The following is a 49,067-nucleotide window of genomic DNA, read 5'->3' on the forward strand; positions in this document are numbered from 1 at the left end:
CAGAGCGGTCGGCTGTCGTGACTCTTGGGTCAGCGGCGGCATTATACATAGGTCGCTATGCTTACGCCGAGCCTTCATACAAAAGGTGTGTCGTCCATTGGTCTAAAGGTCGCAGGTACCACGTTGCGACCTAAGTCGCATGATGTGCTCAAGATTGGCGATTTTGCCTTTTGTTTCAAGCTTGTAGGCGACTAAATATGCTGTTTTCGATGCAAATGAGCGTGGCGTGAGGTTTCAGTCGTCATTTATCTGGAGTAGGCTCGAACGCAGCCAGATGTTCAATCCAAAGATGGAGTTCAGCATGGGATACAAGAAGATTCAGGTTCCGGCAGCCGGCGACAAAATCACCGTCAATGCAGACCATTCTCTCAATGTTCCTGATAACCCGATCATCCCCTTCATCGAAGGCGACGGCATTGGTGTCGATATCAGCCCGGTGATGATCAAGGTTGTCGATGCAGCTGTTCAAAAGGCGTACGGCGGCAAGCGCAAAATCTCCTGGATGGAGGTTTATGCCGGCGAAAAAGCAACTCAAGTCTACGACCAGGACACCTGGCTGCCCCAGGAAACCCTGGATGCAGTCAAGGATTACGTGGTGTCCATCAAAGGCCCGCTCACCACGCCGGTCGGTGGCGGCATCCGTTCGTTGAACGTGGCCCTGCGTCAGCAACTTGACCTCTATGTATGCCTGCGTCCGGTGCGCTGGTTTGAGGGTGTACCGAGCCCGGTCAAGAAGCCGGGAGATGTGGATATGACCATCTTCCGCGAAAACTCCGAAGACATTTACGCGGGGATCGAGTGGAAAGCCGGTTCCCCGGAAGCGATCAAGGTGATCAAGTTCCTGAAGGAAGAAATGGGCGTCACCAAGATCCGTTTCGATCAGGATTGTGGCATTGGCGTCAAGCCGGTCTCCAGGGAAGGCACTCGGCGCCTGGCGCGCAAGGCCCTGCAATATGTGGTGGATAATGACCGCGATTCGCTGACCATCGTGCACAAAGGCAACATCATGAAATTCACTGAGGGGGCCTTCAAGGAGTGGGCCTACGAAGTGGCGGCTGAAGAATTCGGCGCAACCTTGCTGGATGGCGGTCCCTGGATGCAGTTCAAGAACCCCAAGACCGGCAAGAATGTAGTGGTCAAGGATGCCATTGCCGACGCCATGCTCCAGCAGATCCTGTTGCGCCCGGCTGAATATGATGTGATCGCCACGCTCAACCTGAACGGCGACTACCTCTCCGACGCCTTGGCGGCCGAAGTAGGCGGTATCGGCATTGCCCCGGGGGCCAACCTGTCCGACACCGTGGCGATGTTCGAGGCGACCCACGGTACGGCGCCCAAATATGCGGGCAAGGACCAGGTCAACCCAGGCTCGCTGATCCTCTCGGCAGAGATGATGCTGCGCCACATGGGCTGGACCGAAGCGGCTGACCTGATCATCAAGGGCACCAACGGCGCCATTTCGGCGAAGACCGTGACCTACGACTTCGAGCGGCTGATGGACGGCGCAAAACTCGTATCGTCATCGGGTTTCGGTGATGCGCTGATTTCGCATATGTAAGAGGAGGCAAAAAAACGGCCACTCCAAATTGATTGGGGTGGCCGTTTTTTATCGCTGCTCACACGCTCGTGGTCGTTCAGACCGTTAATTTCTTTTCTTTTTGAGCGGTGGGGGTGGCGGTTTTTGTGCTGGCGTCAGCCGCAACTGCACAGATGTTCACGGCGTGCAGTCCTTTCGGTCCCTGAATGATGTCAAAGCTCACCGCCTGGCCCGCTTTCAGTGTTTTATAACCATCCATTTTAATTGTCGAGTAATGCGCAAAAAGGTCTTCTCCGTCCTTGTCGTCTTCATTGATGAAGCCGAAACCCTTGGCATTGTTGAACCACTTGACCTTACCGCTAGTCATGCCCATATCCCTCTGCACCAGACTCCATCACTGGAGTATCATCCAGTTTATCCGTCCTAACCCGAATAAATAAGGTTGACTGCGCGGACCTTTTTTACCCAATGTGGGTTCTATTGGTTGTATCACCGATTTTCCGATAGTCAAGGCGACCAATCGGTCAGAGTTGAAATTCTGGCAGGGCGCCCCCACCACTGTATTTGAACCACTGACGAACCTTTCTTTCCATGCATGCAAATAGCCAGATTCGACTAACATTCAATCAGGATCGCCCGGATCAGGAACATGACGAGGACGGCTCTGCAGGCATTGCTGTTCAGGAGGCCAAGCCTGCTCTACAGGCGCCGCCCATGTACAAGGTGGTTTTGTTTAATGATGACTACACACCGATGGATTTCGTCGTCGAAGTGCTCGAAGTGTTTTTTAACCTGAACCGCGAGTTGGCGACCAAGGTAATGCTGGCCGTTCACACAGAAGGACGGGCAGTATGTGGAGTGTTTACCCGCGACATCGCCGAGACAAAGGCCATGCAGGTCAACCAGTACGCCAGGGAAAGCCAGCATCCGCTACTCTGTGAAATCGAGAAGGACGGTTAACGCCGACCACTTGGGTATGAGGTGAAGCTATGTTAAACCGCGAGCTCGAAGTCACCCTCAATCTTGCCTTCAAGGAGGCTCGCTCGAAACGTCATGAGTTCATGACCGTCGAGCACCTGCTGCTGGCACTTTTGGATAACGAAGCTGCCGCCACCGTTTTGCGTGCGTGCGGCGCCAACCTCGACAAACTCAAGCATGACCTGCAGGAGTTTATCGACTCCACCACGCCACTGATCCCCGTGCATGACGAGGACCGTGAAACCCAGCCGACCCTGGGCTTTCAGCGGGTATTGCAGCGTGCTGTTTTCCACGTACAGAGCTCCGGTAAGCGTGAAGTCACAGGCGCCAATGTGCTTGTGGCGATTTTCAGCGAACAGGAAAGCCAGGCAGTGTTCCTGCTCAAGCAGCAGAGCGTTGCCCGTATTGATGTCGTCAACTACATCGCCCACGGTATCTCCAAAGTGCCTGGGCACGGCGATCATTCCGAAGGTGAGCAGGATATGCAGGACGACGAGGGCGGTGAGTCTTCTTCTTCAAGCAACCCGCTGGATGCCTATGCCAGCAACCTCAATGAGCTGGCGCGCCAAGGGCGGATCGATCCGCTGGTGGGGCGTGAGCTGGAGGTTGAGCGTGTAGCGCAGATCCTTGCGCGTCGTCGCAAGAACAATCCGTTGCTGGTCGGCGAGGCTGGCGTGGGTAAAACCGCGATTGCCGAAGGCCTGGCCAAGCGCATCGTCGATAACCAGGTGCCTGACCTGCTGGCCAACAGCGTCGTCTATTCCCTGGATCTGGGGGCATTGCTCGCCGGGACCAAATACCGTGGCGACTTCGAGAAGCGTTTCAAGGCGCTGCTCGGCGAACTGAAAAAACGCCCGCAGGCAATCCTGTTCATTGATGAAATCCACACCATCATTGGTGCCGGTGCGGCATCCGGTGGCGTGATGGATGCGTCCAACCTGCTCAAGCCGTTGCTTTCGTCGGGTGATATCCGTTGCATCGGTTCGACGACATTCCAGGAATTTCGCGGCATCTTCGAAAAAGACCGCGCGCTCGCACGCCGCTTCCAGAAAGTTGACGTGTCCGAGCCGTCGGTTGAAGACACCATCGGCATTCTGCGCGGCCTCAAGGGGCGCTTCGAGGCGCACCACGGTATCGAGTACACCGATGAGGCGCTGCGTTCGGCGGCTGAGCTGGCATCGCGCTATATCAACGACCGGCACATGCCTGACAAGGCTATCGATGTGATCGACGAAGCGGGGGCCTTCCAGCGCCTGCAGCCGGTCGAGAAGCGTGTGAAACGCATCGACGTGCCTCAGGTTGAGGATATCGTGGCGAAAATCGCACGGATCCCACCAAAACACGTCACCAGCTCCGATAAAGAGCTGCTGCGTAACCTGGAGCGCGACCTCAAGCTGACCGTGTTCGGTCAGGATGCGGCCATCGACTCGTTGTCCACGGCGATCAAGCTTTCCCGTGCGGGGCTCAAGTCACCGGACAAGCCGGTTGGTTCGTTCCTGTTCGCCGGCCCTACTGGCGTCGGCAAGACCGAAGCGGCGCGGCAGTTGGCTAAGGCCATGGGCATTGAGCTGGTGCGTTTCGACATGTCCGAATACATGGAGCGTCACACTGTGTCGCGCCTGATCGGCGCGCCTCCGGGTTATGTCGGTTTCGACCAGGGCGGCCTGTTGACTGAAGCGATCACCAAGCAGCCGCATTGCGTGTTGCTGCTCGACGAAATCGAGAAGGCCCACCCGGAAGTCTTCAACCTGCTGTTGCAGGTCATGGACCACGGGACCCTGACCGACAACAACGGGCGCAAGGCGGACTTCCGCAATGTGATTGTGATCATGACCACCAACGCCGGTGCCGAAACGGCTGCGCGGGCTTCGATCGGTTTCAGCCATCAGGATCATTCTTCCGATGCCATGGAAGTGATCAAGAAGAGCTTTACACCGGAGTTCCGCAACCGTCTGGACACCATTATCCAGTTTGGTCGCCTCAGCCATGAGGTCATCAAGAGCGTGGTGGACAAGTTCCTCACCGAGCTTCAGGCGCAGTTGGAAGACAAGCGCGTGCAGCTGGATGTTACGGACGCGGCGCGCAATTGGCTGGCCGAAGGTGGCTACGACGCGGCAATGGGTGCTCGCCCAATGGCTCGTCTGATCCAGGACAAGATCAAGCGGCCGTTGGCTGAAGAAATCCTGTTCGGCGAATTGTCCGACCATGGTGGCGTGGTGCATATCGATCTGAAGGACGGCGAATTGACCTTCGAGTTCGAGACCACGGCTGAAATGGCCTGACAGTTTACTGCAGCAGCGCAAAAGCACCTTGTGGGAGGGGGCTTGCTCCCGATAGCGGTGGTTCAGCAACAGATTGGTTGCCTGGTCCATTGTTATCGGGAGCAAGCCCCCTCCCACATGGGTTTTGTGATCTGGGCAAAACTCTATGCAAACAAAAACGCCCGGCATAACCGGGCGTTTTGTATTGACTAGCTTAGCGAGCGCGGTAAGTGATGCGCCCTTTGCTCAAGTCATAGGGCGTCAGCTCGACGCGCACTTTGTCACCGGTAAGAATACGAATGTAGTTCTTGCGCATCTTGCCGGAGATATGCGCGGTTACGACGTGCCCATTTTCCAACTCCACGCGAAACATGGTGTTGGGCAGGGTGTCGACGACAGTGCCTTCCATTTCGAAGCTGTCTTCTTTCGACATGCAGTAAAGCCCTCGGTGTCCAGTGAATGGCCCGGTGCAACTGCGCCAGGCAAAAGCGGCGTGCATTGTGCCCGAAAAAGGGTGTTCCCGCCAAGGGGTTCTAGTTAAGCGTGACCCATCTTTGATTAATCAGCAGCTCAATCGGCCGATATTGGGTCTTGTAATTCATCTTTTTGCAGTTTTTTATCCAGTACCCGAGGTACACCGCCTCCAGTTCCAGGCGCAAGGCTTCGCCGATTTGCCACAGGATCGCGAAGCGCCCCAGGCTGCGGCGATCTTCGTCTGGCTCATAGAAGGTGTAGACCGCCGACAGGCCGTTGGGCAGCAGATCGGTTACGGCCACGGCCAGCAGGCGGCCATCCAGGCGGAATTCATAAAAGCGCGAGAAGGGCAGGTCGCGCACCAGGAACGTGGAAAATTGATCGCGGCTGGGCGGAAACATGTCGCCATCGGCGTGGCGTTGCTCGATGTAGCGCTGGTAAAGGTCGAAATATTCTTCGGTATAGCGTGGCGTGGTGGCCTTTACCGACAGGTCGGCATTGCGCTTGAGGATGCGCTTCTGATTGCGGTCGGGTAAAAACTGCGCAACCGGGATGCGCGCCGGTACGCAAGCATTGCAGTTCTGGCAATGAGGTCGGTACAGGTGGTCGCCGCTGCGTCGAAAGCCCATTTCCGATAAATCGGCGTACACATGCACATCCATGGGCTGGCTGGGGTCGAGGAACAGCGTGGTGGCCTGCTCATCGGGCAGATAGCTGCAAGAGTGGGCTTGAGTGGCATAAAACTTCAAGCGCGCCAGCTCGGTCATGATCAACCCTCGGGATAAGCTTTGAAATAAGTGTAAGCCAGGTGCGAGGAAGTCGCCTAGGAAACCCACGGGCCAGTGCTGGGTTGATCCAGATGGTTGCGCAGGAAGGCTGCAAATTCGCTGCGCGGTATGGCACGGGCGCCCAGGCTGTGCAGGTGGTTGTTGGGCATCTGGCAGTCGATCAGTACAAAGCCCCAGGCCTGCAATTGCCGGGTGAGTGTTGCAAAGCCGACTTTCGAAGCGTTATCGGCGCGGCTGAACATGGATTCGCCGAAGAACAGTTGGCCCATGGCTAGGCCGTACAGGCCACCGACCAGTTTGCCGTCGTCCCATACCTCTACCGAATGCGCGATCCCCCGCTGATGCAGCGCCAGGTAGGCACGTTGTATGCCCTCGGTGATCCAGGTGCCGTCGGCGTAGGCTCGGGGCGCTGCGCAGGCCTGGATGACGGCTGCGAAGTCCTGGTCGAAGGTCACGCTGTAGCGCTGTTGGCGCAGCAGCTTTTCGAGGCTGCGAGAAACATGCAGCTCGTCAGGGAATATGACCGTGCGTGGGTCCGGCGACCACCAGAGGATCGGCTGGCCTTCCGAGAACCAGGGGAAGCACCCGTGGCGATAAGCCTGGATCAGCCGTTCGGCCGACAGGTCGCCACCGGCGGCCAGCAGGCCATTGGGTTCGCGCATGGCCTTGGCCAGCGGCGGAAATGTGAGGGAGTCGCGTTGCAACCAGGTCAGCATGGCATCCAGGCTTACGGTAGGGGAGGGGAGTGGCAGGTCGGGCGCCTGCCGCGCAAGGGGGATTATTATCGACGCAGCGCTGCGGGGCCAGCCCGAATCCGGCGTTGGCGTGGTTTGGCGTAAGCGGGTGTTTCTGCAACTCTGTGCGTGAGGTGTGGTCGTAATCGGGTCTGAGCCCTGCAGGCCAATTGCCAAGTTTGCCTGGATTGATACAAACACCTCATAAGCCTTTGTCAGCAAAGACAATGCGTGCTCAAATTGAACATGCTGCAACACTTGAATTGGCGGTGCGGCTCGGCGACGGGCGAGGGCGTGGCATCAGGCACACAAACCCGTACAATGCGGGCATTGTGGCGTTATCGCCGTTTCATCCAGCCACCGCTCGGTGTTAAAAGTAGATTCAACGACGTTCGTTCATTTTTCAGCTGCTCGGATTGGGCAGTATTTACAGTTATTCAACAGATGGACGCGCTAAAGCGCAGGAATAGACCCGTTTTGAAGAAATCCGCCGCAACACCTAAAGCAGCAGTCGTGCCAGCCTGGCGCCAGCACCTGCATTATCGACTCAAGGAAGGTGCGCTGATCGCCATCGGCGCGCTCTGCCTGTTCCTGATGATGGCCTTGCTCACGTACGGCAAGGACGATCCGGGCTGGAGTCACAACAGCAAGATCGAAGACGTGCAGAACTTCGGCGGCCCGGCCGGTTCCTACAGCGCCGATATCCTGTTCATGGTGCTGGGTTACTTCGCTTACATCTTCCCGTTGCTGCTGGCGATCAAGACCTGGCAGATCTTCCGTCAACGCCATGAACCTTGGCAGTGGAGCGGCTGGCTGTTCTCCTGGCGCCTGATCGGCCTGGTTTTCCTGGTGCTGTCCGGCGCGGCGCTGGCCCATATCCATTTTCATGCACCCACCGGCCTGCCGGCCGGCGCGGGCGGGGCGCTGGGTGAGAGCCTGGGCGACCTGGCGCGCAGGACCTTGAACATCCAGGGCAGCACCCTGATGTTCATCGCCTTGTTCTTGTTTGGCCTTACCGTGTTCACCGACCTGTCATGGTTCAAGGTGATGGACGTGACCGGAAAGATCACCCTGGACCTGTTCGAACTGTTCCAGGGCGCCGCCAACCGCTGGTGGGCGGCTCGGGTCGAGCGCAAGCGCATGGTTGCGCAGTTGCGCGAGGTCGATACCCGCGTCAACGAAGTCGTGGCCCCGAGCACGCCGGACCGCCGCGAGCAGGCCAAGGTCAAGGAGCGCCTGATCGAACGCGAACAGGCGCTGAGCAAGCACATGTCGGACCGCGAGAAACAGGTGCCGCCGGTGATCGCTCCTGCGCCCGTCAAGGCGCCCGAGCCCAGCCACCGTGTGCAAAAAGAGAAACAGGCACCGTTGTTTATCGACAGCGCGATCGAAGGCACCTTGCCGCCGATCTCGATTCTCGATCCGGCCGAAAAGAAACAACTCAACTATTCGCCCGAATCCTTGGCGGCCGTCGGTCACCTGCTGGAAATCAAGCTCAAGGAGTTCGGCGTGGAAGTGGCGGTGGACTCCATCCACCCAGGCCCGGTGATTACCCGCTACGAAATCCAGCCGGCCGCCGGCGTGAAGGTCAGCCGCATCGCCAACCTGGCCAAGGACCTGGCCCGCTCCCTGGCCGTGACCAGTGTGCGTGTGGTGGAAGTGATCCCGGGCAAGACGACCGTGGGTATCGAGATTCCTAACGAAGACCGTCAGATCGTGCGCTTTTCCGAGGTGCTGTCGACGCCGGAATACGACAACTTCAAGTCGCCGGTCACCCTGGCCCTGGGCCATGACATCGGCGGCAAGCCGGTGATCACTGACCTTGCGAAAATGCCGCACCTGCTGGTGGCCGGTACCACCGGTTCCGGTAAGTCGGTGGGTGTGAACGCGATGATCCTGTCGATCCTGTTCAAATCCGGCCCGGACGACGCCAAGCTGATCATGATCGACCCGAAGATGTTGGAACTGTCGATCTACGAAGGCATCCCGCATCTGCTGTGCCCGGTGGTCACCGACATGAAGGACGCCGCCAACGCTCTGCGCTGGAGCGTCGCTGAGATGGAGCGCCGCTATAAGCTCATGGCGAAGATGGGCGTGCGTAACCTGTCGGGCTTCAATGCCAAGATCAAGGAAGCCCAGGAGCGCGGCGAGACCATTGATGATCCTCTGTACAAGCGTGAAAGCATTCACGACGAAGCGCCGAAACTGACCAAGCTGCCGACCATCGTGGTGGTGGTCGACGAATTCGCCGACATGATGATGATCGTCGGCAAGAAGGTCGAAGAGCTGATCGCCCGTATCGCCCAGAAGGCCCGTGCGGCCGGTATTCACTTGATCCTGGCGACCCAGCGTCCCTCGGTGGATGTGATCACCGGTCTGATCAAGGCCAACATCCCGACACGCATGGCGTTCCAGGTCTCGAGCAAGATCGACTCGCGTACCATCATCGACCAGGGCGGCGCCGAGCAACTGCTGGGTCATGGTGACATGCTCTACATGCCGCCCGGCACCAGCCTGCCGATCCGGGTTCACGGTGCGTTCGTCTCCGACGATGAAGTGCACCGCGTGGTGGAGGCCTGGAAACTGCGCGGCGCTCCCGAGTACAACGACGACATCCTCAACGGCGTCGAAGAAGCCGGCAGCGGCTTTGAGAACGGCGGCGGTGGGGGAGACGACGATGCTGAAACCGACGCTCTCTACGACGAAGCCGTGGCGTTCGTACTGGAAAGCCGCCGCGCCTCGATTTCTGCCGTGCAGCGCAAACTGAAAATCGGCTACAACCGCGCCGCCCGCATGATCGAAGCCATGGAAATGGCCGGTGTCGTGACCGCAATGAATACCAACGGCTCGCGTGAAGTCATCGCCCCCGGGCAGATGCGCGACTGATCCCGCGCCGTGTGGCCACACACGGCGCGCCCTGACACTCAATGAGGACTCCCATGCGTCTTATCCGCATGCTGTTGTTGCCGGCACTGGCCCTGACCGCTGTTTCGGCTCACGCTGACCCGGCCTCCGTCGCCAGCCTGAAGAACCTGTTGGACAAATCCCAGACCCTGACCGCGCGCTTCTCCCAGTTGACCCTGGATGCCGGTGGTACCCAGTTGCAGGAAACCGCAGGCGAAATGGCCGTGCAGCGTCCTGGCCTGTTCTACTGGCATACGGAAGGCAAGTCTGAGCAGACCATCGTCTCCGACGGCCAGAAGGTCACCCTGTGGGACCCGGACCTGGAGCAGGCGACCATCAAGAAGCTCGACCCGCGCCTGAACCAGACGCCGGCGCTGCTGCTGTCGGGCGACGTATCGAAAATCAACGACAGCTTCGACATCACGTCCAAGCAAACCAGCAACGTGATCGAGTTCACCCTCAAGCCCAAATCCAAGGACACGCTGTTTGATACGCTGTCGTTGTCATTCGGCAATGGCGTGATCAACAACATGCGCCTGGTCGACAGTGTTGGTCAGCGCACCGATATCCTGTTCTCCGGCGTCAAGGCCAACCAGCCTGTCCCCGCTTCCAGGTTCAAGTTCGACATCCCCAAGGGTGCCGACGTGATCCAGGAATAAATCTCCCAGAGGTTTCAAACGCTGCCCATGGATCTGTTTCGAAGTGACCCGATTGCTCAGCCCCTGGCCGCGCGCTTGCGCTCGACCAACCTGGACGAGTACGTCGGGCAGGAACACCTGCTCGCTCGCGGCAAGCCATTGCGTGAAGCCCTGGAGCAGGGTGCGCTGCATTCGATGATTTTCTGGGGGCCGCCGGGCGTGGGCAAGACCACCCTGGCGCGGCTTCTGGCAAAAGTCTCGGATGCTCATTTCGAAACGGTCTCGGCGGTACTCGCCGGGGTCAAGGAGATCCGCCAGGCGGTGGAAGTCGCCAAGCAGCAGGCCGGGCAGTACGGCAAGCGCACCATCCTGTTCGTTGACGAAGTCCATCGCTTCAACAAGTCGCAGCAGGATGCGTTTCTGCCGTATGTCGAAGACGGCACGCTGATCTTTATCGGCGCTACCACTGAAAACCCATCGTTTGAACTCAACAATGCGTTGCTCTCGAGGGCGCGGGTCTACGTGCTCAAGAGCCTGGATGAAGCGGCGATGCAAAAGCTGCTGCACCGAGCCTTGAGCGAAGACAAGGGCTTGGGCAAGCGTCAGCTGACGGTTGGCGACGAAGCCTTCAAGATTTTGCTGACCGCCGCCGACGGTGATGGCCGACGCTTTCTCAACCTGCTGGAAAACGCCTCCGACCTGGCCGAGGACGGCCACGAAATCGGCGTCGACCTGCTGCAAAGCCTGCTGGGTGACACCCGCCGTCGTTTCGACAAGGGCGGCGAGGCGTTCTACGACCAGATATCTGCGCTGCACAAGTCGGTGCGTGGCTCCAACCCCGATGGCGCGTTGTATTGGTTTGCACGCATGATCGACGGTGGTTGTGACCCGCTCTACCTGGCGCGGCGCGTGGTGCGCATGGCCAGTGAGGACATCGGCAACGCCGACCCGCGTGCCTTGAGCCTGTGCCTCGCCGCATGGGAAGTGCAGGAACGCCTCGGCAGCCCGGAAGGCGAACTGGCCGTGGCCCAGGCCATTACTTACCTGGCGTGCGCCCCGAAAAGCAACGCGGTGTACATGGGCTTCAAGTCGGCCTTGCGCGCCGCCGCCGAACATGGCTCCCTCGAAGTGCCGCTGCACCTGCGCAATGCGCCGACCAAGCTGATGAAGCAGCTGGGTTACGGCGACGAATACCGCTACGCCCACGACGAACCCGATGCCTATGCCGCCGGTGAAGACTACTTCCCCGACGCGCTGGACCCGCAGCCGTTCTACCAGCCGGTGCCCCGGGGCCTGGAGCTGAAGATCGGTGAAAAGCTCAATCACCTCGCTCAACTCGATCGACTCAGCCCCAGGCAGCGGAGAAAGTAGTGCTCAAGACGATTCTTGCCGTGTCCGTCGCCGGCATCGCTGGTACATTATTGCGTTTCGCCACGGGTACCTGGGTCAGCGCCAATTGGCCGAAGCATTTTTACATGGCGACGCTGGCGGTCAACCTGGTCGGTTGCCTGATCATCGGGCTGTTGTACGGCTGGTTCCTGTTACGCCCGGAAGTGCCGATTGAAATTCGCGCCGGCTTGATTGTCGGCTTTGTAGGCGGTCTGACGACCTTTTCATCCTTTTCACTGGATACGGTGCGCCTGCTGGAAAGCGGGCAGGCCCTGGTAGCCTTCAGTTACCTGGGCATCAGCGTGTTCGGCGGGCTGCTCGCCACCTGGGCCGGCCTGTCCTTGACCAAACTTTGATAAACGAGAGACCGACATGCTCGATTCCAAACTGTTACGTAGCAACCTTCAGGACGTAGCGGACCGCCTGGCATCCCGTGGCTTTGCCTTGGATGTTGCGCGCATCGAAGCGCTGGAAGAACAGCGCAAGACCGTCCAGACCCGCACCGAAGCACTGCAGGCTGAGCGAAATGCGCGTTCCAAATCCATCGGTCAGGCCAAGCAGCGCGGCGAAGACATCGCGCCGTTGATGGCGGACGTCGAGCGGATGGGCACTGAGCTGTCCGAAGGCAAGGTCGATCTGGACAAGATCCAGTCCGAGCTGGATTCGATCCTGCTGGGTATCCCTAACATCCCGCACGAATCGGTGCCGGTCGGTGAAGACGAAGACGGCAACGTCGAAGTGCGCCGTTGGGGCACGCCAAAAGCCTTTGATTTCGAGATCAAGGACCACGTTGCCCTGGGCGAACTGACCGGCGGCCTGAATTTCGAAACCGCCGCCAAGATGTCCGGTGCGCGTTTCTCCTTGCTGCGTGGCCCGGTGGCCCGCCTGCATCGCGCCCTGGCGCAGTTCATGATCAACCTGCACACCGCCGAGCACGGTTACGAGGAAGCCTACACGCCTTACCTGGTGCAGGCCCCGGCGTTGATGGGCACCAGCCAGTTGCCGAAGTTCGAAGAGGACCTGTTCAAGATCAGCCGCGAAGGCGAGGCCGACCTGTACCTGATCCCGACCGCCGAAGTGTCGCTGACCAACATCGTCTCCGGCGAGATCCTCGACGCCAAGCAACTGCCGTTGAAGTTCGTGGCTCACAGCCCATGCTTCCGTAGCGAAGCCGGTGCATCGGGCCGCGACACCCGCGGCATGATCCGCCAGCACCAGTTCGACAAGGTCGAGATGGTGCAGATCGTCGAGCCGTCGACCTCGATGGACGCCCTGGAAGGCCTGACCGCCAACGCCGAACGCGTCCTGCAACTGCTCGAACTGCCGTACCGCGTACTGGCGCTGTGCACCGGCGACATGGGCTTCAGCGCCGTGAAGACCTACGACCTCGAAGTGTGGGTGCCAAGCCAGGGCAAGTATCGCGAGATTTCGTCGTGCTCCAACTGTGGCGACTTCCAGGCCCGTCGTATGCAGGCGCGTTTCCGTAACCCGGAAACCGGCAAGCCGGAGTTGGTACACACACTCAACGGTTCGGGGCTGGCGGTAGGCCGTACCCTGGTGGCCGTGCTGGAAAACTACCAGCAGGCTGACGGTTCGATCCGCGTGCCGGAAGTGCTCAAGCCGTACATGGCGGGCGTTGAGGTCATCGCCTAAATGGAATTTCTGCCGCTGTTTCATAACCTGCGCGGCAGTCGAGTGTTGGTCGTCGGTGGCGGGGAGATTGCCTTGCGCAAGTCCCGGCTGCTGGCCGACGCCGGTGCGTTGCTGCGGGTGGTTGCTCCCCAGATCGAAGACCAGTTGCGTGAACTGGTGCTGGGCAGTGGCGGGGAACTGATTTTGCGCGGTTATCAGGAGACCGACCTCGACGGTTGCACCCTGATCATCGCGGCAACCGACGACGAGCCCCTGAACGCGCAGGTGTCCAGCGATGCCAAGCGCCGTTGCGTGCCGGTCAATGTGGTCGACGCGCCGGCCTTGTGCAGCGTGATCTTCCCGGCGATTGTCGACCGCTCGCCGCTGGTGATTGCGGTCTCCAGCGGCGGCGATGCGCCGGTGCTGGCGCGGTTGATCCGGGCCAAGCTGGAAACCTGGATTCCGTCCACCTACGGCCAGTTGGCCGGGTTGGCGGCGCGTTTTCGTGCGCAGGTCAAGGGTTTGTACCCGGATGTGCAGCAACGCCGGGCGTTCTGGGAAGAGGTTTTCCAGGGTCCGATTGCCGACCGCCAACTGGCTGGGCAGGGCGCTGAAGCCGAGCGTCTGCTGATCGAGAAGGTCAACGGTGCACCGCCCTATGCACCGGGCGAGGTGTATTTGGTGGGTGCAGGCCCAGGTGACCCCGACCTGCTGACCTTTCGTGCCCTGCGCTTGATGCAGCAAGCCGATGTGGTGCTGTATGACCGCTTGGTGGCACCGGCGATTCTCGAACTGTGCCGTCGCGATGCCGAGCGCGTGTATGTCGGCAAGCGTCGCGCCGACCATGCCGTGCCGCAGGACCAGATCAACCAGCAACTGGTGGACCTGGCCAAGCAAGGCAAGCGCGTGCTGCGTCTCAAAGGGGGCGACCCGTTCATCTTTGGTCGTGGCGGCGAAGAGATCGAGGAACTGGCGGCCCATGGCATTCCATTCCAGGTGGTGCCGGGAATCACGGCCGCCAGTGGCTGCGCGGCGTATGCCGGGATTCCCCTGACGCACCGCGATTATGCGCAGTCGGTGCGTTTTATCACTGGGCACCTCAAAGACGGGACTTCGGACCTGCCTTGGCTGGACCTGGTAGGGCCGTCGCAGACCCTGGTGTTCTACATGGGGTTGATTGGCTTGCCGATCATCTGCGAGCAGTTGATCAAGCACGGGCGTTCGGCCGACACCCCGGCGGCGCTGATCCAGCAGGGCACCACGTCCAACCAGCGCGTGTTTACCGGCACCCTGGCCGATTTACCACGCATGGTGGCGGAGCACGAAGTGCATGCGCCGACGTTGGTCATCGTCGGCGAGGTGGTCGTGTTGCGCGAAAAACTGAAGTGGTTCGAGGGCGCTCAGGAACAGCTTTAAGCCTCAAGAGCATCGGGAGCAAGCCCCCTCCCACATTGGAATGCATTCCAGAGTGTGGGAGGGGGCTTGCTCCCGATGAGGCCCTTCAAGCGCAGCCCATTATCCGGATCAGCTCCAAACACCTTGACCGGCTAATCGCTCGCGATCATGTTCGGCATCAAACGCTTGCAATGGGCCTTTGGGCACAATCCCCGTCGGATTGATCGTACGGTGACTGGCATAGTAATGCCCCTTGATATGCTCGAAATCCACCGTCTCGGCTACGCCCGGCCACTGATACATTTCCCTCAGCCAGTTCGACAGGTTCGGATAATCCGCAATCCGGCGCAGGTTGCATTTGAAATGGCTGTAATACACCGCGTCAAAGCGAATCAGCGTGGTGAACAGCCGCACGTCGGCCTCGGTCAGGTATTCGCCGGCCAGGTAGCGATGGTCGCCCAAGTGCTGTTCCAGGTGGCTGAGTTCGGCAAACACATCATCAAATGCACTTTCGTACGCCTGCTGCGAGGTGGCGAAACCGGCGCGGTATACGCCGTTGTTCACGGCGGGGTAGATGCGTTCGTTCAGCGCATCGATAGTGGGGCGCAGGGCCTCGGGGTAAAAATCCAGCGTGTTGCCGGTCAGTTCGTTGAACGCACTGTTGAACATGCGGATGATCTCCGCCGATTCATTGCTGACAATGCGCTTGAGCTGCTTGTCCCACAGCACCGGCACCGTGACGCGGCCGGTGTAGTCGGCGGTGTCGGCGGTATAGCGTTGGTGCATGAATTCGAAACCCTCCAGCTTGTCGCCGGTAGAACCGTGGGCCTTGTCGAAGGTCCAGCCGTTTTCCAGCATCAGCCAGCTGACCACCGACACGTCGATCAGGCTTTCCAAACCTTTGAGCTTGCGCAGGATCAAGGTGCGGTGAGCCCAGGGGCAGGCGAGCGACACATACAGATGGTAGCGTCCGGCCTCGGCCTTGAAGCCACCTTCACCACTGGGGCCAGGCCTGCCGTCGGTGGTGACCCAGTTGCGGCGTTGCGCCTGTTCCCGTTGGAACGCACCGTCCGCGCTACTTTCGTACCACTGGTCTTTCCAATGTCCTTTGATCAGCAAGCCCATGACTGGCTCCTCGACTAATAAGTAAGCGTTGGAGGCCAGTTTAAAGGGCTGAGTTCGATTTAAAAGCGCAAAGACCGGGCGTTAATGATCGACTAAATCGATTTATCCCGAGCATCCCAGTATTGCTGGGCTAACGTGAATGCCTGCTCGCGGGGATGCCCCAGGCCACGCAAGGCCAGGGCCATGGTAGCGATCAACGCCAGTTGCGGATAACTGTCCTCGACGTCGCCGCGCCACAGCGCCTTCAGGTGTTCAGGTTCGAGTGTGGCCGGTTTGACGTGGCGCTGGGTGGAGAGGGCGGGCCACTCTTCATCCCAGCTTTCGCCGCCGGTGGTGCCATAGAGATGGCTCGCAGCGTCGGGGTTGATCTCGATTTCGCCGCCGTCACCCTTCACCACGATCACATTGTCGCCCAGCAGGCCGCTGGCATCACGGTGCACACCCTGGTAACCGGGATGGAAAATGCTTTGCAGGCCAAGGCGTGCATTCAGCGGGTTGAGCAGGCGCGCCAGGGAGTGGATCGGCGAGCGCAGGCCCAGGGTGTTGCGCAGGTCGATCATGCGTTGCAGTTGCGGTGCCCAGTCACCCAGTGGGATAAACGCCAGGTTGCCGTGCGCATAGGCCGCTTCCACCTGGCGCCAGTTGCGGCACAGCGGAATCTGCAAGCCTTCCAGCAATTGCTCGGTGTACAGCCGGCCTGCCGTGTGGGCGCCACCCCCGTGCATGAGGATGCGCACGCCGTTTTGTGCCAGGCATTTGGCCGCCAGCAGGAACCAGGGCAGGTGGCGTTTCTTGCCGGCATAGGACGGCCAATCGATATCCACGTTCAGCGCCGGAGCCTGCAAACGCTCACGGACGGCCTCGGTGAAGCCGGCGAGCTCTTGCGGGCTTTCTTCCTTGTGGCGCAGCAGCATCAGGAACGCACCGAGCTGGGTGTCTTCGACTTGTTCGTCGAGCAGCATGCCCATGGCCTCGCGGGCCTCTTCGCGGGTGAGGTTGCGCGCGCCGCGCTTGCCTTTGCCCAGGATGCGTACGAACTGTGCAAACGGGTGCTCGGCAGGCGTTTCGAGGGTCAGCGGGGCAAAGTCGGTCATAGGCAATTCGTCGGTCTGGGCAGGCCCGCCAGCTTGGCGGCGAGTTTGGCGGGAGTGCCGTTGAACAGTTTGTTGAGGTACAGGCTGTTGCCCTTTTCCGGGCCCAGCTTCAAGGCGGTGTACTTGATCAGCGGGCGCGTGGCGGGAGACAGCTGGAACTCGGCGTAGAAGCCGCGCAGCAGTTCGAGGATTTCCCAGTGCTCCGCCGTCAGCGTCAACGCTTCGGCGGCGGCCAGGGCGTTGGCGACCTCGGCGGACCATGCGTTCAGGTCGACCAGATAACCGTCCTTGTCCAGTTCGAGGGTGTGCGAACCCACGGTCAGCGTATTCATAGCCAGGTGTTGACCTTGTCGTAGTCGATCGACAGTTGTACGAAGCCTGGATAGTTGACGCTGTCGGCCCAGTCCGGCAGGGGCAGGTTACGCGCCTGCAGGTCTTCGGCCAGCACCCATACCTTCAGGCCCTTGGTTTGCAGGGCTGCATTGTGCAGCCCATAGGTGCCGTCGCCGCAGAGCAGGATCGCGTCATCGGCAGCGCAGATGCGCAGGCAACTGGCGAGCCGGCTGTCGGTGAAGGGGGAGTGAGATACCACATGGAGAGTCGACATCAGAGGGTGATCACCTGGTCGTAACGGTCAATCAGTTGGGAGATTTGTGCATTGCCCAGCGCTTCGGCGCTGGCCGGCGCCGTGAGCCCGCGTTCGGCGAGGCTGTGTTGGCAGACGAAGACCTCATCGATGCCGAACAGCCCCAGCGCCTGCAGGTTGGCGCTCAGGTCTTTTTGTTGCACGGCCTTGGCGTCCTGATGCGGCGCCAGCTGGAACACGCCGTCATCCATGAACAATAAGCCGATGGGCAGATCGAACGCGCCGCCGGCCAGCACGATATCCAGCGCTTCACGTGCGCTCGGCCCGGACCACGGTGCCTGGCGGCTGATCACCAGTAAAGATTTGGACATGTCATGGCCCTCCAAAGCAGATGAGGCGGTCGGCCGCCTGGGCGGCGTCGTGCAATTGCCCCAGGCCCGAGAGTGCCCAAGGTGCCTCGAGGTTCACGGCACTGCGTTGGTAGCGCGTGGCCTCTTCACTGTTGAGCACGCCACGGCGCAACGCGGCGGCAATGCACACCACGCCGTCGAGCTGGTGCGCGCTGACGAATTCGCGCCACTGGCGCGCAATGTCTTGCTCATCCTGGGGCGCAACCACGTTGTTGGAGGCGCTATAGACGCCATCCTGATAAAAAAACAGCCGCACGATCTCATGCCCGGCCGCCAGCGCCGCCTGAGCGAACAGCAAGGCGCGGCGTGAGGAGGGCGCATGGGCGGCGGAAAACAGCGCTATCGCGAACTTCATGGGACACTCTGCCAGCAAACGTGGGCCAATGATAAAGCCGCCGCCGCGAAAAAGCCCGCCGTGATCAAAACGGTCACCGTCGCTGATCGTTCCGGCGATTGCCGGTAGACGCAAGGCTGCCTAGTCTAGGGGCATTCGAAGTGCAAACGGAGTTTCCATGTCTGGTCCCTTGGCGTCCCTCAAAGTGCTGGATTTTTCCACCTTGCTGCCTGGCCCGTTTGCGTCGCTGATGCTGGCGGACATGGGCGCTGAAGTGCTGCGCATCGAGTCGTCCACGCGCATGGACCTGTTACGGGTGTTGCCGCCGCATGATCAGGGGACCTCGGCGAGCCATGCGTACCTCAACCGCAATAAGCGCAGCCTCGCGCTGGACCTGAAACGCGCCGAAGCGCTGGAGATCGTGCGTGAACTGGTCAAGGACTACGACATCCTCGTCGAACAGTTCCGCCCAGGGGTGATGGCGCGCCTGGGTTTGGGCTACGAGGCGCTGAAGGCGATCAACCCCCGGCTGATTTACGTATCGATCACCGGCTACGGCCAAACCGGCCCCTACAAGGGCCGCGCCGGGCACGATATCAACTACCTCGCGTTGGCGGGCGTGGCCAGTCATACCGGGCGCCAGGACAGCGGGCCATTGCCGCTGGGCGTGCAGCTGGCGGATGTGGCTGGGGGTTCGCTGCACGCGGTGGTCGGGCTGCTGGCGGCGGTCGTCGCTCGGCAGCAGAGCGGCGTCGGCCAGCATCTGGATGTGAGCATGACCGACTGTTCGTTCAGCCTGAACGCCATGGCCGGTGCGGGCTACCTGGCCTGTGGGGTGGAACCGGGGCGCGAGAATCATGTGCTCAATGGCGGCAGCTTTTACGACTACTACCGCACGCGAGATGGGCGCTGGATGTCGGTCGGCAGCCTGGAACCGGGGTTTATGCAGCAATTATGCGTGGCCTTGGGACGGCCGGAGCTGGCGGCCCAGGGCCTGTCACCCAGGCCGGAGCAGCAAAAGGCCCTTAAGCTGGCGCTGCAGATCGAGTTCGAGAAGCGCAGCTTCGATGAGCTGTGTGAGTTGTTTGCCGGGGTGGATGCTTGCGTGGAGCCTGTGCTCAGCTTGAGTGAAGCGGTGCAGCATCCGCAGTTGAAAGCCCGTGAGCTGGTGTGCCAGGTGCCAAGGGCCGATGGCTCGACCCAGGCGCAAATCGCCTGTCCGTTGAAATTTTCAGAGGGCTTGCCGGCGCCTCGACATATCGGGGTGGCGGTCGGTGCCCATAGTGACGAGGTGCTGACGGAGCTGGGGATCAGTGCGCAGCGGATAGCCGAGTTGCGGGGTGCCAACGTGGTTGGGTAGCGTCTGAACGGGCGCTATCGGGAGCAAGCCCCCTCCCACAGTTGACAGGCGGCGCGGTCAAAATGTGGGAGGGGGCTTGCTCCCGGGGAGGCCCTCACTCCACCCGAGTTTCCCCGGTGAACACCAGGGTCTGCCGACACCGCCGACACAGATACCGCCTGCCCTGGGCCACCATGCCGTGGCGCTGTGGCGAAAACGGAAAGTCGCTGTCGGCACACGGGCATCGGTAGATATAGCGGGTGACTTGCCGGCGTTTCACGGCATAGGTGTGGCAACGATCCGGCGGCAGTTCGTAAACCCCGCGCATGATCAATTGCCATTCTTCGCCATGGGGTTGGATGCGCTCGCCAAACAACTGGTGGGCGATCAGGTGCGCGACTTCGTGGGCCACGGTCTGCTTCAGGAAGTGTTGGCTGTTTTCTCGGTACAACTGGGGGTTGAAACGCAGCAGGTTCTCGTGCAAATGCGCGACACCGGCTTTCTGGCCCCGCAACTTGAGACTGACCTGGGGGCGTTTGAAACTTCGTTTGAAAAAGGATTCGGCTAGCAGGAAACACTCTTCGACGCGGGTATTGAGTTGCTCGGGCATGCGGTACTGATCTCCAGAGACACCCAGTATGCCGCAAAGCTGGGTGTTTCCGAATCTGTCAGGCGCCGAATGGTCACGCATAAAGCACAAAGCCACCTTGCGGTGGCCTTGCCCAGGTCGATAAGCGGGTCAGTTGGTATAAATCGGGCCGACGCCCAGGCCCCAGACGATCACGGTAAACGCCATGATCGCCACCAGGACTACCAGCCCCACGGCCAGCACCGAACTGGAGAACAGGAAACCCTCATCCGGGTCGATGTTCATGAAGGTCGGCAATCCCACATACAGCAGGTAGACCGTGTAGCAAATGGCTGCCGTGCCCACCATCATGCCCAACCACATATGCGGATAGAGCGCCGCCAACCCGCCGATAAACAGCGGTGTCGCGGTATAGGTCGCAAAGGCCACGCAGCGTGACATGCTGGGGTTGGCGTCATAGGTGCGGGCCATCCAGTGAATGAACGCGCCCATCACGGCCACGCCGCCGAGCATGGCTGCGTACGACATGATCGTCATCCAGAGCGCGCTTTCCTGGGTCAGCATCACCGGCGCGCGGCTGCCGATGACCCAGCCGACCTGGGTAGTGCCGATAAAGGCGGAAACGGCGGGGATCGCCGCGAGAATCAGGGTGTGAGTGAGGTACATGTGGCCGATGCTTTCTTCCTTATCGCCACGGATTTCCCGCCATTCCTGGTCGGGATGGGTAAACAGCCCCACGACGTGATGGATCATGCCAGTCACTCCTGTCGTTATTACCATCGCCCCCCATCGGAGCGCCTACGGGCCAGATGGCCTCAAAGGTCTGGATAGATATGCGACCTCAAGTCGCAGTATAGGAAGTGATGACCCGAAAAACTGTAAGGCTTTAGAGCAAATCGCACTGTAAACATTGGCCCTAATCGCGGCGGGGTCTGTTGATGGGAGCGCGGCCCGCTCCCACATTGAATGTCGGCACTCGACATCGGTAAAATGCTGCGCTTTTCGTCACACACTTCTAGCGGATCCAAGCGCCATGGGCACTCTTACAGTCAACCAGAACAAACTGCAAAAACGCCTGCGTCGCCTGGCCGGTGAAGCGGTCACCGATTTCAACATGATCGAGGACGGCGACAAGGTCATGGTTTGCCTCTCCGGCGGCAAAGACAGCTACACCATGCTCGACGTGCTGTTGCACCTGCAGAAGGTCGCGCCGATCAAGTTCGAGATCGTCGCCGTCAACATGGACCAGAAACAACCGGGTTTCCCGGAGCACGTACTGCCGGCCTATCTCAAAGAGCTGGGCGTCGAGTACCACATCGTGGAAAAAGACACCTACTCGGTGGTCAAGGAGTTGATCCCGGAAGGCAAGACCACCTGTTCGCTGTGCTCGCGCCTGCGCCGTGGCACGCTTTATACCTTTGCCGATGAGATTGGCGCGACCAAGATGGCCCTGGGTCATCACCGTGATGACATCGTCGAAACCTTCTTCCTCAACATGTTTTTCAACGGCTCGCTCAAGGCCATGCCGCCCAAGCTGCGCGCCGATGATGGGCGCAACGTGGTGATCCGTCCGCTGGCGTACTGCAGCGAGAAGGACATCCAGGCCTACTCCGACCTCAAGCAATTCCCGATCATCCCGTGCAACCTGTGTGGTTCCCAGGAGAACCTGCAGCGTCAGGTGGTCAAGGAAATGCTGGTGGACTGGGAGCGCAAGACCCCTGGCCGAACCGAAAGCATCTTCCGCAGCCTGCAGAACGTGATCCCGTCGCAATTGGCCGACCGCAACCTGTTCGACTTCACCAGCCTGACGATCGACGAGACGGCGGCTTCGCGCTTCGTCAATGTAGTGAACCTCTGAGCCATTTCAAGGCTCTGACACACGGCGCTCACGGGCGCCGTTTTCAATTCGATTGCCAGGAGAGGGCATGCGCGATTACAAGTGGCTGCACGAATATTGTCTGAACCGCTTCGGTTCAGCGGCCAAGCTGGACGCCCACCTGCCGGTGCCCAAGACCGCGGCGCAATTGCGCAAGATCAGTGATGACCGTTACCTGTCGACCCTGGCACTGCGCGTGTTTCGCGCGGGCTTGAAACACAGTGTGGTGGACGCCAAGTGGCCGGCCTTCGAGCAGGTGTTTTTTGGCTTCGACCCGGAAAAGGTCGTGCTGATGGGCGCCGAACACCTGGAGCGTTTGATGCAGGACACGCGCATCATCCGTCACCTGGGTAAACTCAAAAGTGTGCCGCGCAATGCGCAGATGATCCTCGACATCGAGCAGGAGAAGGGCAGCTTCGGCGCATTCATCGCCGACTGGCCGGTGACCGACATCGTTGGGTTGTGGAAGTACCTGAGCAAGCACGGCCACCAGCTGGGCGGCCTGTCGGCACCGCGCTTTTTGCGCATGGTGGGCAAGGATACCTTTGTGCCGAGCGATGACGTGGTGGCGGCTTTAAATGCGCAGAAGATCGTCGACAAGGCACCGACCAGCCTGCGCGACCTGGCGGCGGTGCAGGCTGCGTTCAACCAGTGGCATGCCGAAAGCGGGCGGCCGATGTGCCAGTTGTCGATGATGTTGGCCTACACCGTCAATCATTGAGTGTGTAGCGCCGATCGAGCTGATGCCGCCAGCGCACATAGAGCAGGGCGGTGCAAAACACCGCCAGGCTCGCCAGCATCTCCAGCACCCCGAACACTTGCCGGTTCGGGTCATACGCGGCCAGCGCGCCCTTGATGAAATACAGGTTTACCACAAAGCACATCCACGAATGCCCACGGGCACTGCCCAGCAGCATCCCCGGCGCCAGTACCAGCAACGGCACCAACTCGATCAGCAGGATCACCCAGGGACGGGCACCATGCAGGTCGGCAACGAACAGGTAGTACACGCACAGCAGTCCCACCAGGCCCAGGAATGCCAGCAGGCTCAGCGCCCGTGCCACCTTGACCCGAGGTTCCAGCCACGCTTGCGATGGCAGGACCTTAGGCTTTTTGGCCACGGCCGTTCTCCAGCAGCAAGGCGGTGTTTGCCAGGCGCAGGCCCAGGGCGCGGCACAGCGTGATTTCATGTTGATCAAGCATGCGCTTGCCATCCGGCCCGGCATGGTGGCTGGCGCCATACGGCGTGCCGCCGCCCTGGGTGTCGAGCAGCGCCTGTTCGCTGTAGGGCAGGCCGGTGATCAGCATGCCGTGGTGCAGCAAGGGCAGCAGCATCGACATCAGCGTGGTCTCCTGGCCACCGTGCAGGCTGGCGGTGGAGGTGAACACCCCTGCGGGTTTGCCGACGAGGGCGCCGGTCAGCCACAGGTTGCTGGTGCCGTCGAGGAAATACTTGAGCGGCGCGGCCATGTTGCCGAAGCGGGTCGGGCTGCCCAGGGCCAGGCCCGAGCAGTTTTTCAGGTCATCGAGGCTGGCATACAGCGCACCTTCATCCGGGATGCTCGGCGCCACGGCTTCGCACTCGGTAGAGATCGCCGGCACGGTGCGCAGGCGCGCCTCCAGGCCGGCTTGCTCGATGCCCCGGGCAATTTGCCGGGCCATCTCGCTGACCGAGCCATTGCGGCTGTAATACAGCACCAGCACATACGGAGTCGTCACGGCAGGATCTCCAATACGTTCTCCGGCGGGCGACCGATGATGGCTTTGTCGGTGGTCTCCAGGATCGGGCGTTCCATCAGCTTTGGATGCGCGGCGATGGCGGCGATCAATTGCGTTTCGCTGAGGCCGGCGTCGGCCAGGTTGAGTGTTTTGTATTCCTCTTCACCGGTGCGCAGCAATTGGCGTGCGCTGATGCCGAGCTTGCTCAGCAGAGCCTTCAGTTGCGCGGCGTCCAGCGGGGTTTCCAGGTAGCGCACGACGGTCGGGGCCAGGCCGCGAGCCTCCAGCAGTTCGAGCGCACCGCGGGATTTCGAGCAGCGCGGGTTGTGATAAAGCGTCAGATCGGTCATGTGCGGGTCGCATCTTGCGTAAGGTGGCGGGTATTCTACCTGCGCTGCGGCTCGCTCTTAAACCGTAAGAGGCGATCGGTCGCAGACAATGTTCATTTTACGAAGGATTACCCCATGACTAGGCGACTGATCGGTGCATTGGCGATCATCACAACCCTGCTGCTCGGTGGCTGCGGCAATGACTATGGCGTTGACCAATACGGCCAGAAGGTGGCGGCCGAACGTCTGGACAAGCAGTGGGTGGTGGTCAACTACTGGGCTGAATGGTGTGGCCCGTGCCGCACGGAAATCCCGCAGCTCAATGCCTTGGCCGAGCAGTTGAAAGCGCAGAATGTAGGGGTGTTCGGGGTCAATTTCGACAATGTGCAGGGTGAGGAGCTCAAGGCGGCCAGCGAGAAGCTGGGGATCAAGTTCACCGTCCTGGCGCAGAACCCCGAAGGGATCTTCGATATCCCGCGCAGCGAGGCGTTGCCGGTGACCTACATCATCGATGACAAGGGCAAGGTGCGTGAGCAGTTGATGGGCGAGCAGACGGCAGAGGGGGTGCTGGCCAAGCTCAAGGCTTTGCGCGGGTAAAGCGACAACTCAAGGCAAATGTGGGGGGCGGTGCGATGATTCGACTTGCTGCCGATGGCGGTGTGTCAGTCAGCTGATGTATTGACTGGCACATCGCTATCGGGAGCAAGCCCCCTCCCACAATTGGATCTCATCAGTCCACAGATCGGCGGATCAGCCTTCTTCCAGCCACAGGCGGATCGGCTTGCCCTCGGCCGGCCAGAAGCGGGTCTGTTCGATCGGCGAGATATCCCAGCGCTCAACGCCTTGCAGGGCCTGGAAGAAGCGGTGTTCCTGCTCCATCAAGGCCTCGGCGCAGAGCTTGCGGGTGCTGCCGAGCTTGCCGAAACTGAGTTTCTGGCCATCGATGGTGTACGGCGCAAACCAGTGGTTGCAGCCACCATTGCCATAGGCGCGACCATCGGCGCCCAGGGTCACGGTCAGGTGCGCGTAGTCCATCAAGGGCCGCTCACCAATCCACTCCACCACGTAGCTGTGATCCTGTTCCAGCTTCGCCGTATCGCTGGCGCAGCCGCCGAGGCCGATGCCGATGGCGGCAAGCAGCAGCGGGGCTTTCATTGTGCGGCCTGCTGGCATTTCGGGCAGCGGTGCTTGTCGCCTTCGCTGGCCCAGCCCAATTCCTTGATGCGCGCGTTGGCGGCCGGGGGGAGTGGCTCTTTGGTCAGCTTGGTTTCCACTGCAAATTCAAACTCCAGCACGCTCTCGCAGCTGTCGCAGTTGACCTTCCAGGTGTGAATCTCCAGCTCGCCGAATTTCGGCCCCTGGGCCATGGCGACCCATTGGCCCGCCGGGCGGATGGAATAGCGCGCGTCACCTTCGACGGTCAGGCGCATCGATAGGGTTTTACTGCCGCGCAGGGTGACGATCAGTACGTCGCCATGCTTGATCGAACCACCGTTGCCGGTGACCTGATAACGGCCCGGCACCAGGGCACGGCATTCGATCAGGGTGTGTTGCGGGCTCAGCAAGCTGAAGCGGAAATCGTGTTCGGCCATGGGTCCTCCAATTAGGCGCGGCATCCTATCACGGGTGCCGGCCTATCATGAGCCTGGTATATGACCGCTGATCAGCCCTCCACCAGGTTCCGTGGCAGACCCTCGGCCCAGGCAGCGATGTTAGCCAGCGTCGTGCCGGCAATCGCCGCCAACGCTTCGCGCGTCAGGAACGCCTGGTGGGCGGTGATGATCACATTGGGAAAGGTCAGCAGGCGTGCAAGCACATCGTCTTGCAAGGGCAGGTCGGAGCGGTCTTCGAAAAACAGCTGGGCTTCTTCCTCGTACACATCCAGCCCCAAATAACCGAGTTGCCCCTGCTTGAGCGCATCGATCAGTGCCGGCGTGTCGACCAGCCCCCCGCGCCCGGTATTGATCAGCATCGCACCCGGCTGCATCTGGGCCAGGGACCGTGCGTTGATCAGGTGTTGGCTGTCGTGGGTGAGCGGGCAGTGCAGGCTGATGATCTGCGCCTCGGCCAGCAATTCCGGCAGGCTCGTGTAGCGGGCGCCAAGGGCCTGCACCTGGGGGTTGGGGAAGGGGTCGTAGGCCACCAGCCGGCAGCCGAAACCGGCCATGATCCTGGCGAATGCCGCGCCGATCTGCCCGGTGCCGACGACGCCGACAGTCTTGCCGACGAGGTCGAAACCGGTCAGCCCGTGCAGGCTGAAATCACCGTCGCGGGTGCGGTTGTAAGCACGATGCAAACGGCGGTTGAGGGCCAGGATCAACGCCACCGCATGCTCGGCCACCGCGTGGGGCGAATAGGCCGGCACGCGGACGATGGCCAGTCCCAGGCGCTTGGCGGCGGCCAGGTCGACATGGTTGTAGCCGGCCGAACGCAGGGCGATCAGGCGCGTACCGCCGTTGGCCAAGTGTTCCAGCACCGGGGCGCTGAGGTCATCGTTGATGAAGGCACACACTACCTCGTGATGCTCGGCCAGGGCCACAGTGTCGAGGTTGAGGCGGGCGGGCTGGAAGTGCAGTTCTAAGCCGGCGGGCAGCGGCTCACCGAGAAAACTGTCGCGGTCGTAGTGCTGGCTGCTGAAAAGAATGACGCGCATCAAATGGAGCTCCCTGTTCATTTGCGAGTTGGAAATGCCTCCCACACGGGTTCCTGTCAATCAGGCGCTGACCCGCGCTTCACTGGCCAGGCGGGCAATTGCCATGTCCAGCTCGTCGAGTGCGGTCATGGCCTTGGCGTCGTCCTGCTTGAGCAGGGTTTCGGCGCGCTGGCAGGCGGCACGCAGTTGCGGCACACCGCAATAGCGCGTGGCGCCGTGCAGGCGGTGAACGCGCTCGATCAAGGCGTTGTTGTCATTGGCTTCGCGGGCGGCGGTGATGGCCTGGCGGTCGGCTTCCAGCGACGCCAGCAACATGGCCAGCATATCGGCGGCCAGATCGGCTTTGTTGGCGGCCAGGCGCAAGCCTTCCTCGTGGTCCAGCACCTGCAGTCGCACGCCGGGGGCCAAGCCGTCAGGGGCGCGCTCCGGCCCCTGGTTGCGCAGGGCCAGGCCGGTCCACTTCAACACCACCTGGGCCAGTTGCCGTTCGCTGATGGGTTTGGTCAGGTAATCGTCCATGCCACTTTGCAACAGGGCGCGTTTTTCATTGGCCATGGCATGGGCGGTGAGGGCGACCACCGGCAATGGCGTACCGTGGCGCTCGCTTTCCCACTGGCGAATCGCCTCGGTGCTCTGGCGCCCGTCCATACCGGGCATTTGTACGTCCATCAGCACCAGGTCGAAGGTTTCCTGTTTCACCGCATCGATGGCGGCGTAACCGCTTTCCACGGCCAGCACCTTGGCGCCCATGTCTTCCAGCAAGGTTTGCACCAGCAACAGGTTCGCCGGGTTGTCATCCACGCACAGCACACGCGGTGCTCGGCTGGACAGCGGTTCACCCGGTTCACTGCGCGACGGGCGCGGGCTGATCAGGTCGGCGAGCGCCCGGCGCAGCTTGCGCGTACAGGCAGGCTTGGCCTGCAATTGGCTGTTGGGGTTGGGCACCGACTGGTTGAACAGCATCTGCTCGGTGGTCGGGCACAGCACCAGCACTTTGCAGCCCAGGTGTTCGAGGTCCCACAGGTGCTGGTTGAGGCGTTCGGGAGGGATGTCATTGGCGGTAACGCCGAGTACCGCCAGGTCAATGGCCTGCTCGGTCTGATGCGCGCTGGTAATGCCGTTGGTCAGGTTTTCCAGGGAGTTGAATGGCGTAACTTCAAGCCCGCAGTCTTCCAACTGATGTTGCAGGGCCTGGCGCGCCAGCTCGTGATTTTCCAGTACGGCCACCCGGCGACCGAGCAATGGTGCGGCGGGCAGGTCTTCAACGTCGTCGCGGGTCTTGGGCAGGTTCAGGCTGATCCAGAACTCCGAACCCTCACCCGGCGTGCTGTCAACGCCGATTTCACCACCCATCTGCTCGATCAGGCGCTTGGAAATCACCAGCCCCAAGCCGGTGCCTCCTGGCTGGCGCGACAGCGAGTTGTCGGCCTGGCTGAACGCCTGGAACAGTGCGCGTACATCCTGGTTGGACAGGCCGATGCCGGTGTCTTGCACGCTGATGCGCAGTTGTACGCTGTCCTCCTGTTCATCCTCGATCATCGCCCGGGCGACAATGGTGCCTTCGCGGGTGAACTTGATCGCGTTGCTGACCAAGTTGGTCAGAATCTGCTTGAGGCGCAGCGGGTCGCCGACCAACGCCAATGGCGTGTCGCGGTACACCAGGCTGACCAGTTCCAACTGCTTGGCATGGGCGGCAGGCGCGAGGATGGTCAGGGTGTCTTGCAGCAAGTCCCGCAGGTTGAAGGGCACGCTGTCGAGCACCAGTTTGCCGGCCTCGATCTTCGAGAAATCGAGGATCTCGTTGATGATGCCCAACAGGTTGTCGGCGGATTTTTCGATGGTGCCCAGGTAATCCAGCTGGCGTGGCGACATCTCGCTTTTCTGCAACAGGTGGGTGAAACCCAGGATGCCATTGAGCGGGGTGCGGATCTCATGGCTCATGTTGGCCAGGAACTCCGACTTGATGCGGCTGGCTTCCAGGGCTTCCTTGCGCGCCAGGTCCAGTTCGATGTTCTGGATCTCGATGGTCTCCAGGTTCTGGCGCACGTCTTCGGTGGCCTGGTCGATGCTGTGTTGCAGTTCTTCCTGGGCATTTTGCAGGGTTTCGGCCATACGGTTGATGCCCGAGGCCAACTGGTCCAGTTCCTGGCTGCCCAACGGTGGCAAGCGGGTTTCGAGGTTGCCGTCCTTGAGTTGGGCCACGGCCAATTTGATCTGGCTGATGGGTGAATTGATCGTGCGGCTGATGCGCAGTGCCAGGGCGGCGGTGCAGATCAGGCCGATGGCGATCAACAGCAAGCTGGCGAACAGGCTGCGATAGCCGCGCAGCAACATGCCGTTGTGGGACAGTTCCACCTCGACCCAGCCCAGCAGGCGGTCGGATTCATCGGGGATCAGTTCGCCGGCGAGGTTGCGATGGCGGCCGAACACCGGCAGCAGGTAGCGCGTGGCGTCGTTGCCGGTGCGCTGCAGCAGGTGCGAGCTGTTGCCGATAGGTGGCTGATTGAGCATGGTCGGGCCGGCGTGGGCCAGGGATGAGCGGTCCGGCGCAAGGAACGACACGGTGCGCACGTCCGGTTGTTCCAGGGATTGGGTGGCGATGCGTTCCAGCAGATCGGTGTTTTTGCTGCTCAGGGGTGGTGCCACCAGCGGCGCCAATTGCTCGGCGATCATCTCGCCGCGTTGCAGCAACTGGGTCTGCAGTTCCGACAGTTGCATCCAGGTGAAATAGCCTCCCAACAACAAGGCCATCAGGCTGGTCGGTAATAAGGTCAGCAACAGTACGCGGCCTTTGATCCCCATTTTTCTAAGCACGCCACTCTCCTGCTACCACATTGATATCAATCATTCACGCAGGCATCCGGCCCGCGCCACCTGCGCAGTGTAGCCATTTGCGCCGGGTGGATTCTCGTAAATTAATGACAGAGAGCAATCTTCGGGCCATTCGTCGCCGGCTGGCGATTGCCTGGCACGGTTTAATCTTGAATAATCAGTCATTGAGAATGACTTGCAGACGCTAATGAATCCCGCAGCCGTTGGCCCACCCAGTATCCTGACCATCGAAGATGACCCTGTATTGGGCGCCTATGTGCATGAGCACCTGGGACGTTGCGGTTTCCAGGTGACGTGGTGCCGGAATGGCCGGCAAGGTTTGCAGATGGCCCGTGACCAGGCGTTCGATGTGGTGTTGATGGACATCCTGCTGCCTGGCCTGGACGGTTTGTCGATCCTCACGCATTTGCGCCAGAGCCATGCGGTGCCCGTGATCCTGATGTCGGCCCTGGGCGCCGAGGCAGATCGCATCAGCGGCTTTCGCCTGGGAGCCGACGACTACCTGCCCAAGCCGTTCAGCATGATCGAGTTGCGCGTGCGCATCGAGGCGATCCTGCGCCGGGTCGCCCTGGACCGGCGCCCGCAGCCGGCCCTGATACCAGCGCGTGAAGACGTGCAGACCCTGCGCTTTGACGATGAACAGTGCGATGTCTTTCACCGGGAGCAATGGGGCGGGCTGACGCGCAGTGAGTATCGCCTGCTGGAAACCCTGCACCGTAATGCCGAAGAGGTACTCAGCAAGGCTTTCCTTTACCAGCATGTGTTACAGCGCGGCTATGCCCCGCATGATCGCAGCCTGGATATGCATATCAGCCAGATTCGTCGCAAGCTCAAGGCAATTGGCTACAGCGAGCGTGAAGTGCGCACCGTTTGGGGCAAGGGCTACGTATTGAGCGGTGCTGATGAAGGGCTTTGAGCGCTTGCCCGGCAAGCACTCGCTGTTCTGGAAGCTCGCCTGCCTGCTGATCGCCTTCTGTTTGCTGATGATCTGGCTCAGTTGGTCCTGGGGCCAGTATCTGGAGGAGCAGAGCGCCAATGTGGCTGAAGAGTCCCGCGAGGTGTTGCGGGGCTACGCGGCGGGTGCCGAATTGGCCTGGAAGACGCAAGGCCGTGCCGGTGTCGACGCGTGGCTGCAACTGATGGCCACGCGTGAGACCACCTGGATCGGTGTGATCGGCAAGGATTTGCAGTCCCTGAGCAGCACAGCCTTGAGCGACAAGGAGAGCCAGCGCCTGACGTTTCTGCGTGGCCTGGAGTGGCCGGTCAGCCGACATGTCAAAGGGCTGCCCTGGCTCAAGATTCCGTTTCCGGTGGACCCCGGCGCAGGCTCGTTGGTGATCGAGCTGCCGCAACGCTTCATGCCCGGGCGTTATCAGCTGCTCTGGCGGGTGTTGACCAATGGTGTGATTCCCGGTTTGTTTACCTTGCTGTTGTGCGTGGGCCTCTATCGGCTGCTGATCATGCCCCTTAATCAATTGCGTGAGCAGGCCAACGCCTGGCGTGCTGACCAGTTGAATACGCGCATGTCCCGCGACGCCACCAGTCGCCAGGATGAGCTGGGCGAGTTGAGCCGGGCCTTTGATCATATGTCCGAGCGCTTGCAGGGCACCGTGGTGATACAACAACAGTTACTGCGCGATATGTCCCACGAGCTACGCACACCCTTGGGCCGCCTGCGCGTAGCCTGCGACAGTGAACAAGACCTGGCGCAACTGCGTGAGCGGTTAAGCCGCGAAATCGACGGCATGCAGCGCCTGGTGGAAGACAGCCTGCAACTGGCTTGGCTGGACAGTGAGCGCACGCCGTTGCCGAACGAAGATATCCAGATCCAGGCGTTGTGGGACATGCTGCGCGAAAACGCCTGCTATGAAAGCGCTTGGCCGGCATCGCGCTTGCCATGCCGCCTGGCGGATGACTGCTGGGTGCGCGGCAACCTGAATGCACTGGCCCAAGCGTTGGAAAATATCCTGCGCAACGCGATACGACATTCGCCTGCCCACGGGGTGGTGCAACTGGATGGCTATCGCGAAGGAGACTACTGGCATCTCTGGCTGGAAGACCAGGGCGGCGGCATTGACGAGCAAGACGTGGAGCGGATCTTTGCGCCCTTTACCCGTCTGGAGGGCTCACGCCCTGGCGACGGCGGTTTCGGCCTTGGCTTGAGCATCGCCCGCAACGCCGTGCAGCGTCAGGGCGGGCGTTTATGGGCGGAAAATACCGGGCAGGGCCTGCGTGTACATCTGCGCCTGCTGGCCCGCTAGCCTTCAGGTGCGTCGCTGTTTGCGCTTTTTCCACTGGTGGCCAACCCACCAGCGCCAGTACAGCATCGTCAGGCAATAGGCCAGAGCTCCCAACAACAGCCCGCACACGACTGAACCCAACAGAAACGGCTGCCACAGCGTGCTGAGCTGGCCGCTGATCCATTCCCAGGTCAGGTTATCGGGCAGGCTGCGTGGCGGCACGTTCATCAGCCAGGCGCCTGTCAGGTAAGTACCGACAAACACAAACGGCATGGTGATCGGGTTGGTCAGCCACACCAGGCTGACAGCGATCGGCATATTCGCGCGCACGCTGATGGACAGGGCGGCCGCCAGCAGCATCTGAAAGGGAATCGGAATAAACGCGGCAAACAGGCCAACCGCCATGGCACGTGCGACGGAGTGTCGGTTCAGGTGCCAGAGGTTGGGGTCATGTAGCAACGTGCCGAGAAATCGTAAGGACTTGTGTTCCCGGATACTACTGGGATCGGGCATGTACCGTTTGAATAAGCGCCGTGGCATAAGGGGTCCCGGTCAATTCGAGGGGCAAGTATGCGCGCATTCTATAAACAGAAAATTCAGACTTTGTGACAAAACATCATAGGCCGTGCCGGACGCCCAGCTAAGACTGAGTGGATCACTGGAAAAGGATGATCCATGAGAACAGGGATGTTCGCGCTCGCACTCGGTTTGCTGACGTTGCGCTGGTTGCCGGCACTGCCGCCGGTCGGCGGGGTGTTGGCGATGCTGGTGCTGGCCTTGATGTTATTGCCGTGGCGCAGCTATCCACTGGCGTTCTTTCTGCTGGGCCTGAGCTGGGCTTGCATCAGCGCGCAGTGGGCGCTGAATGATCGATTGCTACCCGCGCTGGACGGGCAGACCCGCTGGGTCGAGGGCCGTGTCACCGGGCTGCCGCAGCAGACGAGCAGCGGCGTGCGCTTCGAACTCAGCGACAGTCGGTCGCGCCATGCGCGTTTGCCCAAGCGTATCCGGGTGTCCTGGCACGGTGGACCGGCGGTACGCAGTGGCGAACGCTGGCGCCTGGCAGTGACGCTCAAACGACCGTCCGGCCTGCTCAACTTTCACGGTTTTGACTATGAGGCGTGGCTGCTGGCCCAGCGCATTGGCGCCATTGCGTCTGTCAAGGACGGGCAGCGCCTGGCGCCGGCTCGCGATGCGTGGCGCGATAGCCTGCGCCAGCGGCTGATGAGCGTGGACATGCAAAATCGCCAAGGCGCCGTGACGGCGTTGGTGCTGGGGGACGGTTCCGGCTTGGATGCGCAGGATTGGCGGGTGCTGCAGGACACCGGGACCGTGCACCTGCTGGTGATTTCCGGCCAGCATATCGGTTTGCTGGCAGGGTTGATTTACGGCCTGGTGGCCGGGTTGGCGCGCTATGGTGGCTGGCCCCATGCGCTGCCGTGGCTGCCATGGGCATGCGGTTTGGCGTTTGCCGCCGCGCTGGGTTATGGCCTGCTCGCCGGGTTGGGTGTGCCGGTGCAGCGGGCCTGCATGATGGTTGCCCTGGTGTTGCTGTGGCGCCTGCGGTTCCGGCATTTGGGCGGCTGGTGGCCGTTGTTGCTGGCATTCAATGCGGTGCTGGTATTCGAGCCCTTGGCCAGCCTGCAGCCGGGGTTCTGGTTGTCGTTTGCCGCAGTTGCGGTGCTGGTGCTGGCCTTCGGTGCACGTCTGGGCCCCTGGAGCGTCTGGCAGGCATGGACCCGGCCCCAATGGCTGATCGCCCTCGGGTTGTTTCCGGTGTTGCTGGTGCTCGGCCTGCCCATCAGCCTCAGCGCGCCGGTCGCCAACCTGTTTGCCGTGCCGTGGGTCAGCCTGGTGGTGCTGCCCCTGGCGCTGCTGGGCACTGCGCTGCTAGGGGTGCCATTTGTCGGGGAGAACCTGCTGTGGCTGGCCGGTGGGGCACTGGATGGGCTGTTCCAGGGTTTGACGCTGTTGGCTGCGCGCGTGCCCGCCTGGATACCGGCCGAAGTACCGTTGGGATATTGGCTGGTGAGCCTTGTGGGTACCGTGGCATTGCTGCTGCCCAAGGGCGTGCCGTTCCGGTTGCTGGGTTGGCCGATGCTTCTGTTGGCAGTGTTTCCTCCCAGGGGCCCGGTGCCCCATGGGCAGGTTGACGTGGTGCAACTGGACGTCGGCCAGGGCCAGGCATTGATTCTGCGCACCCGTCATCACAGCTTGCTCTACGATGCCGGCCCTCGATCCGGAATGGTTGATTCAGGGGCGCGAGTGGTCTTGCCATCGTTGAAGAAACTCGGGGTCGAGCGGTTGGACATGATGTTGCTCAGCCATGCCGACGCCGACCATGCCGGCGGTGCGGTCGCGGTGGCCGAGGGGCTGCCCGTCGGCCGGGTAGTGGGTGGCGAGACCGAAGGGCTGCCGGCTGTTCTCGCGGCTCAGCCCTGTATCAGTGGCGAGACATGGGTGTGGGACGGTGTGTCGTTCGCGTTATGGCAATGGCCGGGTGCGCTCGACGGTAACCCCAGGTCATGTGTGTTACAGGTACAGGCCAATGGTGAGCGCCTGCTGCTCACCGGCGATATCGACCGTGCGGCAGAACGGGCTTTTCTCGACACGCCGCTGGCGACGCCAACCGACTGGCTGCAAGCCCCCCATCATGGCAGCCGCAGTTCTTCCTCCTGGCCCTTCGTGCAACGGTTGGCACCCAAGTCGGTGTTGATCTCCAGAGGGTGGGGCAATGCATTCGGCCACCCTCACGCGTCGGTAATGGAACGTTATCGGGCCATGGGCAGTCGGGTCTACGACAGCGCCGAACAGGGCGCGGTGCGTGTGCAATTGGGCGCCTTCAAGCCGCCGGTCGTTGCGCGTAGTCAACGCCGTTTCTGGCGCGAACCGTTACCTTAGCCCAGTGTTATCAACGACCGGCACCTGCGACGGACGGGGCGTGGGGCGACGAACCCCGACGCTGAACCTATATGGTAAAGTGGCGCACTTTTTCGAGGGGACATTCACTGTGTGGGAATTGGTCAAATCCGGTGGCTGGATGATGTTGCCGATCATTCTGAGCTCCATCGCCGCACTCGGCATCGTTGCTGAACGCCTGTGGACCTTGCGCGCCAGCCGCGTCACCCCCGAGCACTTGCTGGGGCAGGTCTGGGGCTGGATCAAGAACAAGCAACTCGACAAGGAAAAACTCAAGGAGCTGCGCGCCAACTCGCCCCTGGGGGAAATCCTCGCCGCCGGCCTTGCCAACTCCAAGCATGGTCGCGAGATCATGAAAGAGTGCATCGAAGAAGCCGCTGCCCGGGTCATTCATGAGTTGGAACGCTACATCAACGCCCTCGGTACCATTGCCGCGATGGCGCCGTTGCTCGGCTTGCTGGGGACGGTGCTGGGTATGATCGACATCTTCAGCTCGTTCATGGGCTCGGGCATGACCACCAACGCCGCGGTGTTGGCCGGTGGTATTTCCAAGGCGTTGATCACCACGGCAGCGGGCCTGATGGTCGGTATTCCATCGGTGTTTTTCCACCGCTTCCTGCAACGGCGCATCGATGAACTGGTGGTCGGCATGGAGCAGGAAGCCATCAAGCTGGTGGAAGTGGTGCAGGGCGACCGCGATGTGGACCTGGTTGAGGGCAAAGCGTGAAATTTCGCCGCAAGCAACGGGAAAATGTCGATATCAACCTCGCGTCGCTGATCGACGTGGTGTTTATCCTGCTGCTGTTTTTTGTCGTCACCACCACTTTCACCCGGCAGACCGAGCTGCGGGTCGATCTGCCGGAAGCGGTCAGCGGCTCGCCGGCCGAAGATCAGCAGGTCAAGCAACTGGATATCGCCATCAGCGCCGATGGGGTGTTTTCGGTGAATAACCAGTTGCTGGAAAAGAACGACCTCAACAGCCTGATGGAAGCCTTGCAGAAGGAGTCCGGTGGTGACACCACGATGCCGCTGTCGATCAGTGCCGATGGCAAGACCCAGCATCAAGCGGTGATCACAGCGATGGATGCTGCCGGCAAATTGGGCTTCAGCCATTTGCGCATGTCCACCGTCGAGGCGGCGAGCGCACCCTGATGCCTCTTTCCGATCGATTGCTCAAGGCGTGGTACGAGGGCCATCCGGCTCTCGCGCTGTTGCGGCCGCTGGAGTCCTTGTATCGCCGAGTGGTGCAGCGCAAGCGTGCACGGTTCCTGGCGGGTGAGGGCGACATCTACCAATCACCGGTGCCGGTGGTGGTGGTCGGTAATATCACCGTGGGCGGCACGGGCAAGACGCCGTTGATCCTGTGGCTGATCGAGCACTGTCGGCGCAGTGGTTTGCGCGTGGGGGTCGTCAGTCGTGGATACGGTGCCAAGCCGCCGCAATTGCCTTGGCGGGTCGATGCCAGCCACAGCGCCGAGGTGGCGGGCGATGAACCGTTGCTGATCGTGCAGCGGTGCGGCGTCCCGCTGATGATCGACCCTGATCGCAGTCGCGCCGTGAAGGCGTTACTGGCCAGCGAAACCCTGGACCTGATCCTTTCAGACGATGGAATGCAACATTACCGCCTGGCCCGCGACCTGGAGCTGGTCTTGATCGATGCTGCGCGGGGGCTTGGCAACCGCCGTTGCCTGCCTGCCGGGCCGTTACGCGAGCCCGTGGAGCGTCTGCAGGGTGTGGATGCGTTGCTTTACAACGGCGCCGTAGCGGATCGTGACGACGGCTTTGCCTTCCGCCTGATGCCCACCGCGTTGATCAACCTGAGTACCGGTGAGCGCCAGCCGATCGATTATTTTCCGCCGGGCCAGGCGGTGCACGCGGTCGCCGGCATCGGCAATCCGCAACGTTTCTTCAATACCCTTGAAACGCTACACTGGCAGCCGATACCCCATGCATTTGCCGACCATGCGCCCTACAGCGCCGAGGTCTTGAATTTTACGCCGTCATTGCCGCTGGTCATGACCGAAAAGGACGCGGTGAAGTGCCGCGCCTTTGCCCAGCCTGACTGGTGGTACCTTGCGGTGGATGCGGCGCCGTCGCCGGCGTTTGTCGCCTGGTTCGACACGCAACTGATGCGCCTGCTGCCCGACCGTCTCTTGCCTTAAAACGCTTTTTTCCAGGAAACCTTCATGGACACCAAATTGCTCGACATCCTCGCTTGCCCGATCTGCAAAGGCCCGCTCAAGCTCAGCGCCGACAAAACCGAGCTGATCAGCAAAGGTGCTGGCCTGGCTTACCCGATCCGCGATGGCATCCCGGTCATGCTGGAAAGCGAAGCCCGCACCCTGACGACCGATGAGCGCCTGGATAAATGACCACTGCCTTTACCGTTGTCATTCCTTCGCGTTATGCATCGACCCGCCTGCCGGGCAAGCCGCTGCAAATGATCGGCAACAAACCGATGATCCAACTGGTATGGGAACAGGCCAGTAAAAGCAGCGCCGAACGCGTGGTGGTGGCGACCGACGACCCGCGTATCATCGCGGCCTGCCAAGGCTTTGGCGCCGAAGCGGTGTTGACCCGCGAAGACCATAATTCCGGCACCGACCGTCTGGCCGAAGTGGCCACGCAGCTTGGCCTTGCGCCCGATGCCATCGTGGTCAACGTGCAAGGTGATGAGCCGTTGATTCCGCCCAGTGTGATCGACCAGGTGGCGGCCAACCTGGCAGCCCATGGCGAAGCCCGCATGGCCACCCTTGCCGAACCCATTGAAGACATCGACACCCTGTTCAATCCGAACGTGGTGAAGGTGGTCAGCGATATCAATGGCCTGGCACTGACCTTCAGCCGTTCGACCTTGCCCTGGGCACGCGACGCCTTCGCCCGGCAGCCGGATGTATTGCCGCAGGGCGTGCCGTACCGTCGCCACATTGGCATTTACGCCTACCGTGCCGGTTTCCTGCATGACTTCGTCAGTTGGGGCCCGTGCTGGCTGGAAAACACCGAATCCCTGGAGCAACTGCGTGCTCTTTGGCATGGCGTGCGCATCCATGTGGGCGACGCCCTGGAAGCACCGCCTGCCGGTGTCGATACCCCTGAAGATCTTGAGCGCGTCCGTCGCCTGCTGGGGGCGTGATGGAAGTTCTGTTTGTCTGCCTGGGCAATATCTGCCGCTCGCCGACTGCCGAAGGCGTACTGCGCCACAAATTACGCGAAGCGGGGCTGGCAGGGCAGGTTGAGGTGACATCGGCCGGTACTGGCCACTGGCATGTGGGCAATCCCCCTGACCAGCGTAGCCAGCGCGCGGCGTTGGCACGCGGTTATGACTTGTCGGCCCAGCGTGCCCAGCAGGTTTCACGCGCCGACTTTGAGCGTTATGACTTGATCCTGGCCATGGACCACAGCAACCTGCGCAACCTCAACCTGTTGCAACCGGGCCAGGGCAGGGCGCAAGTGGATTTGTTCCTGCGCCGGTATGGCGCCGAGGTCGATGAAGTGCCGGATCCTTACTATGAAGGCGAACAAGGGTTTGAACGGGTCCTGGACCTGATCGAGCGAGCCTGCGATTTATTGGTCATTGAATTAAAGGGGCGGTTATGACCTTGCAAGTGCTTGCGCAGGTATCGCTCAAGCCATTCAACAGCTTCGGCATTGATGTGCGTGCGCAACTGTTTGCCGAAGCCCGCAGCGATGCGGATGTCCGTGAAGCACTGGCCTATGCTGGCGCGCACGCGGTGCCGTTGCTGGTGATCGGTGGCGGCAGCAACTTGCTGTTGACCCGCGACATTCCCGCCTTGGTCTTGCGTATGGCGACCCAGGGTATCCGGGTGTTGCACGATGACGGTGTGCACGTGGTGGTGGAAGCCGAGGCCGGGGAGGCCTGGCACCCCTTTGTGCTGTGGACCCTGGAGCAGGGTTTTTGCGGCCTGGAAAATCTCAGCCTGATCCCTGGCACCGTCGGTGCGGCCCCGATGCAGAACATCGGCGCCTACGGCGTGGAGATCAAGGGCGTGTTTGCCGGCCTGACGGCCCTGGATCGTCATACCGGCGAACTACGGGAGTTCAGTCTGGACGAATGCAACTTCGCCTACCGCGACAGCCTGTTCAAGCACGAGACCGGGCGCTGGCTGATCTTGCGAGTGCGCTTTGCCCTCAGCCGAACCCAGCACCTGAAACTCGACTACGGCCCAGTGCAACAGCGCCTGGCCGCGCAGGGGATCATCGAGGCCACGGCCAGTGACGTCAGTCGTGCGATCTGCAGCATTCGCCGCGAGAAACTGCCCGACCCGGCGGTGCTTGGCAACGCTGGCAGCTTCTTCAAGAACCCGCTGGTGTCCCAGGCATTGGCCGCAGAGCTACAAGCGCGCTACCCGGACCTTGTGGCATACCCCCAGGCCGATGGGCAGATGAAGCTCGCCGCCGGCTGGCTGATCGACAAAGCCGGCTGGAAGGGCTTTCGAGAAGGCGATGCGGGCGTGCACAAGATGCAGGCACTGGTGCTGGTCAACTATGGCACGGCCACCGGACAGGACATTGCGAACCTGGCACTGCGTATCCAGCAGGATATTGCTGAACGCTTCAAGGTCGAGTTGGAGATGGAACCCAACCAGTATTGAGCCTGAAACAAAAATGCCCCGTATCTTGCGATACGGGGCATTTTTTGGGTGCTAACAATCAGTCATCGCGACCCATGATGCCGAAGATCTGCAACAGGCTGATGAACAGGTTGTAGATCGACACATACAGGCTGATGGTCGCCATGATGTAGTTACGCTCACCGCCGTGGATGATGGCGCTGGTCTGGAACAGGATGCACACGGAGGAGAACAGCACAAAACCTGCGCTGATCGCCAGTTGCAAGCCGCTGATCTGGAAGAACATGCCCGCTACCACGGCCGCCAGCAGCACGAAGAAACCTGCGGTAATGAAACCGCCCAGGAAACTCATGTCCTTGCGGCTGATCAACACATAGGCCGACAGACCACCAAATACCAGAGCCGTCATGGCAAACGCCGAGCTGACCACTTCAGCGCCGCCGGCCATGCCCAGGTAACGGTTCAGGATCGGGCCGAGGATAAAGCCCATGAAACCGGTCAAGGCAAACGCAGAGACCAGGCCCCAGGCCGAGTCACGCAGCTTGTTGGTCAGGAAGAACAGGCCATAGAAGCCGATCAGCACGACAAAGATATTGGGGTAACCCACCCGCATCTGCTGCGCCACATACGCCATCACGCCGCTGAATGCGAGGGTCAGGGCGAGCAAGCCATAGGTGTTGCGCAACACGCGGCTGACTTCAAGCTGCTCAGCCTGCGCGTTGCCATTCACTGCGTAATTCTGTTCGCGCATGGCGACACTCCTTCAGTTTTGAAACGTTCAGTCGCAAAGATCATAACAGACGCTCTGTAACAAGCTATGGCGAGAGTTTGACAGTGTGTTTCATTCGGGTATTATGGCGCCCGCTGACGCAGGAAGGGCTACTATTGTTCCTGTGACGCAAAAGGGAAATTGGCAGAGTGGTTGAATGCACCGGTCTTGAAAACCGGCGAACGTTAATAGCGTTCCCAGGGTTCGAATCCCTGGTTTCCCGCCAAGATTCAGACGAAAGCCTCGCGAAAGCGGGGCTTTTGTGTTTCTGGGGTTTGGCTGTCGCGGGCTGGTGTTTGCTCGGCGTTCCATAACTATTATGGAACCGTTCCAGAACTTTTCCATTTTGACGGCTTCGCAGTGGCGCCGAGCCGTCTGTAAACGCGCTTTGTGATTTCCTGATTGCTATGACCAAGCAGCAGGCTTGCGTCGCCGATATCCACGATTTCCGATGCCGCTTTGGGTCGGATATCACGAAACTGAAACCCTCCAATCTTCGCGGCAAGCATCGGATCTCCCTGATCAATTGCCTTCTGCTGCGCCTTCTCTCGCGCCTTATCCCAGCGCAAGCGCAACATCCCCTTCGTCATCCTTTTCCCATGCTTGTTGATCAGCAGATATTTTGAAGGGTGGGCGGCACCAGTTCAAGCTGGGCGATGATATCGGCTACATGGGCGGCCGCCGGGGTTTGCTCGAAAAAAGCCAGATCCTTGATGGACTGGATGCCGTCTACGTGTTTGTCCTTGCGGGCCTGCTCGGCCTCTTCCCAATCAGTGAGCGGCTGGCGTGTCTCGTCTCGCAGGGCATTCATGGCATCAACGAACACCTTCAGCTCGGCCTCGACCACCTTGGGCATTTCCTTCAGGCGTTTCAGATATTCGCGGCCTGGTGTTTCAACCGCCTTTTTAGACTTGCTTACCGTTGCGGCCAGCGATGCAATGCGAGCGCGGCCTTTCACGGTGGTCAGGTCTGGCACTTCACGTGTGACTTCGGCCTTAACCGCATCGAAGAACTTGCTCAGGCCGCCGGCGACGTAAATGACCGGCGCGTTGTCGGCGCTTATGTCATCGATGGTGATCACTTGCTGTTTTGCGGACATGGGGAATGCTCGCAGCGGTTGAAGGTGTTGGTTATTGGGTTACTCGACCAGCAGTGGCGCCGACCTTATGTCACGCTGCGTCAGCCTTGCGCTGTTCAGCCAAGTCGGCGGCGCGGTCAGCGGCTAGCTCCTCGGCGCGGGCCCGCCCATATTCATTAGCGTGCGGTCTGATCAACGCCTCAGCAACATCGTGCAAGGCGGTTGGGCTGTACTTGCCTTTTGGCTGGCCCAGTGCTTCGCAGGCAAGATCATGTGCCGCCCCGTGTACTCGGCGAGCCCATTTACTGTCGATCTAATTTAGGAGTCGCAGTACTCGCGCCAGCCGATCCTCACGGCACCGCCATCCAAATGCTCGATCCTTATACCGGCGGTGTCGCCTATGTCTTGGATGACCTGATGCCAGGCCTCCTGGCTTTCGTCGTCGAGTCTGGAGACTTCTATCAACTGAATTCTCTGCACTCGAGGTGAGGCGATAAGCCTTTGGAGGCGACGGCCGACAAGCTCGTAGGAGTTTTTCGGTTTCGGTGAGGGGGAGGGGGCTTGGTCCACGATTCGCTCCTTGTGTAACTGTATAAATAAACAGTATCTATCCTGACATATATTGGCAATAGAGGTATAAACCATTTTATGCATAAATGCATAATTTGAGATGATTGCCCATCCAGCGGGCATTAAAAAGCCCGCATTTAGCAGGCTTGGTCGGAGATAAGGCCTCTGAGAGTTGAGCTCTATACCTTTAGGCCCAGCCTCTCACACTTTATGCTGGCCATTGTGTTGTTTCGCGTAGGATTTGCAGTCTTGTCGCTAGTCATGACTTTGTCGCCCCGGAGCAAGAACATCCATAGCACTTGGCCGTCATAGCCCCCATAGATATTTTTCGCATTGACCACCACGCAAACGGCATAGCCGAATCTGCGCCCAAGGAAGCCATCATAGGCTGCTATCGGGTCGCTCAAATAACGGTACCTCGTCGACTCTGGATCTGGCTGCTCTTGGGCCAAGTACGCCTGGATCGTTTCTTTATAGTTGAATGGATAAGGGCCGAAATCCGGGTTGGCAAGTTGCTCTGGGGTGGGCTTGAAGCAACCGGAAAGAAGAATCGAGGCGGTGCAGGCTATAAGCAGTTTCTTAAGCATGAGGTTCCCTCTCTGACTGACGCCGCACTTTATCATCCGCGACGCGCCGCCACCATTGGCGGTCTTCGGATACTGATAGGGGGGCAGGCACAAAAAAAGCGCTCTATGGTGGGTGAGGAGCTTTGAAAACGTCTCGTACCTTCGCCATTGCGACTGGCATTGGAAAAAGATGGAACAGTGAGTTATGTCTTTCTTCTAAATCGAAAGGATTTGATTGGGGGATCGCTATGAGCAAGGACGGAAAAGCAGATTTACTAGCGACATGGCGCCGTATGCTCCAAGAGCCTGAGCTTTACCTGGATCCAGAGGAGCTTTATGACATTCTCATCGGCATGGCCAATACTTTGGAGCGAGAGCGAGTAATAAGTACTGAGGAGTGGCTTCAGCTTGTTCGCGATGCCTCAACGCTTCTTGTCGATTCGTAGTTGGTGAAGGTAGTAGCCGAACTCAATGCGGTAGAGCCGAATTCATTCTCAGGCTGCTTGGCTTTACCCCACGTCGCTCCGGCTCTTTTGTTCGCAACCTGGCTAGCCTCTGCTTGTTTTGGACGGCGTTCTCTCCGATGGCTGCCCGGGCGCCGCGCACGTTGTCATGTACGTGGGGGCCGCCATGGTTCACGGCCCAAAGCTACATAATGGCTGCCAAGGGCGAGCTGGTTCTCGTAGACACGCTCGAGCATGTCGGGCAGGGAATAAATGTCGGCCATTCAGTAGGCTTCGGGAAGTGAAGCCAGAAGCGTAGCAGGGAGGGCAGAAACAAGAAGCCCGGCGCTGGGCTAATCTTGCGTTGTAACTCGGTAAAGACCACTCTCGCCCGCAGCAAAACCGTCGTGGATGAACATCATGTAAGGCGTCTTTTTCGGGTATTTGGAGCGACTTCTGCTTTCGCTTTCGGACGGGTTGTCTGGGCTCCCGTCCGCGAACTGCCAGAGTACAAAACCCTCACCCCGCAGTGCGCACTTCAGTGGGGTCACCTTTCCTCCCTCCGCGAGCATTTCGTTCTTCACTTCATCAGGCAGTCCAACCTGCAGTGGCATGCGCTCCCAAGAGTCTGGAGCGTCACCTGGGGCAAGCGCTGCAAAGCCATTGCCATCTTTTACGACTTTCAATGCCGCTTCTCCATCTGGCTTGTTGGCAAAACTTCCGATGAAGCTTTCGCACGAATATTCAGCGGCCAAGGTGGAACTGCTTAAGCTCAATAGGATCGGTAGAGCAAAAAGTGAGCAAAACGGAACGCTGAGTTTGAAAACAGGCAAACGAAGGAAAGTACGCATGAATATCCTTTAGGAAGGTGCTTTGATTAAAGACGTGGTCCGTCACTGAATAAGCTGCTCATGCTACTCGGCGGCCGTGCGTCTGTCATGCCAGCAGCAACAGGCACGACGAACTTTTAGGAAGCGCTTTATGTCTCAAGCGCGCAAGGCGATCCTCGGTTTCCAGCGCGCTGCTGACATCCTCTCCAGTTTGGGCGCCGCCTCGGTTGACCGCACACGCCTGATCCTCAGGCACAAAGACGCAAAACAACCAACATGACGCGGCGCGGCCGCAGGGATGAGATATGCAAGGCAGCCAACGCTATTCGCTGACAATTCAAAATCTATTTACCGTTTCCAGAGAGGGCATTAGCGGCGCCGAGGCCTTGATTTCCATTTTGGATGGCTCGCTAGAAATCGATCAAATCAGACTTTCTGGCAAAGTGGGGCCCGGGGAAAGCGTTTATCAGCGGGAGTACAAAGGAAAGCCCGGGTTGAAGGTTGAACTTCTGACAGGGATCGGTCAGATCACGTTTGCTGCAATCTGACCTGGAAGAATCAGCTGTTAGGCTCGTCCTCTCTGATGAATTCATAAGTGCCAGGTAGGTGGAAAATGTAGCTGACCTTTTAACCCTCTCCCATGGTCTGCGCTCTGGCTTTGGCAGCAGCTTTTGTTGGGAAAGCCCCCACCATGATATTGGATTCGTCGCGCACTACACCCTATGTATAGATCCAGTCCTTTTTGCTTTGCGCGTAGTCGTCGTTCCTCACATTGACCTCCAGGTCATAAACGCGCCGATATTGGCGCCATCCCAGTCCTTGGGCTTGCAGGCGTAGGACTGGGAAATCCTTGCGTGTGGCAAGAGGCTACTATCTGGGGTGGTGGAAGGGTTACTGGCTTTCCATCCACACTGGATGGGTAAACATATCTTACGATTGTAGTACCGTCTCAATTCCTCTAGTCTTGACTCAACGGTTAGGGGCTAAGCTGGAAAACGATGCATAAACATGATGATGATATTCCTGTCGCCCACCCCGATCTTCAGAGTGCAATGCTCGATGCGACTCCTGACTGCATTAAAATTCTCGATCTGAACGGAACGCTATTGGCTATGAGTAACGCTGGGTGTCTGGCGTTGGGAGTGACAAAGTCTCAGGTTAAAGGAAGTTCTTGGGTGGCTCTTCTACCCACATCAGTTCATGACGCTGCCACCGAAGCTTTAGCTCAAGCTCTAAGTGGAAATACCGCTCGTTTTGCAGGGTATAGTGAGTGCTCCGGAAAAGTTACTTACTGGGATAACTTACTAACTCCCGCAGCTGATCAGACGGGGAAAGTGAGCTCGATCGTATGCGTTTCTCGGGATATTACGGAACAGACGTTGTTGCGGCGAGACCTAGATAGATCTCTCAAACGAGAGCAACTTCTTTCGGGCGAGATGCTTCATCGGATTAAAAATCTTTTCTCGGTTGTAAACGCAGTTGTGAGGATGTCCGATAGGGAAGCACGGTCCGTCGGTGGGGATGGTGGGTTGGCTAAAATTCTTACCGATAAACTGGGAGCATTAGCTCGGGCTTATGAGTCTGTGTTGGCTGGCCCGGAAATGTCGAACTCTGATATGAAAGCGTTCACGGGGTCAGTCTTGAACCCGTTTGGTTCGCAATGCAGGTTTATAGGCCCGCAACAGCAAGTTCCTCAGGAACTCTGTCAGACTCTCGCACTATTCCTTCATGAGCTGGCAACCAACTCTGTGAAACATGGCTCTTTGAGCAGCGCTGACGGAGAGGTTCAAGTTTGCTGGTTTACTAAAGAAAAGAGCCTAACAATCGAGTGGCGCGAGATCGGCGGCCCTGCTGTAACAATTCCGACCAAGCAAGGGTTTGGTACGCATATGATTGATCGATTGGCAGAGTCGACTGGCGGTGCTATCGCACGAAATTGGGACCCAGCGGGTTTGCACGTTTCACTGAAGATTCCGCTAGGTAAAGCGTAATCTAACGCGCTGGGCTTTTTGCATTACCCGCACTGGGCTGAATGCCAGGACAGGATACAGAAACGTGGTGTGTGTTCGCCGTCAGCCCTAAGCGGACACCCACTATTGTTTGAATCTCCCCCGTTTGCATGCTGCCGCATGCAGTGTCGATTGTTGAATGCGGCGATTTTATTGTGACTGACGGCCATTCAATAGGTATCAGCAAAAAACTCTGTCTTAATAGGCGCTTACTTGTATAAAGGCGTCTGTATAATGATACGAAGCATTTTCATATTCCTTTTGGTGGCAGGCATTGGCTGTGTTCATGCTGCCGAGAAAGTCCCGTTGGCGCGCGACATCAAGGACTGGATTATCGGCTGTGATAACACACGAACATGCACGGCCATCAGTGCCGTGCAGGAGCGCGATGACACTGATTTTTCAACGTTCAGCATACGAGTCACACGTGAAGCTGGCCCGCAAGGCGCCTTGCATGTTGGGGTGTTCAGCTATACAGAAACGCGTGGCCAGCCAACACTTGATGACAAACCGCTGAAGTCTCAATTTGAGCCTGGCGAACTGAAAGAAGGCGATACCCCGGAAGTCTTTGCGCTAAATGGTGCATCAGCCCAAGCCCTGATCACAGAGTTGCGCAACGGGAACTACCTGGTGCTGCCGGTAAAGGATGGCAAATCGTACGCATCGCTAAGCGGGATGAGTGCGGCGCTGTTGCTGATGGACTCGGTTCAAGGCCGGGTGGGCACGCAGGACGCATTGATCTCCAAGGGGCCGACGCCCGCCAGCAGCGTGCCGCCAGCCCCTGCCGCTCCGATAGCGCCAATTTGGCAGGCACCTGCCGCGCTGACTGCTGACAATGCAAAACAGATCGCGGATGCGGTGGTGATTGCCACGCGCATGGACTGGCAAGAAGATCTGAATGAAGACATCTCGCCAAAAGCCAACGCCTACGCCTTGAGTTCAGATCAAGCATTAGTGATCATTGAAACCGGCTGCGGGGGCTACAACTGCTTCTACAGCATTTACCAAGCACCCTTGGACCACCCAGAGCAGGCGCGTGCAGCGCTGATCGCCGAAGTGCCCAACCTGCCGGAACGAGAACCCCAGGGCTTCGTAGAGTTTGATCCGGCCACGGGTGAACTTGGCAGTCAGGAAAGGGCGATGAGGATGGGCGGTTGTGGGACTACGCTGCGCTGGCGTTACGACGGTAACGGTTTCACGCTCACGCATGCGGCTGAAATGATCCCGTGCATGGGGCTGGATCAGGCTTATTGGCCTGTGCTGTGGCGTAGCCAGGGAAATCGGTGATGCTGGCGTATATCCCCTTAAAAGAGGTGGCCTGGCGGGAATGTGCCGATATCTTCCGGCTACCAGATATAGGGGCATTATTCAGGAAGCGAACAAGCGTGCTCAATACCATGGGGGGACGGGTTAATAATAGCCACGAGGTAAACACGAGCTGTCACTTACACGCAGAAACGGGCCCTGGGCTCCAACCCTGTCGTACACACGTTCCTTGACCTTCTCGTCGAGCGGCGTCTTTAGGCCGATGTAGACGTCTCACCAATCGAGCAGGATCAATATTTGCTTGGTTACCTCTAAAGTTGCCACCAAAAGGCAGCTACGACCCAAAGCGGACGTCGAGGGCGAGCTTCTGAGAATGGTCGCTAAGACGATTTACGTGGAAAAGGTAAGCACTCTTGCCTCTTGAGTATCCGCTATGAACGCATTGACTTGCTCTTGCGGATGCGGGAAAAGCTCTGGGTATTCATCCGCAAGGTATTCAATGACTGCATCTTTTTCCCACGGGCCGAGCGAAGTCATGTAGTCAGGGTACTGATTTTGAATTTCTATCCATGATTGGTAAGGATGCTTGGAGAGCAACATGACTGTTCGGATGTAAATAATATGAATCTGCACGAATCTGATTCCGTATGTTGACGCTTGGGTGCCGCGAAGCGAGTTTAAACCCTTTTTAGCCTGCCTTCGCCTGAGGAAAAGTGGTGGGCCGGGCTTCCTCCTCTGGCCGATAGCTGTCTTTGAACTAGCCCAGCCCCGCGCTGGGCTTTTTGCATCTGGCGAAGGAGTAGGGCGTACTATCACTACGCGAAGCTTCGAGGTCGGTTGGTGAGTCATGCGGGAATGGCGCAGGAGGTGGTCCATTGCAACGATCCAGTACACTAGCTCTGGAGCTGCGAGTGACCAGATAAAAACGCAAGATGCCACTGCCCGCTGACATCTTGACAGGCTCCACAAACCGAAGGATAAGGCCGGTCGGTCTGCGTATTCTGCCCGGACATTCATGAAGGAAGTACGATTGAAACTGTGTCATTCAACACTGTTGCTCAGTCTTGCCTTATGCGCCGCTGTACAGGCCGCGCCGACGGCTGAGACTGAAGCAACCTTTCAGCATGCGCTGCATATTGCTGAAGACAACAAGCGACAGATGGATCTGATTGTCGAGCAGGAGCAACAGGGCAAAATCGACAAACGTGCGCTAACTGAAGCCATCCAGGAAGCGGCTAAAAAAGCTGAGACATTCGAGAGCGAACTACGTAAAGCTAGCAGCGAGGGTCATGGCGTAGCCACTTACCTGCTGGCAACCCTAACAGAAGGCCGAAAGACAATGGGCCAAGACTACGCAATGAAGCATACAGAGGCCTGTGCGCTGTATCAGCGCGCCACAGATCAAGGCCTGCTGGCCAGCGCGGTAATGCAGTTGCGCGACTGTGACGTAGCGTATCAGCGTTTCAAGTTCAATGACCCTGAACTTCTGCGGCTTCGGGGACAACTACTCAAGGCGTTGGAGCGGCAAGATCCGTACTCCGACCATTACCCGCTGCCAGTGTTAAATTCGTACTGTTTCAAAGAGTCGAAGGAACCCCAGGTCAACCGTCAGCAGCCGCTGACCTCGCTGAGGGATCTCTACACCCCTGTGTTGCTGAGCCAGGAACAGTTTCGTGCCGATGGTTATTATCTGCTAGCGCTCAAGGGTGATATCGAGAATCCGGCAGCACGAAGCTATTTCAAGCAGGTGAAAGATCAGGCGCCGGACTGCCTCGATCCAGTCAATCTCAATATCATGTTCGAGCACATGGATCGAAAAAGCCATTGAGCTCAGTCTTGGCCCACCCATAATAACGCTAGCACCTGAAATAGATGCAACTGCAGGTTTTCTGGTTAGCTTTCAGGGGGGGCGACAGCTGCCCTTCGCCGATAACCAGGCTGGTTTGGCAGCTGTGATGTAGCTCTAGTGTCCGCCTGACTTATTTAAAATAGGTCGCGGAGATTTTGATTGGTATTGGAGAGTTTCAGCATGATGGACCGCCTGATTTATAGAGTGCCGCAACCCTCTGATGCACCTGGGCTTTTCACAATTTGAATCGCCCCTAGTTTCGTAGACACCTCCAAGCCTTAAAATGAGGCCCATTAGGAGGTGCCATGAGCAACCAGCGT

54 protein-coding genes, 1 tRNA gene and 2 pseudogenes are annotated in these 49,067 nt (G+C 59.6%); 30 read left to right on the forward strand and 27 right to left on the reverse strand.

Annotated elements, in window-relative coordinates; genetic code table 11:
* Positions 1-301 precede the first annotated feature (301 nt).
* Entirely contained in the window at positions 302-1,558 is a 1,257-nt protein-coding gene (gene icd, locus ACQRBT_RS19805; RefSeq protein ID WP_412047227.1) for an NADP-dependent isocitrate dehydrogenase, read from the forward strand.
* A gap of 76 nt (positions 1,559-1,634) precedes the next feature.
* Here the strand turns inward: icd and cspD are convergent, their stop codons facing one another.
* Entirely contained in the window at positions 1,635-1,904 is a 270-nt protein-coding gene (gene cspD / locus ACQRBT_RS19810) for a cold shock domain-containing protein CspD (protein ID WP_412047226.1), read from the reverse strand.
* 224 nt (positions 1,905-2,128) lie between these two features.
* On the opposite strand from cspD, the gene clpS reads away from it, so the two are divergent.
* Positions 2,129-2,497: an ATP-dependent Clp protease adapter ClpS gene (clpS, locus tag ACQRBT_RS19815; RefSeq protein WP_060755656.1), complete on the forward strand. Its 369-nt coding sequence runs from the start codon at positions 2,129-2,131 to the stop codon at positions 2,495-2,497.
* Between the two features lie 29 nt (positions 2,498-2,526).
* A complete protein-coding gene (gene clpA / locus ACQRBT_RS19820) occupies positions 2,527-4,797 on the forward strand; it encodes an ATP-dependent Clp protease ATP-binding subunit ClpA (protein WP_060755655.1) in 2,271 nt (756 codons plus the stop codon).
* Positions 4,798-4,990: 193 nt separating this feature from the next.
* Here clpA and infA read toward each other — a convergent pair whose 3' ends face one another.
* The 3 genes from infA to aat all read right to left on the reverse strand — a co-directional run bounded on the left by infA (position 4,991) and on the right by aat (position 6,754).
* On the reverse strand, positions 4,991-5,209 hold the full coding sequence (infA, locus tag ACQRBT_RS19825; RefSeq protein WP_002553999.1) for a translation initiation factor IF-1: 219 nt from the start codon (positions 5,207-5,209) through the stop codon (positions 4,991-4,993).
* A gap of 100 nt (positions 5,210-5,309) precedes the next feature.
* Complete coding sequence (locus ACQRBT_RS19830; RefSeq protein WP_060755654.1) at positions 5,310-6,017, reverse strand: arginyltransferase; 708 nt, start codon at positions 6,015-6,017, stop codon at positions 5,310-5,312.
* A 56-nt stretch (positions 6,018-6,073) separates the two neighbouring features.
* Entirely contained in the window at positions 6,074-6,754 is a 681-nt protein-coding gene (gene aat / locus ACQRBT_RS19835) for a leucyl/phenylalanyl-tRNA--protein transferase (RefSeq protein WP_412047225.1), read from the reverse strand.
* 495 nt (positions 6,755-7,249) lie between these two features.
* Here aat and ACQRBT_RS19840 point away from each other — a divergent pair, with 495 nt between their 5' ends.
* The 6 genes from ACQRBT_RS19840 to cysG are packed head-to-tail and all read left to right on the forward strand — an operon-like array spanning position 7,250 to position 14,751.
* Complete coding sequence (locus tag ACQRBT_RS19840; protein ID WP_060755652.1) at positions 7,250-9,658, forward strand: DNA translocase FtsK; 2,409 nt, start codon at positions 7,250-7,252, stop codon at positions 9,656-9,658.
* Positions 9,659-9,711: 53 nt separating this feature from the next.
* Complete coding sequence (gene lolA / locus ACQRBT_RS19845; protein WP_244385571.1) at positions 9,712-10,335, forward strand: outer membrane lipoprotein chaperone LolA; 624 nt, start codon at positions 9,712-9,714, stop codon at positions 10,333-10,335.
* A gap of 27 nt (positions 10,336-10,362) precedes the next feature.
* Positions 10,363-11,685 carry a replication-associated recombination protein A gene (locus tag ACQRBT_RS19850; protein WP_104994138.1) on the forward strand — a complete coding sequence of 441 codons (1,323 nt, stop codon included), beginning with the start codon at positions 10,363-10,365 and terminating at the stop codon, positions 11,683-11,685.
* A complete protein-coding gene (crcB, locus tag ACQRBT_RS19855; RefSeq protein ID WP_244699512.1) occupies positions 11,685-12,059 on the forward strand; it encodes a fluoride efflux transporter CrcB in 375 nt (124 codons plus the stop codon). Before ACQRBT_RS19850 ends, crcB begins: the two co-directional genes overlap by 1 nt.
* A 16-nt stretch (positions 12,060-12,075) precedes the next feature.
* On the forward strand, positions 12,076-13,356 hold the full coding sequence (gene serS / locus ACQRBT_RS19860) for a serine--tRNA ligase (protein WP_104994137.1): 1,281 nt from the start codon (positions 12,076-12,078) through the stop codon (positions 13,354-13,356).
* Positions 13,357-14,751, forward strand: coding sequence for a siroheme synthase CysG (cysG, locus tag ACQRBT_RS19865; protein ID WP_104994136.1), 1,395 nt, complete (start codon positions 13,357-13,359; stop codon positions 14,749-14,751).
* 108 nt (positions 14,752-14,859) lie between these two features.
* Here the strand turns inward: cysG and ACQRBT_RS19870 are convergent, their stop codons facing one another.
* The 6 genes from ACQRBT_RS19870 to tusD all read right to left on the reverse strand — a co-directional run bounded on the left by ACQRBT_RS19870 (position 14,860) and on the right by tusD (position 18,300).
* On the reverse strand, positions 14,860-15,855 hold the full coding sequence (locus ACQRBT_RS19870; RefSeq protein ID WP_060755646.1) for a glutathione S-transferase family protein: 996 nt from the start codon (positions 15,853-15,855) through the stop codon (positions 14,860-14,862).
* A gap of 92 nt (positions 15,856-15,947) precedes the next feature.
* Entirely contained in the window at positions 15,948-16,949 is a 1,002-nt protein-coding gene (locus ACQRBT_RS19875; RefSeq protein ID WP_104994135.1) for a glycosyl transferase family protein, read from the reverse strand.
* Positions 16,946-17,281, reverse strand: coding sequence for a TusE/DsrC/DsvC family sulfur relay protein (locus tag ACQRBT_RS19880; protein ID WP_104994134.1), 336 nt, complete (start codon positions 17,279-17,281; stop codon positions 16,946-16,948). The genes ACQRBT_RS19875 and ACQRBT_RS19880 overlap by 4 nt, the downstream gene beginning before the upstream one ends.
* Complete coding sequence (gene tusB, locus ACQRBT_RS19885) at positions 17,278-17,556, reverse strand: sulfurtransferase complex subunit TusB (RefSeq protein WP_104994133.1); 279 nt, start codon at positions 17,554-17,556, stop codon at positions 17,278-17,280. Before tusB ends, ACQRBT_RS19880 begins: the two co-directional genes overlap by 4 nt.
* Positions 17,556-17,906: a sulfurtransferase complex subunit TusC gene (gene tusC / locus ACQRBT_RS19890; RefSeq protein ID WP_104994132.1), complete on the reverse strand. Its 351-nt coding sequence runs from the start codon at positions 17,904-17,906 to the stop codon at positions 17,556-17,558. Before tusC ends, tusB begins: the two co-directional genes overlap by 1 nt.
* Before the next feature lies 1 nt (position 17,907).
* Positions 17,908-18,300, reverse strand: a complete 393-nt coding sequence (gene tusD / locus ACQRBT_RS19895; RefSeq protein ID WP_060755641.1) for a sulfurtransferase complex subunit TusD — start codon at positions 18,298-18,300, stop codon at positions 17,908-17,910.
* A 157-nt stretch (positions 18,301-18,457) separates the two neighbouring features.
* Between tusD and ACQRBT_RS19900 the strand changes: the two genes are divergently transcribed.
* A complete protein-coding gene (locus tag ACQRBT_RS19900) occupies positions 18,458-19,639 on the forward strand; it encodes a CaiB/BaiF CoA transferase family protein (RefSeq protein WP_244699510.1) in 1,182 nt (393 codons plus the stop codon).
* A 94-nt stretch (positions 19,640-19,733) separates the two neighbouring features.
* Here ACQRBT_RS19900 and ACQRBT_RS19905 read toward each other — a convergent pair whose 3' ends face one another.
* Entirely contained in the window at positions 19,734-20,228 is a 495-nt protein-coding gene (locus ACQRBT_RS19905) for a SprT family zinc-dependent metalloprotease (RefSeq protein ID WP_010567929.1), read from the reverse strand.
* Between the two features lie 129 nt (positions 20,229-20,357).
* Positions 20,358-20,960, reverse strand: a complete 603-nt coding sequence (locus ACQRBT_RS19910; RefSeq protein WP_104994130.1) for a Yip1 family protein — start codon at positions 20,958-20,960, stop codon at positions 20,358-20,360.
* Positions 20,961-21,240: 280 nt separating this feature from the next.
* Between ACQRBT_RS19910 and ttcA the strand changes: the two genes are divergently transcribed.
* Both ttcA and ACQRBT_RS19920 read left to right on the forward strand, forming a co-directional pair.
* On the forward strand, positions 21,241-22,065 hold the full coding sequence (gene ttcA, locus ACQRBT_RS19915) for a tRNA 2-thiocytidine(32) synthetase TtcA (protein ID WP_104994129.1): 825 nt from the start codon (positions 21,241-21,243) through the stop codon (positions 22,063-22,065).
* 67 nt (positions 22,066-22,132) lie between these two features.
* Positions 22,133-22,804: a DNA-3-methyladenine glycosylase I gene (locus ACQRBT_RS19920; RefSeq protein WP_060755637.1), complete on the forward strand. Its 672-nt coding sequence runs from the start codon at positions 22,133-22,135 to the stop codon at positions 22,802-22,804.
* Here the strand turns inward: ACQRBT_RS19920 and ACQRBT_RS19925 are convergent.
* From ACQRBT_RS19925 to arsC, 3 genes are read right to left on the reverse strand one after another with little or no spacing between them, the layout of a single operon-like run.
* Positions 22,794-23,204: a DUF2069 domain-containing protein gene (locus ACQRBT_RS19925; RefSeq protein ID WP_104994128.1), complete on the reverse strand. Its 411-nt coding sequence runs from the start codon at positions 23,202-23,204 to the stop codon at positions 22,794-22,796. The genes ACQRBT_RS19920 and ACQRBT_RS19925 overlap by 11 nt on opposite strands.
* The gene (gene wrbA, locus ACQRBT_RS19930) at positions 23,188-23,802 is read right to left on the reverse strand and encodes an NAD(P)H:quinone oxidoreductase (RefSeq protein WP_060755635.1); all 615 of its coding nucleotides are present in this window, start codon (positions 23,800-23,802) and stop codon (positions 23,188-23,190) included. Before wrbA ends, ACQRBT_RS19925 begins: the two co-directional genes overlap by 17 nt.
* Complete coding sequence (arsC, locus tag ACQRBT_RS19935) at positions 23,799-24,152, reverse strand: arsenate reductase (glutaredoxin) (protein WP_104994127.1); 354 nt, start codon at positions 24,150-24,152, stop codon at positions 23,799-23,801. Before arsC ends, wrbA begins: the two co-directional genes overlap by 4 nt.
* Before the next feature lie 114 nt (positions 24,153-24,266).
* Between arsC and ACQRBT_RS19940 the strand changes: the two genes are divergently transcribed.
* Positions 24,267-24,728: a TlpA disulfide reductase family protein gene (locus tag ACQRBT_RS19940; protein WP_161549642.1), complete on the forward strand. Its 462-nt coding sequence runs from the start codon at positions 24,267-24,269 to the stop codon at positions 24,726-24,728.
* A gap of 153 nt (positions 24,729-24,881) precedes the next feature.
* On the opposite strand, the gene ACQRBT_RS19945 is transcribed toward ACQRBT_RS19940, so the two are convergent.
* The 4 genes from ACQRBT_RS19945 to ACQRBT_RS19960 all read right to left on the reverse strand — a co-directional run bounded on the left by ACQRBT_RS19945 (position 24,882) and on the right by ACQRBT_RS19960 (position 29,598).
* Positions 24,882-25,286, reverse strand: coding sequence for an META domain-containing protein (locus ACQRBT_RS19945; protein WP_161549641.1), 405 nt, complete (start codon positions 25,284-25,286; stop codon positions 24,882-24,884).
* Positions 25,283-25,723, reverse strand: coding sequence for a hypothetical protein (locus ACQRBT_RS19950; protein ID WP_244699508.1), 441 nt, complete (start codon positions 25,721-25,723; stop codon positions 25,283-25,285). Before ACQRBT_RS19950 ends, ACQRBT_RS19945 begins: the two co-directional genes overlap by 4 nt.
* 71 nt (positions 25,724-25,794) lie before the next feature.
* The gene (locus ACQRBT_RS19955) at positions 25,795-26,784 is read right to left on the reverse strand and encodes a 2-hydroxyacid dehydrogenase (protein WP_104994125.1); all 990 of its coding nucleotides are present in this window, start codon (positions 26,782-26,784) and stop codon (positions 25,795-25,797) included.
* A 60-nt stretch (positions 26,785-26,844) separates the two neighbouring features.
* Positions 26,845-29,598, reverse strand: coding sequence for a response regulator (locus tag ACQRBT_RS19960; RefSeq protein ID WP_060755629.1), 2,754 nt, complete (start codon positions 29,596-29,598; stop codon positions 26,845-26,847).
* A 205-nt stretch (positions 29,599-29,803) separates the two neighbouring features.
* Between ACQRBT_RS19960 and ACQRBT_RS19965 the strand changes: the two genes are divergently transcribed.
* Positions 29,804-30,532 (forward strand): response regulator transcription factor, encoded by a 729-nt coding sequence (locus ACQRBT_RS19965; protein ID WP_412047224.1) that lies wholly within the window; start codon positions 29,804-29,806, stop codon positions 30,530-30,532.
* Positions 30,519-31,877, forward strand: coding sequence for a histidine kinase sensor domain-containing protein (locus ACQRBT_RS19970; protein ID WP_412047223.1), 1,359 nt, complete (start codon positions 30,519-30,521; stop codon positions 31,875-31,877). Before ACQRBT_RS19965 ends, ACQRBT_RS19970 begins: the two co-directional genes overlap by 14 nt.
* A gap of 3 nt (positions 31,878-31,880) precedes the next feature.
* On the opposite strand, the gene ACQRBT_RS19975 is transcribed toward ACQRBT_RS19970, so the two are convergent.
* Positions 31,881-32,396, reverse strand: coding sequence for a DUF2062 domain-containing protein (locus ACQRBT_RS19975; RefSeq protein WP_090370293.1), 516 nt, complete (start codon positions 32,394-32,396; stop codon positions 31,881-31,883).
* A gap of 135 nt (positions 32,397-32,531) precedes the next feature.
* Here ACQRBT_RS19975 and ACQRBT_RS19980 point away from each other — a divergent pair, with 135 nt between their 5' ends.
* From ACQRBT_RS19980 to murB, 8 genes are all read left to right on the forward strand, one after another.
* Positions 32,532-34,757: a DNA internalization-related competence protein ComEC/Rec2 gene (locus ACQRBT_RS19980; RefSeq protein WP_412047222.1), complete on the forward strand. Its 2,226-nt coding sequence runs from the start codon at positions 32,532-32,534 to the stop codon at positions 34,755-34,757.
* A gap of 109 nt (positions 34,758-34,866) precedes the next feature.
* Positions 34,867-35,502: a MotA/TolQ/ExbB proton channel family protein gene (locus ACQRBT_RS19985; protein WP_090370297.1), complete on the forward strand. Its 636-nt coding sequence runs from the start codon at positions 34,867-34,869 to the stop codon at positions 35,500-35,502.
* Positions 35,499-35,927 (forward strand): ExbD/TolR family protein, encoded by a 429-nt coding sequence (locus ACQRBT_RS19990; RefSeq protein WP_104994120.1) that lies wholly within the window; start codon positions 35,499-35,501, stop codon positions 35,925-35,927. The genes ACQRBT_RS19985 and ACQRBT_RS19990 overlap by 4 nt, the downstream gene beginning before the upstream one ends.
* The gene (gene lpxK / locus ACQRBT_RS19995) at positions 35,927-36,937 is read left to right on the forward strand and encodes a tetraacyldisaccharide 4'-kinase (RefSeq protein ID WP_104994119.1); all 1,011 of its coding nucleotides are present in this window, start codon (positions 35,927-35,929) and stop codon (positions 36,935-36,937) included. Before ACQRBT_RS19990 ends, lpxK begins: the two co-directional genes overlap by 1 nt.
* Positions 36,938-36,961: 24 nt before the next feature.
* On the forward strand, positions 36,962-37,147 hold the full coding sequence (locus ACQRBT_RS20000) for a Trm112 family protein (protein WP_003174668.1): 186 nt from the start codon (positions 36,962-36,964) through the stop codon (positions 37,145-37,147).
* A complete protein-coding gene (gene kdsB, locus ACQRBT_RS20005) occupies positions 37,144-37,908 on the forward strand; it encodes a 3-deoxy-manno-octulosonate cytidylyltransferase (protein ID WP_104994118.1) in 765 nt (254 codons plus the stop codon). The genes ACQRBT_RS20000 and kdsB overlap by 4 nt, the downstream gene beginning before the upstream one ends.
* Complete coding sequence (locus ACQRBT_RS20010) at positions 37,908-38,372, forward strand: low molecular weight protein-tyrosine-phosphatase (protein ID WP_412047221.1); 465 nt, start codon at positions 37,908-37,910, stop codon at positions 38,370-38,372. The genes kdsB and ACQRBT_RS20010 overlap by 1 nt, the downstream gene beginning before the upstream one ends.
* Positions 38,369-39,388: a UDP-N-acetylmuramate dehydrogenase gene (gene murB, locus ACQRBT_RS20015; protein ID WP_412047220.1), complete on the forward strand. Its 1,020-nt coding sequence runs from the start codon at positions 38,369-38,371 to the stop codon at positions 39,386-39,388. The genes ACQRBT_RS20010 and murB overlap by 4 nt, the downstream gene beginning before the upstream one ends.
* Positions 39,389-39,446: 58 nt before the next feature.
* Here the strand turns inward: murB and ACQRBT_RS20020 are convergent, their stop codons facing one another.
* Entirely contained in the window at positions 39,447-40,118 is a 672-nt protein-coding gene (locus ACQRBT_RS20020; RefSeq protein ID WP_060755618.1) for a Bax inhibitor-1/YccA family protein, read from the reverse strand.
* A 153-nt stretch (positions 40,119-40,271) separates the two neighbouring features.
* Between ACQRBT_RS20020 and ACQRBT_RS20025 the strand changes: the two genes are divergently transcribed.
* Positions 40,272-40,362 (forward strand) — tRNA-Ser (locus ACQRBT_RS20025).
* 91 nt (positions 40,363-40,453) lie between these two features.
* Here the strand turns inward: ACQRBT_RS20025 and ACQRBT_RS20030 are convergent.
* The 4 genes and pseudogenes from ACQRBT_RS20030 to ACQRBT_RS20045 form a co-directional block, all read right to left on the reverse strand.
* Positions 40,454-40,774, reverse strand: a pseudogene (locus ACQRBT_RS20030) (integrase); the annotation flags it as partial.
* 62 nt (positions 40,775-40,836) lie between these two features.
* Positions 40,837-41,235: pseudogene (locus ACQRBT_RS20035) on the reverse strand (hypothetical protein); the annotation flags it as partial.
* A gap of 297 nt (positions 41,236-41,532) precedes the next feature.
* On the reverse strand, positions 41,533-41,784 hold the full coding sequence (locus tag ACQRBT_RS20040; RefSeq protein ID WP_060755705.1) for a DUF1654 domain-containing protein: 252 nt from the start codon (positions 41,782-41,784) through the stop codon (positions 41,533-41,535).
* Between the two features lie 179 nt (positions 41,785-41,963).
* Positions 41,964-42,371, reverse strand: a complete 408-nt coding sequence (locus tag ACQRBT_RS20045; RefSeq protein WP_145977758.1) for a hypothetical protein — start codon at positions 42,369-42,371, stop codon at positions 41,964-41,966.
* Positions 42,372-42,493: 122 nt separating this feature from the next.
* On the opposite strand from ACQRBT_RS20045, the gene ACQRBT_RS20050 reads away from it, so the two are divergent.
* Positions 42,494-42,796, forward strand: coding sequence for a hypothetical protein (locus tag ACQRBT_RS20050; protein WP_244699502.1), 303 nt, complete (start codon positions 42,494-42,496; stop codon positions 42,794-42,796).
* A 350-nt stretch (positions 42,797-43,146) separates the two neighbouring features.
* On the opposite strand, the gene ACQRBT_RS20055 is transcribed toward ACQRBT_RS20050, so the two are convergent.
* On the reverse strand, positions 43,147-43,644 hold the full coding sequence (locus ACQRBT_RS20055) for a hypothetical protein (protein WP_060755614.1): 498 nt from the start codon (positions 43,642-43,644) through the stop codon (positions 43,147-43,149).
* A gap of 130 nt (positions 43,645-43,774) precedes the next feature.
* On the opposite strand from ACQRBT_RS20055, the gene ACQRBT_RS20060 reads away from it, so the two are divergent.
* The 4 genes from ACQRBT_RS20060 (at position 43,775) to ACQRBT_RS20075 (ending at position 46,919) form a co-directional block, all read left to right on the forward strand.
* Entirely contained in the window at positions 43,775-43,903 is a 129-nt protein-coding gene (locus ACQRBT_RS20060) for a hypothetical protein (protein ID WP_268802247.1), read from the forward strand.
* 25 nt (positions 43,904-43,928) lie between these two features.
* Positions 43,929-44,171, forward strand: a complete 243-nt coding sequence (locus ACQRBT_RS20065; protein WP_412047219.1) for a hypothetical protein — start codon at positions 43,929-43,931, stop codon at positions 44,169-44,171.
* A gap of 450 nt (positions 44,172-44,621) precedes the next feature.
* On the forward strand, positions 44,622-45,614 hold the full coding sequence (locus ACQRBT_RS20070) for a PAS domain-containing protein (protein ID WP_412047218.1): 993 nt from the start codon (positions 44,622-44,624) through the stop codon (positions 45,612-45,614).
* 252 nt (positions 45,615-45,866) lie between these two features.
* On the forward strand, positions 45,867-46,919 hold the full coding sequence (locus tag ACQRBT_RS20075; protein WP_412047217.1) for a DUF1176 domain-containing protein: 1,053 nt from the start codon (positions 45,867-45,869) through the stop codon (positions 46,917-46,919).
* Positions 46,920-47,288: 369 nt separating this feature from the next.
* Here ACQRBT_RS20075 and ACQRBT_RS20080 read toward each other — a convergent pair whose 3' ends face one another.
* On the reverse strand, positions 47,289-47,531 hold the full coding sequence (locus ACQRBT_RS20080) for a hypothetical protein (RefSeq protein WP_412047216.1): 243 nt from the start codon (positions 47,529-47,531) through the stop codon (positions 47,289-47,291).
* 382 nt (positions 47,532-47,913) lie between these two features.
* On the opposite strand from ACQRBT_RS20080, the gene ACQRBT_RS20085 reads away from it, so the two are divergent.
* Entirely contained in the window at positions 47,914-48,726 is an 813-nt protein-coding gene (locus ACQRBT_RS20085) for a hypothetical protein (protein ID WP_244385586.1), read from the forward strand.
* Positions 48,727-49,067 lie beyond the last annotated feature (341 nt).

The sequence above is a fragment of the Pseudomonas sp. R19M genome, assembly GCF_050312585.1.
Taxonomy (GTDB): Bacteria; Pseudomonadota; Gammaproteobacteria; order Pseudomonadales; family Pseudomonadaceae; genus Aquipseudomonas; species Aquipseudomonas palleroniana.

Bases quoted from the DNA above. Each gene is read 5' to 3' on its own strand.
- lolA (WP_244385571.1), top strand. From the start codon at position 9,712: ATGCGTCTTATCCGCATGCTGTTGTTGCCGGCACTGGCCCTGACCGCT.
- ACQRBT_RS20065 (WP_412047219.1), top strand. From the start codon at position 43,929: ATGCAAGGCAGCCAACGCTATTCGCTGACAATTCAAAATCTATTTACC.
- ACQRBT_RS19870 (WP_060755646.1), bottom strand. From the start codon at position 15,855: ATGGGCTTGCTGATCAAAGGACATTGGAAAGACCAGTGGTACGAAAGT.
- ACQRBT_RS20020 (WP_060755618.1), bottom strand. From the start codon at position 40,118: ATGCGCGAACAGAATTACGCAGTGAATGGCAACGCGCAGGCTGAGCAG.
- ttcA (WP_104994129.1), top strand. From the start codon at position 21,241: ATGGGCACTCTTACAGTCAACCAGAACAAACTGCAAAAACGCCTGCGT.
- ACQRBT_RS19970 (WP_412047223.1), top strand. From the start codon at position 30,519: ATGAAGGGCTTTGAGCGCTTGCCCGGCAAGCACTCGCTGTTCTGGAAG.
- icd (WP_412047227.1), top strand. From the start codon at position 302: ATGGGATACAAGAAGATTCAGGTTCCGGCAGCCGGCGACAAAATCACC.
- cspD (WP_412047226.1), bottom strand. From the start codon at position 1,904: ATGACTAGCGGTAAGGTCAAGTGGTTCAACAATGCCAAGGGTTTCGGC.
- ACQRBT_RS19965 (WP_412047224.1), top strand. From the start codon at position 29,804: ATGAATCCCGCAGCCGTTGGCCCACCCAGTATCCTGACCATCGAAGAT.
- ACQRBT_RS19910 (WP_104994130.1), bottom strand. From the start codon at position 20,960: ATGATCCATCACGTCGTGGGGCTGTTTACCCATCCCGACCAGGAATGG.
- clpA (WP_060755655.1), top strand. From the start codon at position 2,527: ATGTTAAACCGCGAGCTCGAAGTCACCCTCAATCTTGCCTTCAAGGAG.
- ACQRBT_RS20055 (WP_060755614.1), bottom strand. From the start codon at position 43,644: ATGCGTACTTTCCTTCGTTTGCCTGTTTTCAAACTCAGCGTTCCGTTT.
- ACQRBT_RS19905 (WP_010567929.1), bottom strand. From the start codon at position 20,228: ATGCCCGAGCAACTCAATACCCGCGTCGAAGAGTGTTTCCTGCTAGCC.
- tusD (WP_060755641.1), bottom strand. From the start codon at position 18,300: ATGAAGTTCGCGATAGCGCTGTTTTCCGCCGCCCATGCGCCCTCCTCA.
- ACQRBT_RS19980 (WP_412047222.1), top strand. From the start codon at position 32,532: ATGAGAACAGGGATGTTCGCGCTCGCACTCGGTTTGCTGACGTTGCGC.
- ACQRBT_RS19950 (WP_244699508.1), bottom strand. From the start codon at position 25,723: ATGGCCGAACACGATTTCCGCTTCAGCTTGCTGAGCCCGCAACACACC.
- ACQRBT_RS20000 (WP_003174668.1), top strand. From the start codon at position 36,962: ATGGACACCAAATTGCTCGACATCCTCGCTTGCCCGATCTGCAAAGGC.
- ACQRBT_RS20010 (WP_412047221.1), top strand. From the start codon at position 37,908: ATGGAAGTTCTGTTTGTCTGCCTGGGCAATATCTGCCGCTCGCCGACT.
- ACQRBT_RS20085 (WP_244385586.1), top strand. From the start codon at position 47,914: ATGAAGGAAGTACGATTGAAACTGTGTCATTCAACACTGTTGCTCAGT.
- clpS (WP_060755656.1), top strand. From the start codon at position 2,129: ATGCATGCAAATAGCCAGATTCGACTAACATTCAATCAGGATCGCCCG.
- tusB (WP_104994133.1), bottom strand. From the start codon at position 17,556: ATGTCGACTCTCCATGTGGTATCTCACTCCCCCTTCACCGACAGCCGG.
- cysG (WP_104994136.1), top strand. From the start codon at position 13,357: ATGGAATTTCTGCCGCTGTTTCATAACCTGCGCGGCAGTCGAGTGTTG.
- serS (WP_104994137.1), top strand. From the start codon at position 12,076: ATGCTCGATTCCAAACTGTTACGTAGCAACCTTCAGGACGTAGCGGAC.
- ACQRBT_RS19955 (WP_104994125.1), bottom strand. From the start codon at position 26,784: ATGCGCGTCATTCTTTTCAGCAGCCAGCACTACGACCGCGACAGTTTT.
- ACQRBT_RS20070 (WP_412047218.1), top strand. From the start codon at position 44,622: ATGCATAAACATGATGATGATATTCCTGTCGCCCACCCCGATCTTCAG.
- ACQRBT_RS20060 (WP_268802247.1), top strand. From the start codon at position 43,775: ATGTCTCAAGCGCGCAAGGCGATCCTCGGTTTCCAGCGCGCTGCTGAC.
- ACQRBT_RS19920 (WP_060755637.1), top strand. From the start codon at position 22,133: ATGCGCGATTACAAGTGGCTGCACGAATATTGTCTGAACCGCTTCGGT.
- ACQRBT_RS19945 (WP_161549641.1), bottom strand. From the start codon at position 25,286: ATGAAAGCCCCGCTGCTGCTTGCCGCCATCGGCATCGGCCTCGGCGGC.
- ACQRBT_RS19850 (WP_104994138.1), top strand. From the start codon at position 10,363: ATGGATCTGTTTCGAAGTGACCCGATTGCTCAGCCCCTGGCCGCGCGC.
- ACQRBT_RS19900 (WP_244699510.1), top strand. From the start codon at position 18,458: ATGTCTGGTCCCTTGGCGTCCCTCAAAGTGCTGGATTTTTCCACCTTG.
- murB (WP_412047220.1), top strand. From the start codon at position 38,369: ATGACCTTGCAAGTGCTTGCGCAGGTATCGCTCAAGCCATTCAACAGC.
- ACQRBT_RS19975 (WP_090370293.1), bottom strand. From the start codon at position 32,396: ATGCCACGGCGCTTATTCAAACGGTACATGCCCGATCCCAGTAGTATC.
- ACQRBT_RS19940 (WP_161549642.1), top strand. From the start codon at position 24,267: ATGACTAGGCGACTGATCGGTGCATTGGCGATCATCACAACCCTGCTG.
- arsC (WP_104994127.1), bottom strand. From the start codon at position 24,152: ATGACCGATCTGACGCTTTATCACAACCCGCGCTGCTCGAAATCCCGC.
- tusC (WP_104994132.1), bottom strand. From the start codon at position 17,906: ATGTCCAAATCTTTACTGGTGATCAGCCGCCAGGCACCGTGGTCCGGG.
- aat (WP_412047225.1), bottom strand. From the start codon at position 6,754: ATGCTGACCTGGTTGCAACGCGACTCCCTCACATTTCCGCCGCTGGCC.
- infA (WP_002553999.1), bottom strand. From the start codon at position 5,209: ATGTCGAAAGAAGACAGCTTCGAAATGGAAGGCACTGTCGTCGACACC.
- ACQRBT_RS19830 (WP_060755654.1), bottom strand. From the start codon at position 6,017: ATGACCGAGCTGGCGCGCTTGAAGTTTTATGCCACTCAAGCCCACTCT.
- ACQRBT_RS19880 (WP_104994134.1), bottom strand. From the start codon at position 17,281: ATGAATACGCTGACCGTGGGTTCGCACACCCTCGAACTGGACAAGGAC.
- kdsB (WP_104994118.1), top strand. From the start codon at position 37,144: ATGACCACTGCCTTTACCGTTGTCATTCCTTCGCGTTATGCATCGACC.
- ACQRBT_RS19875 (WP_104994135.1), bottom strand. From the start codon at position 16,949: ATGACCGACTTTGCCCCGCTGACCCTCGAAACGCCTGCCGAGCACCCG.
- lpxK (WP_104994119.1), top strand. From the start codon at position 35,927: ATGCCTCTTTCCGATCGATTGCTCAAGGCGTGGTACGAGGGCCATCCG.
- ACQRBT_RS20075 (WP_412047217.1), top strand. From the start codon at position 45,867: ATGATACGAAGCATTTTCATATTCCTTTTGGTGGCAGGCATTGGCTGT.
- ACQRBT_RS20045 (WP_145977758.1), bottom strand. From the start codon at position 42,371: ATGCTTAAGAAACTGCTTATAGCCTGCACCGCCTCGATTCTTCTTTCC.